Source organism: Enterobacter cloacae complex sp. 370H10 (assembly GCF_050031535.1).
Lineage (GTDB): Bacteria > Pseudomonadota > Gammaproteobacteria > Enterobacterales > Enterobacteriaceae > Enterobacter > Enterobacter intestinihominis.
Map to the genome: position 1 here is coordinate 1,710,891 of NZ_JBLGWG010000001.1, position 54,649 is coordinate 1,765,539.

Consider the following 54,649-nt stretch of genomic DNA (forward strand, 5'->3'; position numbering starts at 1 on the left):
TTCCCACTGTTCAAGCGTAGGATCGATACCAGTTGGGTTATGGCAGCAGCCATGGAACAGCACCACATCGCCCGCCTGGGCTTCGCTCAGGCTGGCCAGCAAACCATCGAAGTCCAGCGCATGGTTTGCCGCGTCATAGTAGGCGTATTCACGGACTTCCAGACCCGCAGAATTAAACACGCTCTTGTGGTTCGGCCAGCTTGGATTGCTTACCCAGACACGCTTCACAGAGGTGTTTTTCGCCAGGAAATCTGCCGCCACGCGCAGTGCGCCGGTACCGCCTGGGGTCTGCGCCGTGCGGGCGCGTTTTTCGCTCACAATGGTGCTGCCTTTGCCGAACAGCAGCTCCTGGGTGCAGCGACCAAATTCAGGGATACCATCAATACCGAGGTAGTTTTTGGTGGTTTCGTTTTCCAGCAGATACTGCTCAGCTTTTTTGACGCTGGTCAGTACCGGAGTTTTGCCGGTTTCATCTTTATATACACCAATACCCAGGTTGATTTTGCCAGGGCGGTCGTCGGCACGAAACAGATCGGCCAGGCCCAGAATTGGGTCGGCAGGAGCGGCAGTAATGTTCTCAAACATGACGAAGTTCCATTGTGATTACAGAAGTGAAATCCGCTATCAGGTTAACGGTAGATTTACAAAATGCCAACCGTTTGCGACGAAAAGCGTGCGGCTTTTCAAAAGTCGCTATTATTTTCTCTCGGGAATAAAAAAACAGGGCCGAAGCCCTGTTCATTAAGCATATAGCAACGAGGTGTGCTGATTAGAACTGGTAAACCAGACCCAGAGCCACGATGTCGTCGTTGTTGATGCCCAGCTTGTTGTCGTCTTTCAGCTGGTTGATCTGATAGTCAACATAGGTAGACATGTTTTTGTTGAAGTAGTAGGTCGCACCGATATCAACGTAGTTGATGTAGTCTTCGTCACCGATACCTTCTACGTCTTTCGCTTTAGATTTGTAGTAAGCGATGGATGGACGCAGGCCGAAATCGAACTGGTACTGAGCGACAACAGAGAAGTCCTGAGACTTGTTAGCGAAACCACGGCTGCCCAGGCGCGCTGCGTTACGCATTTCGCCATAAATGGCTGCCAGGTAGATGTTGTTCGCGTCGTATTTCAGGCCGGTTGCCCACTGTTCAGCTTTGTCGCCTTTACCCCATTCCAGCGTCTGCTGGTTGTTGGTACGGTCAGCGGCGCCATAAGCACCAACAATGCCGAAGCCTTCGTAGTCATAGCTCAGAGAGGTCGCCCAGCCGTCGCCGTTGGAACGTACTGCGTCATCACGTTCATTTTTGCCCAGGTACTGAACACCAAAGTTCAGACCGTCAACCAGGCCGAAGAAGTTGCTGTTACGGTAAGTCGCCAGACCACCCGTACGGCCTGCGAAGAAGTTATCGCTCGCGCCGGTGTCGCCGCCGAACTCAGGGAGCATATCGGTGATGCCGATTGCGTCATAGACCAGACCGTAGTTACGACCGTAGTCGAAGGAGCCTGCGTCACCAAATTTCAGACCTGCGAATGCCAGACGGGTTTTGTTGCCGTTCTGCGCATCGCCGCCTTCAGAGTTGTTACCCTGGAAATTGTATTCCCACTGACCGTAGCCAGTCAGCTGATCGTTGATCTGAGTTTCACCTTTGAAGCCCAGACGCGCGTAAGTGTTGTCGCCATCGTTGCCCGCGTAATCTGAGAAGTAATGCAGGCCAACTGCTTTCCCGTAAAGATCTAATTTGTTGCCGTCTTTGTTATAGATTTCAGCAGCGTTTGCTGCACCGGCTACCAGCAGGGCAGGGACTACCACTGCCAGGATATTGCGCTTCATCATTATTTATTACCCTCATTGGTTTTTTTATGACACTCGCCACTGCCGTCAATAAATTCTGTCAATAAATATTTCCGGAACTATTGATGAGAGTTAGGTGTCTTTATGTGTCTGACAGGCATCTTTCCATTCATAGAACCGTTTCGCTACACTGAAAGTGCTACAATCTTCAAGATTCAGTTACCAAAAGAAAATATGTGTAACTAAATATGTATTTTTGGGAACTTTGTGAAGCACCTCAAACTTCAGCGCGTTCTGGTGAATTAAACCTCCACTTTATTCTTATATATATGATTTCCTTATGTTTAATTTAGCTAAAGGCCTTTCGTATAAACAGAAGTTAAACGGCTCATTTTTTCTTATAATCGACAAAAGCCATCCAGATGGCTGTGAAAGTGGTTGTTTTTTGTGCTATTACGTAAGGATTGTATTAAGCACAATAAGAATAAGGTTATTTTTTTGTCTAAGGATATTTCGTGGAAACAAAACGTAACAGGTAGAGGGAATTGCGGGGTTGTGGTTTATAGACGCTTACTTTTGACTGACGAAAACTGACATTGCAGGATAAAATAATGGCCAGCATTTGCTGGCCATTAATGATTTGGTCGGTTAGAAACTTGCGTTACGCGGTGTACGTGGGAACGGAATCACATCACGTACGTTCTGAACACCTGTTACGTAAGCAATCAGACGTTCGAAGCCCAGGCCAAAGCCAGAGTGCGGAACGGTGCCGTAACGACGGAGATCGCGATACCAGCTGTAGTCCGCCGGGTTCAGGCCCATCTCCTGCATACGCGCGTCCAGCACATCCAGGCGCTCTTCACGCTGGGAGCCACCGATGATCTCACCGATGCCCGGCGCCAGAACATCCATCGCGGCAACGGTTTTACCATCTTCGTTAAGGCGCATATAGAACGCCTTAATGTCTTTCGGATAGTTTTTCACCACAACCGGTGCTTTGAAGTGCTTCTCTGCCAGATAACGTTCATGCTCGGAGGAGAGATCCACGCCCCAGTAAACCGGGTTTTCGAATTTCTCGCCGCATTTTTCCAGGATAGCGACCGCGTCGGTGTAATCCACCTGCGCGAAGTCTGCGGAGACGAAGCGCTCAAGACGGGCGATGGCGTCGTTATCGACACGCTCAGCGAAGAATTTCATGTCGTCTGCGCGCTCTTCGAGAACCGCTTTGAACACGTATTTCAGCATCGCTTCTGCCAGGCCTGCCACGTCATTCAGATCGGCAAAGGCGACTTCCGGCTCCAGCATCCAGAATTCCGCCAGGTGACGGCTGGTGTTAGAGTTTTCCGCACGGAAGGTTGGGCCGAAGGTGTAGATCTTAGACAGCGCACAGGCGTAGGTTTCGCCGTTGAGCTGGCCGGAAACCGTCAGGAAGGCTTCTTTACCAAAGAAGTCTTTGTCGTAATCGACTTTTCCTTCCGGCGTACGTGGCAGGTTTTCCATATCCAGCGTTGAAACGCGGAACATTTCACCTGCGCCTTCGGTATCGGATGCCGTGATCAGCGGAGTAGACACCCAGAAGTAACCCTGCTCGTCAAAGAATCGATGCAGCGCCTGCGCCAGCGTATGACGCACGCGCGCCACTGCACCAATCAGGTTGGTGCGCGGACGCAGGTGCGCAACTTCACGCAGATATTCGATGCTGTGACGCTTTGCAGCCATCGGATAGGTGTCCGGATCTTCAACCCAGCCGGTCACTTCCACCGATTTCGCCTGAATTTCGTAGCTCTGACCCTGGCCCGGAGAGGCCACCACAACACCGGTGACGATCACGGAACAGCCGGTTGTCAGGTGCAGAACGTCATCATTGTAATTGGGCAGAGAATTATTAATGACGGCCTGTACAGGATCAAAGCAGGAACCGTCATAGACGGCGAGGAAGGAGATGCCAGCTTTAGAATCTCGGCGAGTACGCACCCATCCGCGCACGGTGACCTCCTGGTCAACGGCGACACGGCCCTGGAGTACGTCGGCTACAGGCACAACGCTCATAATATTCTCTCTGTTAATAGTCGGAAAAAATAAACACTTGTCCGCCCTTATAGGGGGGATATCTATGTTACCTGCCATCCGCTATCAGACAAGTAAATTTCACCGTCTTAAGAGAAGAAATAAGAAATTAATAAGAGAAGGGGAGCCATAAAGGCTCCCCCGAAGCCGTTAACTGGCTTTTTTAACCTGAGGCAGATCGAAGGCTTTACGTAATGCGCGGACAAACGCTTTGTCATGGCAGATGGTTTTGCCCGGACTGTCGGAGAGCTTCGCGACCGGCTTACCGTTACATTCCACTAGCTTTATGACGATGTTCAGCGGTTTCACCTGGGGGATATCACAGGTTAAGCGCGTACCAATCCCGAAACTCAGGTTCACCCGCGATGAGAAGTGGCGATAAAGGTCGACGGCTTTCGCCAGATCAAGGTTATCGGAGAAGACCAGCACCTTACTCATGGGATCGATACCCAGTTTTTCGTAATGGGCGATGGCTTTCTCACCCCACTCAACCGGGTCCCCGGAATCATGGCGCAAGCCCTGGTAGCGTTCGGCAAACTCAGGGCCAAAGTCGCGCAGGAACGCGTCCATGGTAATGCAGTCGGTAAGGGCAATACCCAGCCGATCCGGGTACTCCTCAAGCCACGCGGCGAGGGCGGCGCGCTGGCTGTTGGCAAGGTCAGGGCTGATCTGCTGGTGCGCCTGGAACCATTCGTGCGCCTGGGTACCCATCGGCGTTAAATCAAGGCGACGCGCCAGATCGTAGTTACTGGTGCCAACGAACCACGGCTCCTGTTGCAGACGTCTGACAATGGCTTCCTGAACCTCGCGAGAGAAGCGGCGGCGCGTGCCAAAGTCCATCAGACGGAAGCGGGACATATCCAGCCCTTCTGTCAGTCTGGAAAACTCAACGAGTTTATTCTCCAGAGCAGCAACCGCCTGCGTTACACCGGTTTCAGGGGAGCGATAGCGGTGGGCCAGCTCGCTGATCACGGCCAGAAGCGGCACTTCCCACATGATCACTTCGCGCCACGGGCCGGTCAGACGAATGTCCAGCTTGCCGTTATCATTGGTGACGGTGACCTGTTCCGGCTTATAGCGGAACTCACGCAGCCAGTTCAGATAGTCCGCTTTAAAGAAAGGCAGGCCTGAAAGCCACTGATATTCGTCATCGGTGAGCGCCAGATGCTGCATGGCATCGACCTGTTCACGAATGGAATCTGCGTAGATACCCAGCAAGTCGTCACCCCGGCAGCGAAATTCCGCCGCAACATGAACATCATGATAGTGGTGAAACACGGCTTGCTGCATATGCAGCTTGTACGCGTCGGTATCCAGCAACGTATGCAGAACCGGAGAAGCGAATTGAGTCATAGGTGCGCTGTAGCATCCTCTCACGGGAGCGTTTAGTACAATAAACAACTCCGGAGTATACCCTGTTTAGTGATTTATTGAACCCCGATCACAACATAAGCACACTTTATGGTCGAGCGCATTTCGTGCCCCGTGTTATAAAAATGTAGCAATAGAGCTGCTAACCACTTGAATTTACAGATTACTACTGTGCTACAACCATGCTTTGGGGCAGTGATGGGGCAAAGCGTGAAAGCGCCTGGTTGAGCAGGGAAACCTGTTCGGCACTCTTCTCTGACATCCACTTTCCATACACCTTGTAAACCATCTGTGCATCGGTATGTCCCATTTGAGTTGCTATAAAGTTTGGGTTTGCCCCAGCTGATAATGACCAGCACGCATAAGTATGTCGCGACTGGTAGGCGTTGCGGTACCGTATTCCGGCGCGCTTGATTATCGGGGCCCAAATTTTATTAATCGAATTAACCGCGTAGTGATATCCTCTACGAGGCCCATGCTTGACGCATTGAGGACTGAAAACGAAAGTGCAAGGGTGTATGACTGACTGACCATATTCCCGCAATTTCACTTCAATCTCATACTGCCGGCCAAGGCGCGTCAGCTGGGCCTGATTCCTCAGGGCATCAATAGCTGGTTGAATGAGATAAATCACCCTGTCAGTGCCTGCGTCGGTTTTTGGCAGGGTGAACTCATTCGTCTGGGTAAGGTTGCGTTTCACTGTGATGGTTCCGGCATGCAGATCGATATCTTCCCACGCCAGACCGCACAACTCCCCATGCCTCATTCCAGTATAGACTGCCAGCGACCAGAGATTTCTCATCTGCTGGTGGCCGCAAGCCTGGATAAACCGGATAAACTCTTCTGTCGTGAGTGGATCTGGTTCACCTTTCGCTTTTTTGAGGCGGTTAATTCCGCTAAACGGGTTTTCCTTCGCATAACCGTTATCCGCTCCGAACTGGAAGATCTCGGCCATCAGCATCATGTAATTATTCACGGTCGAAGACTTCCTGCCTTTAACCTGTGTCCGGTGATCCTTCTTCATTACATGAAAACCCGTCAGCAACTCCTTTCTCACGTACAGCAAATCCTCAGTGGTCACCGCAGAAACCATTTTGTTTTCGCCGATGCGCGGAAGCATGTTTTTTATGATGGATTCGTACCGACTCATAGTGTTAGAGCTGATTTCCATCCTCTTCAGCTCAGACCACTTTTCGGTAAGCTCCAGCACAGTAATTTCCTTTCTATCCTGACCGAACCGGGCAAGGTTCGGTGAGTTTGGGAATTTTTCCGCATAGTCAAAATTTCCCATCCTTATCGCAAAACAAACTGAAGAACGAAGCTCGCCGGCTATCTTGCGATTTTTGGCAGTATCAGGGACACCGAGGTTTTCTCTGACACGCTTGCCTTTATATACAAACCAGATGCGGAGTGAACCGCCGTGGTTTTCGACGCCTGTCGGGTATGATGCATTAGCCATTAATCCCTCCTGACGTCCAGGAGCGTTGACGAGTGTACTGCTTTTCATGCTGTCTTCGCACCTGGTTGATTTTTTTTCTGAGCCTCGATCCACTGATCAACTGCTTTTCTGTTGTACATGCATTCGCTCGAAGGCTTTGGATTGCCATCTGGTGAAATGTGCAGGTACTCGCGACCAAGCATCCAGGATTCTTTTCTGGCTCGGGTGATGGTTCCGGGCTTAAGCCCGGTAACCGCAATCAGAACCTTTTCGCTAACCCAGTCATTCGGCACCAGAAGAATAATTTCAGCACTGGTTTGCATGGTTCTCCTCCACTTTTTCTTTAGCCAGGCGAACGCACCGCGCGAAAGAAGAGGGCGTTACAATTTCGCGAAGAGCCTGAACCAGAAAGTCATTGTGCTGCTGGTGCAGCTGCAGGTTGCGTTCCTTCTCCTCATGGCGCAGGACAGCCAGACGAGCTGTGATGATGCGGCGCTTACCTTTGATCACCCGTAGCGCGTTTTCTGCCTTTTTCCGCCATGCGCTCCAGTCACTGCAGCTGTTCGATCTCGCCAGTTGCTCTTCAATGCTGAGCTGCGCTTCTTCTGCATTAACGAGCTGTTGCAGGCATTCGCTGATTGTGTTCAGATTGTCTGTCTCGACGTAGAATTTGTGCATTATTAACCCTCCCACCCAATCGCCTGGAACAGACCCATTTTAGGGTGATACCAGCGGGTGCCGCGCGGTTCAGCCTCTGACATCATCTGGCGAAACGCGGCCATGAATGGCTCCAGTTCGACGATGGCTCTGCGTGACAACAGCCCGTCTGGTGTCATAAATTCGTGCGTGTCTGTCGGGATGCGGTAGGCATTGACCAGATTTCGGCACTTGGCGTCACTCATTCCGCTTTTGGCTACCACCTGGCGGTAACCGACATATCCGGCTCGCATGGTGCCGCGCTTGATGTTCTCCACCGCTTCGGTGACCGTTTCGATCTGCTCTTCAACATGATTCAGGCGTTTTTGCTGGCGAACGGCATCGGCGGCCATTGCGGCGATCATTTCGATTTCAGTCAATGGTTGCGGTTGCTGATGACGGAAATAACCACTTACCAACTCGCGTTGTACTTTCCAGGCCAGATCATCGTTAAATGGTTTCGTCAGCATCAGGTAGCCTGATTCGAAGAGGACAATTCCTGATGGCGCAAATTTCGAAAAAACGCCAACTGGAAGGTCCGTACGTATGGTGTCTGCACCTAATTCTTCATAATCCTCACCACGAACAAAGCGGTCTTTGTTGCGATTAAATGCTGCACGAGCGGTTCCTTCCGGTCGCTGGTGGACTTCATCAATCATCGCCAGCGTCACAACGCGCTGACCGCGATATTCGACTGCCGGCAGCTGTTTGTTATTGATCGTTACAGTGTTCATTTTCGTCTTCCTCAGTGCATAACCGGCATGTCAGGCATACCTTCTTTCTGAATCTGTTCAATGAAGCTGTCATGCAGGAGATTGAAACCCTCCCGGCCCATTTTTGAGAGTCGAAGCCCGTTCTCAGCGTCCGTATCTAACATGTCCCGGTACATGCGCAGCGCCATCTGCTGGCCGAGTTCCTGACCGTATTTCTCAATGGCTAACCCTTCCACATAGCTTGCGAGTGCGAACCGCTCTGGCGCGGGATAAACACTGATTGAACCGTTTTGGCCTGAGTAGATAACTGCGGTATCAAACCCTCCAGAATCGTTGGCAACCTCAACCGTGCCGTTCTTTGCCTGCTCCTCGGCAATGAAGACGGCAACCAGCATCCAGCGCCAAATGATGATTTCTTTCTCGATGCCCGGGGTAAACCAGCCGCTTTCAATCGCTTCCATGATGCAAGCCAGCAGATCTAATCCATCCGGAATTCGTTTGTCATAATTACCGTTGTCGAGCTGGCGAACCGCAACGGAATAGCCAATAACGCGGTTACCAAAACGGATGCCGGTTGATGTCGGCTCTGGGTTAAACGTTGAATCAACCATCAATACACTCCTGCTGGTTTGATGGCTTGCAATGCATCCACCTCTTTGACGTAGCGCTCGTGCATTGCGTCCCATTTTTCACACCATTTCTCCATTTCTCGCTTGCGCGCCAGGATACGACGCAGACGGCGAATACAACGCTGGTGGGCGGCCAGATACTCCGCCTTTGTTTCCCCGTCTCGCCATACCTCCATATCATCGCGATCAATACGCACCCGCGGGTGACGCTGCGGAAAACCTGAACGCTCAAAAGCCCCGGTGGTCATGAAGAAAGCCAGATAGCGGATCGCCGTATCTCGCGTGAAGCATTTTTTGATACGACCGTGGCGTACTGCCACGAACAGCGGGCCAACTGGCGTATCGTGCTTCTGTAATGCCAGATCAATTGTGCTTACGGTGCGTTTATCGTTCATTTCCGGTCTCTCCCGTGAATCGTGTTCTGTTTTTTCCGTGGTTATCATGAAATCCATATTTAATTTCTGCGTTTCGTCTTGCCTCGACTGCTTTATTGAAATCCGTGAAAGATCCCAGATATATTTGCTTCGCGTTTATAACAATATTTGCCCACCATTTTTTCTTGTGATGTGACCAGCTCACCCCTGTATGGCCGGATGTGTTGGTTTTAGATAAGCGCGCATTCTTACTATTGTCTTGGTTTGTACATGAACGCAGGTTTTCTATTCTGTTATTAGTGGTGTTCCCATCAATGTGATCGACTACTTCGGGCTCAACACCATTAACCATTTTAAATATCAGGCGATGGGCATAGTAAATGACACCATCTAACCGCACGATACGATATGCTCCTGTTTTTGTTTTAATAAACGCGCCAGCAGGTTTACCTGCAAATCTTGTATTTAATTGTTTTTGTATACTTGATGATGAAAAGTGTTTTAAGGGACGATGTTTCCAAAACAACTCTCCAGTTTTTTGTTCGTAATAAAAGCACTCGTTGAGATAATCTGATTCAGGAATTCGTATCGCTGTCAGTGCCACCAGTTCCCCCCATTTCATTACCCTCCGTTTTCGGAGCCTCCACTTTTTGTTTTTTGATGAACTCAACCAGCTCAGAAATGAGCTCGTCGATTAATTCCTTCCCGCAATCCGTAAGGAATTCACCGCTGCCATTAACATCAACAGCGCTGCTGTAAATTCCCTTGATAGCTTTTACGCCTTCGACATTCCCGTACTCACTGATCGCAAGCCTTTCGAATTTTCTCAATAATCCATCGAGAAGAATCTCTGTTAACTCGACCGTATTAATACCGCCTTTATTGAGCTTAATAACAAGGCAGTTACTGCCTGTTTTACGTTGGTGGCGTAATAACGCTGCCTTTAAAATTCGGCGTCGGTAGGTTTCAATTACGTTTTTTTTCACGACGTTCAAACTCCGAATCCATCCACATTGAAACCTGAGCCGACAAGTCAAGGCAGAGGCCAGACAGAGAAATTATTTGCTCGATATCCATATCAATAATATTGGAGTTAATTAATTCCATTAATTGATACAGGTTATCTGCTGTGTTTTTTGCGGTTTCTAGAGAGCTGTCTTTACTGAGCATATTCAGACCCCGTAAGCTTTGCGCATGAAAAGGTTAGAGATATGGCGGTATTCCTCACCATAGGTCGCGAAGAAAAGCCGTGCTGTTAAATACGCAGATTTATCTTTGATGAATGTCATTTTTAACCTAATCCTGTTTTCAGGTTGCAGGAAGCCACACCAGTGAAGGTGTTATTTGTTTTATTGTTTAGCGTTACTTATTGAATTCGATCTTGTCCGCTTTAGAACTAATAATGCTCTGCATTTCATCCAGTTTTTGGGAGACGAGACTTAAAACCCCAATTGAGTTTGATTCTGTTGGTATATCATCCATTGAATTATAAACGGCAAGCTTACAATCGCCGATATCACAAGCCCAAGAGTTAAGTTGATTAGCTATCGCTGTTAGCGACTCTAATTTTTGTCCCCGTTGACATTCAGCTCCAGCATGGATGCTAAGTTGCTCCACATACTCGTAAGCAGTTTGGCTGGTCTTTAGCATAGAACGAATCAGGCAGGCAATTGTGTTATCGGCTTCCGGTGAAAATTCATTTATGCGGTAAATAACCTCCAGTAACGAAGCATTCTCAGTGATTTCCGCAGCAATATCATTTAGCATTTCGATTGGATTTTTCATTATCGTTTATCCCATTCATTTTTATGGGCCTCGTTTGCATAGTTGCAGACAAACGCGAGAAGAATGTCGCTAATTTCTCTATACTCGTCATCATCAACCGCCGATAACAAACTAGCTGCTTCAACAATCAAGGACATATTCTTGAAGGCATCACAAGGATGGATGGACAACCCCTTAAATGTTTTTATCTTCTGAGACATTTTCTATCACCTCTGAGTTGATTTGATAGAATGATGATAGAGCCTGCTATTGGCCTTTGCAATAGGTATTGCTATTTAAATTGCTATTGATTTTTATGTCATTGATATCAAAAATAAAAAAAATATATTGCTGATGTGTTTGTAACAGCACGGTAGAAATAATTGTCCTTTAGACAGTGATCTACCAATACATGAGATATCGGGAGTTGGAGCATCGAAGCTTGAGAATAAAATGGACTGTGAAAGGGCGAGATACTCGCAGAGAGAAAGAGGGTAGGAGTTCCGATCAGGTAGTCGCCCGCCTGGTTGACTGGTGGTTACTATTGTGGGGGCACATAGAAAACCCGGCGCACTGGCCGGGTTAAGAATCTACTCAGCTTGTTATGCGTAAGTTTTTATTTTCATTTGCATTATTCACCCATGCTTCCTGTAGGTCTGCGGCATGCTGCCGATCACCTTTCCGAAGATGAAAATTTTGTTCATCTCTTCCTTCTCGATTGGGTCCCATGGTAGATAGGTATGGTTGTCAGAGATAACTAAGAGTTTGTCTTTCATCTTTTGTAAGCGCTTAACATGCGATGTGTCATCGTAGATGAACGCGTATATACCGTCGCCGTCGAAATGCTGAACGCTGATATCGACGAAGAGTAAGTCCCCTGGCTCTATGGTGCCAGACATGCTATCACCTCGAACGTTGATGATGCGTATCTGCTCCTGTTTCCGGCCATTAAACATTTGACGAGCATCTTCAACTGAGTATTCCACGGAGCGCAGCACCTCCACGAATTCGCTGTTAATTATGCCCGGGCCAGCACTTACGGTAAGGTCGAGTACGTCAACTCTGAAGATGGCTGGATCTTTTTTGTTATTCATCGGTGGGGGTGGTTGTTGGTCGTCACCCCTCATTGGTCCAGTACCGTTTGATAGCCACTCCGAACGAACACCCAGGGCATTAGCTATTTCAACGATTTTAGTTGTGCCTCTAGCATTTCCAGATGTTATTCGCCATATGGTTGGTTGTGCCATATTCGCCGCTTTGGCTAACTGACCCTGGCTCATGCCCATCTCATGCATTGCGTAGTTAAGTCTGTCAGCTAGCGTCTTAAGTGTTCTCTCTTGCATATTTATAGCCTCCGCTATCACATTCTAGTCAAGCATGATAAACAAGTCTATTGCTCATTCCAATAGCAATTGCTATCATAATTTCGATAGCAACTGAACGGGATTAGCAAAAAAATGAAATCAGCAATTGAAAGAGCTATTGATGCTGCTGGAGGAGTAAATGCTCTAGCTCGCGCTATAGGTGTAAAACAACCCTCTGTCTCTCGCTGGAGAAAGGTTGGTGTTGTTGGGGTGGAACATGTGCCTGATGTTGCGGCCTTTACTGGGATTCCCGCCCATGAACTGAGACCTGACAAACCAAAATTATTCCCTCACCCGGGCAATGAGGTGTGATATGTCGCACTCAATCACTACCGAAAACCAAATTAAGCCATTGGATATCGATTATCGCGATCCGCGCGGTGTGATTGTGCATGTCACCGGCTGGAATCGGGATAAGCAGCAGGTGTATTTCACCAGGCAGAATTATCCGCATGAATGCATGCAGCCTGTCTGGAAGTTCCAACAATATTTTACGAAGGTCTCGGAGGCGCAAAATGCGTGATTACGGAAAGGTGTCTCCTCACTTCTGGATTGGCAGAACAGGCAAAGAGCTGCGTCAGGCTGGGCCAGAGTCTCAGCTTGTGGCGTTGTACCTGCTTACCAGTCCGCACGCCAATATGATCGGTCTTTATTACATGCCCCTTGCGTTCCTGTCTCATGAGACTGGATTAACCTTGGAAGGGGCTAAGAAGGGGCTTAATAGCGCCATTAAAGCCGGGTTTTGTAAGTACGACGAGCATTCAGAGATGGTGTGGGTCATCGAAATGGCAACGCATCAAATCGGCGAGGCGCTGAAACCCGGAGACAAGCGCTGTACTGGAGTACAGAACGAATACAACAAAGTATCGGATAACCTATTTCTTTCAGAGTTTTACGAGAAATATTCCAAACAATTCAATATGACTTTTTCCCGTAGTAGTGAGGTTCAGATCCCGGAGGAAATTGAAGGGGCTTCGAAGGGGCATGCAAGCCAGAAGCAGGAACAGGAGCAGGAGAAAGAACAAGATCAAACTAATTTGTCCGATTCGAATCGGACTGATGGCGATAAACCTGACGAGTCGAAAGGTAAACCTGCACAGGGAAAGCCTGATTCAGAATCAGATGATGCTGAAGGCCCAGATCCAGTCGATGTCGCTTTCGAAAATATTTTTTGGGGGGCAGGTCTGAGGAAGGATGCCAAGGTCAAGGCTAAGTCAGCGTTCAGGACCAAATATCGCGACTGGAAAAAAGCGAACCGAGGTACGCCTGAGAACTTCGCCGTTATGCTGGCTGAAGATATCAGCCTCCGGGTGAAAACACAGCAAATGGGGTTCGACAAACTCCTGCCAGCGTCATACCTGAACGGAGAGCGCTGGAACGATGAAAAACCAAATGGAGCTCCTCAGATATCCGCAAGCGCAAACGCCATCGGTGGGACAGGTGCTTCCTGGTTCGCAAAACCAAGTGACGGTTCGGCTGAGGTATTTATCAGCCAGGCAGCCATTGACCGCATGAAGCGCGGAGCTAACCGCCCATGAAAAGAATCCTCAAACGTCTACTGGTTGCTGGCTATAACCGAGGCTTTTTGCGTGAGGAATTCGTGACTATGTGCTTTATAAAATTCGATTTACGGAGTGTGTGATGACCCCTGCTGAGTTATCTGAAAAATTGTGGGACAACGCCGAAAGAGTTGCGAAATACCTGCTTCCACGAGGACACCTCGAGGGCAAGGAGTGGTGCGCTGGTAATACCAATGGTGATGCCGGTAAGAGCCTGAAAATTAATCTCGGTGGTAAGAAGACTTGGGCAGATTTTGCAAGCGGCGACAGCGGAGACCTGCTTGATCTTTGGGTGCTGGTGCGTAACTGCCAGCTGCACGACGCTATGCGGGAAGCGAAAGAGTTCCTTGGGCTGAAGGACGACGATAACCACTTCGAGGCGAAGAAAAAAACCTTCTCACGGCCAACCAAAAAAGGCGTTAAAAAGGCGAGCCATTGCTACGACTACCTCTCTTCCCGTGGCATCACCCGAGAGACAGCTGATCAATTCCGTGTTTCGGACGCAGTCGTCTGGTACCACGATGAAAACCGCGAAATTCCGGCAGTGGCGTTTCCGTATCTTCGCAACGGTGAGCTTTTGCAGGTAAAGCGAATCGGCACTGAACGACCAAATGGCAAAAAGTTGATCATGGCTGAAGCTGATTGCGAGCCATGTCTGTTTGGCTGGCAGGCTATGGACGCGAAAGCTCGCGCTGTTGTGCTTTGCGAAGGAGAGATTGACTGTATGACCTACTCGCAATTCGGTATCAGTGCTCTATCGGTACCGTTCGGCGGTGGAAAAGGGGCCAAACAGCAATGGATCGAATACGAGTATCACAACCTCGACCGATTCGAAGAAATTTGGTTAAGCCTCGATAACGATGATGTAGGGCGCGAAGCCGCAAAAGAAATTGCTCGTCGTCTAGGGGAGCATCGTTGCCGCCTGGTAGAGCTGCCGCACAAAGATATCAATGAATGCCTGACCTCCGGGATGAGCGAGGATGAAATCTGGCACTACTTGGGGACCGCTAAATTCTTTGACCCTGATGAACTCTGCTCTGCGGGTGATCTCCTTCAGGAAACACTGGATGCGTTCGAGCATCGAGACGTTGGATTATTTTCCAGCCCGTGGGATTCGCTGAACAGTAATTTCAAATTCCGCGCCGGCGAGCTGACGCTGGTTAACGGAGTAAACGGCCACGGAAAAACCGAGCTGGTGGGACATATCGCCGTCAATGCCATGAGCCAGGGAGTCCGGGTATGCATTGCCTCGCTGGAGCTTAAGCCTGGGAAAATGTTGGCTCGTCTTACCCGGCAAACCATTTGTAGAAAAAACCCAGAACGTACTGAAATCATCATGACTAACGAGTGGTTTTCTGATCGTCTTTGGGTGTTCAAACTCACCGGAACAGCCAAGGCCGATCGCCTGCTGGAAATATTTGCCTATGCCAGACGCCGCTATGGAATCGATCTTTTCGTTATCGACAACTTGGCAAAATGTGGACTCGATGAGGAGGACTACGGTGGACAAAAAGAATTTATCGATACCCTCTGCGACTTTAAAAACGAGCACAACTGCCATGTTCTGCTGGTAACGCATGCCAGAAAAACAAACGAAGCTGCACCAACAGGGAAAATGGATGTTAAAGGCACTGGCGCTTTAACTGACATGCCCGACAACGTTATGGCCGTCTGGCGTAATATCCCGCGCGAACTGGCGCAGCGCAAAGCTGAAAGAATGGGGTATGAGAGCCTTGATAAGGACGAACAGACTGCTATCCAAATGCCCGCTTCGATGATCCGCCTGTTGAAACAACGTGAAGGGGAAGGCTGGATCGGAGACATAGGGGCTAACTTTGATTCCCGCTCACACCAGTTTATCGAGGGTGATAAAGGGCCCTTCAATTATTTGGCCGGCAAACAGCAAAGTGAAATTGATATTGAGTGGGAAGCCACCAACGCAACGAGGTATTAAAATGGATCGTCTAATTAGAGAAATGTCGTATCTCTTTACCAAGCAGCGTTTTTTGGAGCTTCAGGAAACGGCAAAAGACATCGCAATCGGTCATAGTGATTTCCCTGAGTGTTTCGGTCTTATTGCTGACGCCATCGCTGAATTTGTTGAAGACACTCCTGATGATGAGTGGCGAGAGCATGAAAAAATCCTTATGCACTACGTTGCTATGCGTGTTCTGACGCTGTGGGGTAACGGCGATAAAATGACTGATGTCCAGTGGGCGCACCCTGGCTGGTTTGGCACTGCTGAAAAGGGGGAAACCATTCAATGAAGTTGGAAACATCACTCAAACATTTCAGCCCTCAGGGTATGCATATTAGTGACAAAGAACAGGAAAGAGAAACCGCAATGCGTGATATGTACGAGGTTATGGATCGTTGGGGGGCCTGGGCTGCCTCAGATCACAACGGAGTGGACTGGCAGCCAATTGCCGCTGGATTCAAAGGGCTCCTGCCGCACGGTAAGAAATCACGGCCTCAGTGTAACGATGATGAGGGGATCATGATTGATGGATGCGTTGCGAGGTTGAAAAAATTCAAACCTAATGAATGTGAACTTCTGATTGCTCATTTCGTTATCGGAATCTCATTGAGAGCAATTGCGAAAAAAAGAAAAGTCTCCGATGGTACTATTAGGAAAGAACTACAAACTGCAATGGGGTTTATTGATGGCTGCATTTGTATGTTAAGCTGAGTATCAGGCAGCACTAGCTGCCTGATTTATCATTAAGTTCTTTCTTCTCTGTGTAAAGCTTTTTCAATTTCAAAGGTATGAACGTAGACTGAATAAATGAGAAGCAAGTTAAGAATGATATTGCATGGGTTATCACGCTTATTGATAATGATAACGCCAAACCTGTGTGGCTTTTATCTTTTGAGAGTAAGTAATATATGAAAATTAGTGCTAATGTTAAAAGATACAACAAAAACAAACTGTAATATCTATTGAATCTAATTAAGAATCTATTTGTTTGATATGTGCGCTCAACTTCAGTTAGTCCAAGTGAAACGGAAGAATTATCGCCTGACAGTGTGATGACTAACAATAAAAAGCCAGTCAATATTGAGAATATATTGGCAACCAAGTTGAGTGCGTCAGTGTTATTAGTAAGAGTTTCAGTAAAGAAATAAGAAAAAAATAAAGAGGCGAGCATGTTTAACGCTGTGATAGCAATTGCATTTATATCAAGGTTTCTCATTATCTCAAGCCTCTTAAAAATCTCATTAAAACTCGTTTTTTACAAAATCGCTTAAAATTTCTTCCGCATATTTTGACAGGATCGACTTTGCCCCATAGGGAATAGTGTAGTATACCTGTGTAAGCCTTAAGCTGTCACTGGTTATTTTTTCGCTTTTTTTTGTTTCAAAGTAAAAGTCACTATCTAAATCACTTATCCAAGGGGTTGGATTATTTTCAATAGATTTAGCGAGTTGTGGATTTCCTTTATGATCAATAGTTAGATGACCTGAAATTCCTGTCTGTTTTACAGCTGGTTCATTTTGGATTAATGATTTTAAAAAGCCAGGTTGTTTATTAAAATCAGAGCTCATTACTTCCAGATTTACATGGACCGCTTTTAATCCGTCTGATTGCAATTTCGCAACTGTATCCTGGCGGAGGATGCATGTTGGAATAATGTCTATCTTAAAATGACCAAATAATTTACTGGTCTTAACCTCTGGCCAATTAGTCGATATTAACATTAGTGATGCTATTTTGTTCCCTTTAATCATGTAGAAAGCATGCAGGTTGTCATGGTTTTTGACTGGAAAAAGATCTTTATCTTTAGGATTGATAGGTGAGACTGAGACCTGCTCATTAGGGTTGTATGAAGTAAAGTGAATAAAATGTGTATTATTTATAGTTTTGAGTTCTTTGCATTTGATGTGCTTGGTAGCTGAATATTGAATGATGGTGCCCGCAGCTAAACTTTTACTAGCTGCGATCTGCTTATATAAGTTGTTGTTATTATTTGAGTTTACTTTAAATGCCCTAACCGTAACCTTGCGGGTTAGGTTGGCTTGCTTTTGTTTTGAGAAGTTCATCGCTTTTCCTTAAGGTTAGAGTTTAGGCGAGCATACTTTAAAAAACTAACGCGTACGCAAAATGTATAGTATTCTGCTATGAGTTGTCACTACGCACTGACACATAACATTCGAAACCTCGCCAGCCGGCGGGGTTTTTTTATGGTCGCAATTCCTGCTTTATCCTCGCGCCATTGGTCTCGTCGCTAATGGATGGCGGTAAGTTGGAATTATCCGCGAGGTCAGGCCAACAATCATAAGCCTCGGCATCCTGCCGGGGCTTTTCTTTTTCAGGCTCCCGGAACCCCATCACTCGTTTTGTTGTTAATTCATCCGGAGGGCCTGTTCCCTTACCAAATAGCACCCGCATCGCAGCGAGGTGAGAGAAATGTCCCGTATGAGCAAACTTGTCACCGGAGTCGCCCTCGGCACCTCAGGAGGGACCATCCTGAACGGCGTCCTCACAAAACTGAGCCCTGACGAATGGAGCGCCATCGGCGTACTGGCTGGCATTGCCGGGATAATCGTTACTGGGCTCATTAACTGGTATTTCAAACGTAAAGTCGCCAATGCGCAGGTTAAGGCGCTGGAGAAATACGGCCCGGCGGTGAAAGTTGGAGATGAATGATATGCCAATGACCAGTAGCCTGCGTAACAAACTCATCGCCGCTGCTGGTGGTGGTGCAATGCTGATTGCCTCGCTGTTTCTCGGTGGGAAGGATGGCGTAGAAGGGCGTAAATATGAAGCCTATAAAGACGTCGCCGGGGTGTGGACTGTCTGCGACGGCCATACAGGCCGGGATGTTGTCCTAGGGAAAAAGTATACCGATCGTGAGTGTGATCAGCTGTTATGGAAAGACCTACAGCCAGCCAAGCGTACGGTAGATAATCTGGTCAAGGTACAGCTGGGCGAATATCAGCGCGCTGCACTTTACAGCTTTGTCTTTAACGTTGGTTCTGATGCGTTCTCGAAGTCCACGCTGCTGCGCAAGCTGAACAAAGGTGATCACGACGGAGCGTGTGAAGAGATGCGGCGCTGGGTTTACGCTGGTGGCATGAAATGGAAAGGTCTCCAGAACCGGCGCGAGATGGAGCGCAGCATGTGCCTGGCGGAGAGCAAACATGACCTCTAAAGCCTGGCTGATAATCGGCATCGAGCTGATTTTATCCCTGCTCGTTATTCACGTTCTACTCGGTCAGGTAATTGAAGAGACGAAGCGAGCCGACACCGCCGAGCAAAACCTGAAACTGGCAACTGCCACCATCACCGACATGCAAACCCGTCAGCGTGATGTCGCTGCACTGGATGCCAAATACACAAAGGAGTTAGCTGATGCGCAAGCTGAGAATGCTGCTCTGCAGCGCAAGCTTGATAATGGTGGCCGGGTGCTCGTCAAAGGCAAGTGTCCAGTGCCAGCCACAACCGAGACCAGCACCACCGGCATGGGCCATGATGCCGCCGTCGAACTCTCTGACGTTGCTGGACGAAACGTTCTCGGTATCCGATCCGGAATCAAGCAAGACCAGTCAGCCCTGAAGGTGCTGCAGGAGTACATCACCACTCAGTGCCTGAAATAGAACCTCATCCCTGAGGCTCTGACACAGTCTCTCCTCTGGACTTTAAACGTAGCAAACTCGTTTAGTCTCGCAACGACAGGTGTTTACTGAGCGTCTGTGGTATAAAATATCCTCCTAATTTAAAGGGGGTTTTCATGTTTCAAGTAATTTGCTCTTGGCCTTGGTCAACTATATGGGGGGCGGTATCTGCAATATTTACAGCTGCAACTGCGGGCGTAGCATGGTGGGTAATGCGTGTTTGGCGCCAACAGGAGGCTTTAAAAGCTAAAATGGCTCTTAAAATGGCAGTGGCTGAATATTCAAATGCATTATCACAGCTACCTGTAAACCTTGCCTCTCCGCAAATCCGTATCGAAAAAAGGCCTGAAGTAAGAGATCTAAGAATTAAATTAAATGCCGTTATGAATTCATTTCTTGTATGTGAACACATGCTGGATAGATATCCACGTGTAGTCAGTTGCTGCCGTTCTTTGCCTGAGACCCACAAAGAATATGTTATGGGAAGGGATAACAATATCCAGGCGAAATACATTTGCCACCTTCTTCTTTCGCAACCATTTGTTTTTAAATAAAACGTGATTATCAGGCACTACAAGATAAATAGATTGGCTTATCAATAGCTAAAACCACCTTAAACGTTAATTTTCCATTACGCTGACAGCCCCAATATATCCTCTTATCCTTACGGGTGATAAATATTAACTATCCTCTATAGGGGATAAAATGATCTTTGCAGTAGCGTAACTCCTCTTTGCGCATCGCACGCGCACATCAAAGAAAGTCTTTCAGCTGTGAGCCTGGGCAAACCGTTAACTTTCGGCGGCTTTGCCGTGCGACAGGCTCACGTCTAAAAGGAAATAAATCATGGGTCAGAAAATTATTACGTTGTCCGGCGCGGCGACGGATGTTCTGTATGCGCTGTTTTTCCGTGGCGCGCTTCAGTCTGGTGACCTGCCAGCTAAATCTGGTGCTGCTGAGCTTCGGGAGCTGGGATTCGCTGAGACACGCCATACCGCGACGGAGTATCAAAAGGAAAATTATTTCACCTTCCTGACCGCTGAAGGGCAGGAGTTTGCCATTAAGCACCTGGCAGATACGCGTTTTGGTGTTCCTGCTGGTGGTTACATTGGTGGCTCTGTAAATATTCAGTCTGGCCGTATTGAGACTGACCCTCGAAAAGGCTATGCCATCAATGTTGGCATCGGCCCAGAAATTAAGACCAGCGTGAAGCTATCTCCAGAGATGGAAAAAGCGATTTCTGATGCGGTGTCAGCGGAACTGAAAAAGAATCTTCAGCCCGGTGGCACCATCTGGGATTGCTTACGACGTGGATTCTGACGGGAGGTTTTATGCAGGTCACTATTGATGGTGTCCCATACGCTCCCGCCAGCGTCGTTTCATCACGGATCGGCATTGCCATTTCGACGCATCAGCGCGCAGACGTTTTAAAGCTAGCACTCGAACAGCACATGAAGCATCTTCCCGCCGGTGCGCTGGTGGTGGTAGTCGATGATGGTTCAAAACCTGCAGCGGTAGTTCCCCACGGCGTGCAGCTGCTTCGCCATGAAACATCACTCGGCATTGTTGCTTCGAAGAACGCCAGCCTGTCAGCGCTGATGGATGCCGGGTGCGAGCATCTTTTTTTATGGGATGATGACGCCTGGCCTATTGCTGGTAACTGGCACATCCCTTACATCGAATCACCTGAGCCGCACCTGGCTTACCAGTTTCTGGATCTGGCCGGGCGCAATAAGCTGCACGACATGGCGGAGCTGTACCGTGATGATAAGCATATGGCTTACACCGGGCAGCGCGGCGTGATGCTTTATTACCATCGCAGCGCCATTGAGAAGGTGGGAGGATTCGATCCGGTTTATGGTCGCGGCATGTACGAGCACAGCGACCTCGCCTTGCGCATCCATAACGCAGGACTGACTACGTGGGCTTACGCTGATGTCGTCGGCTCAGAAAAGCTGATTCATTCTCTTGATGAGCATGAGGCCGTAGAGCGTTCGGTACCGAAACCAGACCGGCAGGCGCTGGTGGAACGTAACGTTAAAATCCACAACGAACGGCGTGATGCCGGGTTTACCGGTTACGCGGAGTACCGGCGGCAGCGCGACGTGGTTATCACAACGCTGCTCACCAGTCAGCCTGACCCGCAGCGCGGCACCAGACTGAAGCCAGAGCAGGCGCTTATTGCGAAATGGGCCGCATCTGTCAAAGGCGGCGAAGCGGTCATTCTCGCTGACGAATTTGAATATTCTCCACCGGGCCAGCTTACGGTGCGTGTGCCTGCGGTCGATATGAACGTGTATTTCCGACGCTGGCTGCATATCTGGCAATACCTGCGTGATAACCCCCAGTACCGCTTTGTCTGGTGCACGGATGGTACTGATGTCGAAATGCTCCGCGAACCATGGTCAGAAATGGAGCCAGGCAAAATTTACGTTGGCTCTGAGCCAAAGACATATGCAGACACCTGGGCAAAACAGAATCATCCGGAGCGTATCTATCAGGAGTTCATCGAAGCGCACCGCAACGATGTGATGCTTAATGCTGGTTTGCTGGGTGGTACCCGCGCTGATGTTATGGCGTTCGCTCACGGCATCATCCGTCTTTACTACCGGATTGAGAGTTATCGTTTCTGGAAGAAAGAACAGGCTGGCGCCGCGGTGGGGGATATGATCGCTTTCGGCATTGTCGCGCAGTCATTTGGCGATCGAGTTGTCACCGGCCCGCGCATCCACACAGTGTTTAAGTCTGATGGTATCGGTAAGGAGTTTGCTTGGTGGAAGCACAAATAAGTGACCAGAAATTAATGAACGATATAAGTCAGCAACAAGGTTTTGATCTGGCAAAACTGAAAAAGATAAATTGTTTTAGTTTTAGCCAGCCAAAACCCAAGCTGATTATCCATCCTAATCATGTTCAGGAAGAGTCTGAGAGTGACGTGAGTGAAAAATAACGTTTCTCATGACTTGTCTGGCGGCCTGTAGATCTAAGTTGTCAACTGCAACCTTAATATGTTCATTGATGTTCATCATTGCGTTGCAATAGCCAGGGCGGGTTGGTATTGAAGTTTTAACTTCGATACCATTTGAAACCAGTGAACCTATAGCTTCTAGCACATTCTCATGAGTGAGGTTATTCATGTTTTCAGAACGCAATGGCTGAAATACAAAACCTGTTTCGTCTTGTTTGATTAGTATTTTTGAACGGTCTGGGCGCATGTCATCACGAAGGAAAGGCATCACCCGCCAGCCGCAATACCATGTCCGACAAACATCAGGCCTTTGATCATAGATACTGCAGCCTGTTTGGTTAGATAGGTAAGGGCAGCGTACATCTGCTTTCTTTGTTAACGCTGGGTTTTCAATCCGCAAGTTTATGCAGCAAACATTGCACTCATTGCACTGCCGATCTGCAACTAAGTAATCACTTAACGACATCTTGGCCTCATTAGTGTGATAGGAAAGTCTCAAGCTTTGTTTGCCCATACTTTATAGATGGGTAATGTTCATTCATATCCTGACAAATGATCAGTAGCCGCCATCGTGCGGCTTTTTTATTGGAGATTTGCTGGTGGCTGAAGACATAAAGTTTGTGGTGGTCGGCCATCACACCCGCTTAAGTAATGCACAACGTCTTGCTGCGCTGCTGGATGCCCATCTGCTTATTGATGACGGTAACCAAGGTGCGAACTGGAATCATCGCCGCGCGCTTGAGTGGGCAGCAGAACAAACCTGCCGGGTAGTGGTGTTGGAAGACGACGCGCTGCTGGTTGAGGGATTCACCGAGAAGGTAATGGACTGGCTAGCGCGCTTTCCTGACGACATGCTGAGCTTTTATCTCGGTACCGGCCGACCGCCGCAGTATCAAAAAGAGATTGCCGGAATGCTGGTGGATGCGGATCGCGTCTGTGGTGACCACATCGTATTAAGCAAACTGATTCACGGCGTATGTTACAGCCCTCCTCAGGGCAGGCTGGCGCGCATGCTCAGCACATGGAACAAAACGCTGGCAGCTGATTACGCCGTCGGTGAGGCATTCGGTGGCCGGGTGATTTATCCGTGTTACTCGCTGGTGGATCACGCTGACCTCCCGACGGTTGAGCGTCACCCTGACAACGAGCCGAGGACGGAACGGCGGCGCGCATGGAGACTGGCATGAACAAAGAGCCCCGCGTATATGGCAGCCGATGGGATAAGGCCCGTCTGCGTTTCCTGCAGCAGCACCCACTATGTGTGATGTGCGAGCAGCAGGGGCGAATAACCCCAGCAACGGTGGTTGACCATATCGAACCCCACAAACTCAAAGATGCTCTTAAGTCAGGTAACCCGCTGGCCATATCGAAAGCACAGCACCTGTTCTGGAGTAAAGAGAACTGGCAGCCACTGTGCAAAGCGCATCATGACTCAACGAAACAGAGAATGGAGAAGAGCGGCGCGGTAATAGGCTGTGATGCCAACGGCTACCCGCTCGATCCTGCGTCTCACTGGAGCACGTAATGAAAGACCTCAGCATTGAATACCGCAATGGAAAATTCGTTCGCCTGGTGATTGATGGCGTGGAGATGAAGGACGTGACATCCATTCAGTTCTCGCACGCTGTAGGGCAGGAGGTGCCGACAGTGACCGTCTCAGGGCATGTTGTCTCCGGGCACGGGAAAGGCGATCAGAAACTCGAACAGGTAGACAAACATTCGGCATAGCGCGGCGTCGGCAAGTCGATTACATGTCATGTGAAATCATTTCAAATGCAACGATATCAAATGAGAATGAATCGCATCAGTGCAGGGGGGGGATCAAATCTTCAAAACCTTTGCTCCAAATGACCGCCGCCAAAGTTTGATTTTAACGCTAACCCGATTTTTTTAGTTTTAAGGTGTTGACATATGGCAGATAAACGAACCCGTTCCGACAGTTCGGCGGCAGCGGTTCAGGCCATGAAAAATGCAGCAGTGGACACCATCGATCCTCCGTCCCATGCAGGTTTGGAAAAAAAAGCCGAACCATTCTGGCATGACAATATCAGATCGAAAGCTCTGGACAGCTGGACGCCAGCCGACCTTCTGGCCGCTGCAGCACTGGCAAATAACCAGCTCTATCTCACCGTTTTACGCAGAGATTTGCGAAAAGAAGAACGCGCGCGCGGTGAAGCGAGAAATGAGGCGCTGATTAAAAACCTCCGCAAACAAATTCCTGATTTGCAGCGAACTATCCTGGCTCAGCGCCGTGACCTGCAGATCCATTCCCACGCAACCAACGGTGAAAGCCGCGACCAGAAGAAACGCAATCAGAATGATCGTGATGCACGAAACACCAAAACCGAGCATCAGGACCAGGACGACAACCTGATCGCCTTTCCCAAGCACGGATAAAAGACTATGACGCGAGGTGAGCGTGTAATAGCGTTCATTGAGCGCTTTTGCATCGTGCCGGAAGGCAAGCTTATCGGCCAGCCTATGCGGTTGGACCCCTTTCAGAAAGATTTCATCCTGGCGGTTTACGACAATCCAGCCGGAACGGATATGGCGATCCTCAGCATCGCCCGAAAAAACGGTAAAACAGGCTTAATCGCTGGAATCCTGCTGGCTCACCTGGTGGGGCCTGAAGCGGTCCAGAACACGCAGATTGTCAGCGGTGCACTTAGCCGGGAACAGGCTGCCATCGTTTTTAACCTCGCGGTGAAGATGGTCAACCTGAACCCTAAGTTGCAGGAGATTGTGCACATTACGCCGAGCGGTAAAAAGCTGATCGGCCTGCCGTGTAACGTCGAATACAAGGCTTTATCCGCAGAAGGCAAGACGACGCACGGCCTTTCCCCCATTCTGGCCATTCTCGATGAAACCGGGCAGGTCAGGGGGCCGCAGGATGATTTTATCGATGCAATAACTACCGCGCAGGGGGCGCATGAGAACCCGCTGCTGGTTGTTATCAGTACGCAGGCAGCAAATGACGCCGACCTGCTGAGCATCTGGATTGATGATGCAGTCAAATCGAAAGACCCGCACATCGTGTGCCACGTTTATGAAGCGCCAAAAGACGCTGATATCAGTAAACGCGAGTCCTGGCTGGCCGCGAACCCGGCGCTGGGCACATTCAGGTCAGAAAAAGACATGGCGCGCCAGGCTGAGAAAGCTGGCCGAATGCCAAGCTTCGAAAATACCTTCCGAAACCTCAACCTCAATCAGCGAGTGTCTACCGTATCGCCGTTTATCTCCCGCAGCGTGTGGGAGCTTTGCGGAGAGATGCCGATTAACACCCCGAGGAAGTGGTACGCGGGGCTAGATCTGTCAGCCAGGAACGACTTAACGGCGCTGGTTATAGCTGGTGAAGCAGATGATGGTGTCTGGGATGTTTTCCCCTTCTTCTGGACACCGCAAAAGACTCTTGAAGAGCGAACCAAAACGGACCGCGCACCCTATGACGTTTGGGTTAGAGAGGGGCTGCTGCGCACCACGCCAGGCGCTTCAGTGGATTACTCATTCGTCGTTGCGGATATCGCTGAAATTATCGGTGATTTCGACCTTACCTCGATGGCTTTTGACCGCTGGCGCATTGACCAGTTCAGGAAGGATGCCGATGCCATTGGGCTGAGCCTCCCGCTGGTCGAGTTCGGACAGGGTTTTAAGGATATGGGGCCAGCTGTAGACACGCTGGAGTCTCTGATGCTTAACGGGCGGGTGAGGCATGGCATGCACCCCGTATTAACGATGTGTGCTGTGAATGCGGTGGTGGTGAAAGATGCTGCTGGCAACCGCAAGCTCGATAAGTCCAAAGCAACAGGCCGTATTGATGGCATGGTCGCAATGACAATGTCCGTTGGTGCTGCTAATGGGGAAGTTACCGAACAGGGTGGTGACTTCGATGACTTCATTTTCCGACCGCTGAGCATGTGATGGAAGAACCTAAATACACGATTGACCTGCGCACCAATAACGGCTGGTGGGCAAGGCTGCAGTCCTGGTTTGTCGGCGGGCGTTTAGTCACCCCAAATCAGGGCTCACAGACGGGGCCTGTTTCGGCCCACGGACACCTGGGCGATTCATCCATTAACGATGAACGGATACTGCAAATTTCGACGGTTTGGCGCTGCGTGAGCCTGATTTCAACGCTCACGGCATGCTTACCGCTTGATGTCTTCGAAACAGACCAGAATGACAACCGCAAAAAAGTGGGTTTGAGCAATCCGCTGGCGCGACTGCTGCGCTACTCCCCTAATCAGTACATGACCGCCCAGGAATTCAGGGAGGCCATGACGATGCAGCTCTGTTTCTATGGTAACGCGTATGCACTGGTGGACCGCAACAGCGCGGGTGACGTGATCAGCCTTCTTCCGCTTCAGTCTGCCAATATGGATGTGAAACTCGTCGGAAAAAAAGTGGTTTATCGCTATCAACGCGACAGCGAATACGCCGACTTTTCGCAGAGAGAGATTTTTCACCTTAAAGGCTTCGGATTCACCGGGCTGGTCGGCCTGTCACCCATTGCTTTTGCCTGTAAATCGGCAGGTGTGGCAGTTGCGATGGAGGACCAGCAGCGAGATTTCTTTGCCAATGGCGCCAAGTCTCCGCAAATCCTCTCAACCGGCGAAAAAGTGCTAACTGAACAGCAGCGCTCGCAGGTCGAAGAGAACTTCAAAGAGATCGCCGGCGGTCCGGTTAAAAAACGCCTCTGGATTCTGGAAGCGGGCTTTTCCACATCGGCAATTGGCGTAACGCCGCAGGATGCCGAAATGATGGCGTCCCGAAAATTTCAGGTAAGTGAACTGGCGCGATTCTTTGGCGTACCGCCTCACCTTGTCGGCGACGTCGAGAAATCAACGAGCTGGGGATCGGGCATCGAGCAGCAGAATCTCGGCTTCCTGCAGTACACCCTGCAGCCCTATATCTCCCGGTGGGAAAACAGCATTCAGCGGTGGCTTATTCCTGCTAAGGATGTTGGCCGCATTCATGCTGAGCACAACCTCGACGGCCTGCTGAGGGGCGATTCGGCATCCCGCGCTGCCTTTATGAAGGCAATGGGAGAGGCAGGGCTACGCACCATCAACGAGATGCGACGAACGGACAACCTCCCGCCATTGCCGGGTGGCGATGTGGCAATGCGCCAGTCGCAATACGTGCCGATCACCGATTTAGGAACCAACAAAGAGCCCCGTAATCACGGGGCTTAATTTTTATGGGGGCCGTAATGCCTGAGATCGTAAAAACGCTGTCCTTCGACGAGACAGAAATCAAATTCACCGGTGACGGTAAACAGGGGATTTTTGAAGGCTACGCCTCTGTTTTTAATAACACCGATTCCGATGGCGACATCATTCTGCCCGGGGCGTTTAAAAACGCACTGGCGAACCAGACCCGCAAAGTGGCGATGTTTTTCAACCACAAGACGTGGGAGCTGCCGGTTGGTAAATGGGACAACCTGGCAGAAGACCAAAAAGGACTGTATGTGCGCGGTCAACTTACCCCAGGGCACAGCGGCGCCGCCGACCTGAAAGCGGCAATGCAGCACGGTACGGTTGAAGGTATGTCGGTTGGCTTTTCCGTTGCGAAAGATGACTACACCATCATTCCAACAGGCCGCATTTTTAAGAATATCCAGGCTCTGCGCGAAATCAGCGTCTGCACTTTCCCCGCCAACGAACAGGCTGGCATCGCAGCCATGAAAAGTGTCGACGGCATTGAAACAATTCGTGATGTGGAGAACTGGCTGAGGGATTCAGTCGGGCTCACCAAATCACAGGCAGTTGGGCTAATAGCCCGGTTTAAGTCAGCGATTCGGAGCGAGTCCGAGGGCGACGGAAACGAAGTACAAATCAACGCTCTGCTTCAGAGCATTAAATCTTTCCCTTCTAATTTAGGTAATTAATTATGTCTGAACTCGCTCTCATTCAAAAAGCTATTGAAGAATCCCAGCAGAAAATGTCCCAGCTTTTCGATGCACAGAAAGCAGAAATCGAAAGCACGGGTAAGGTATCCAAACAGTTGCAGGCCGACCTGGTGAAGGTACAGGAAGAACTGACCAAATCCGGTACCCGCCTCTTCGATCTTGAACAGAAACTGGCATCCGGCGCTGAGAATCCGGGTGAGAAGAAATCCTTCTCTGAACGAGCTGCTGAAGAGCTCATTAAGTCATGGGACGGTAAACAGGGCACCTTCGATGCGAAGACGTTCAATAAGTCGCTCGGCAGTGACGCTGATTCTGCTGGCGCACTGATCCAGCCTATGCAGATCCCGGGAATTATCATGCCGGGCCTGCGCCGTCTGACCATCCGTGACCTGCTGGCTCAGGGCCGCATTTCCAGTAACGCTCTGGAATATGTGCGTGAAGAGGTGTTTACCAATAACGCCGATGTGGTGGCTGAGAAAGCGCTTAAGCCAGAATCGGATATCACATTCAGCAAGCAGACCGCGAACGTGAAGACTATCGCGCACTGGGTGCAGGCATCACGTCAGGTGATGGACGATGCGCCAATGCTGCAGTCATACGTCAACGGCCGTCTGATGTATGGCCTGGCGCTGAAGGAAGAAGGCCAACTGCTGAACGGCGACGGTACAGGGGATAACCTGGAAGGTCTGAACAAAGTGGCAACCGCCTACGACACCTCGCTGAATGCCACTGGTGACACCCGCGCTGACATTATCGCTCACGCTATTTACCAGGTGACCGAGTCTGAGTTTAGCGCTTCCGGTATCGTCCTGAACCCGCGCGACTGGCACAACATTGCGCTGCTGAAAGACAACGAAGGCCGCTATATCTTCGGTGGTCCTCAGGCGTTTACCAGCAACATCATGTGGGGCCTGCCAGTGGTTCCGACTAAGGCGCAGGCCGCCGGCACCTTTACGGTGGGCGGTTTTGATATGGCCTCACAGGTGTGGGATCGCATGGATGCCACCGTGGAAGTCAGCCGTGAAGACCGCGATAACTTCGTGAAAAACATGCTGACCATCCTGTGCGAAGAGCGCCTGGCGCTGGCGCACTATCGCCCGACGGCAATCATCAAGGGCAGTTTCTCTTCTGGCTCATGATGGAGGGGGCGGGGTGACCCGCCCTTTTAATGTATGGCGATAGATGTTCTGGATGTAATTGGCCTCCGCCTGTTTAAGCAGCAGATCGAATTTGAGGAAGACGACAGGGACGAGCTGATCACCCTGTACGCTCAGGCCGCTTTTGACTACTGCATACGCTGGTGCGATGAACCAGCATGGAAAGTTGCAGCTGATATTCCTGCAGCCGTTAAGGGCGCCGTTCTCCTTGTCTTTGCTGACATGTTTGAACACCGCACCGCGCAAAGCGAAGTACAGCTTTATGAGAACGCTGCAGCCGAACGCATGATGTTCATCCATCGCAACTGGCGCGGTAAATCTGAACCTGAGGAGGGCTCCTGATGGAACCTGGACGATTCAGGCACAGGGTAAAAATTCTCACCTTCACGACTTCGCGCGATCCATCTGGTCAGCCGGTTGAATCGTGGAGTGGTGGCAACCCGGTCCCGGCTGAGGTAAAGGGGATCAGCGGCAGAGAGCAGATGTCTGGCGGTGCGGAAACGGCGCAGGCAACCGTTCGCGTCTGGATGCGCTTCAGGGCTGAGCTGAATGCCTCTTCTCGTCTGGAAGTGCTCAGCGGCCCGTATAAAGGGCAGGTGCTAAATATCATCGGTCCTCCTGTAGCAAATGCGACCGGCACTCGCCTGGAAATTCTTTGCAAAACGGGAGCCGAAAAATGATTGGGACGAGCCTCGATTTTTCCGGGTTGAATGACATCGCAAAGGATCTGGAGGCGCTTAGCCGTGCCGAAAACAACAAGGTTCTGCGTGATGCTACGCGCGCCGGTGCCGAAGTACTTAAGGAAGAGGTGATCGCACGCGCACCAGTGCGCACCGGGAAACTGAAAAAAAACGTGGTGGTGGTGACCCAAAAAAGCCGCCGCCGCGGGGAAATTTCTTCCGGCGTCCATATTCGTGGCGTTAACCCGCGCACCGGCAACAGCGATAACACGATGAAGGCGAATAACCCGAGAAACGCCTTTTACTGGCGATTCGTTGAAATGGGAACCGTTAACATGCCACCGCACCCTTTCATTCGTCCCGCGTTCGATGTTCGCCAGGAGCAGGCGACGGAGGTTGCGATCAGGCGCATGAACCAGGCCATTGACGAGGCATTAAGCAAATGACGGAAGACGATCTCTATCCTCTGCTGGAACCGCTGGCCGGAGGGCAGGTTTATCCCTACGTTGCGCCGCTCGGCAGTGACGGGAAGCCTTCAGTATCTCCGCCCTGGGTAATTTTCTCGATTATTACCGACGTGGCCGCAGACGTTCTCTGCGGTCAGGCTGAATCTGCCGTTTCTGTGCAGGTTGATGTCTATTCCAGCACAATCACTGAAGCGCGCACAATCAGGAATATGGCGCTTGATGCCCTGCAGGTGCTGAAGCCGGAAAGCATTGTTAAAACGCCGGGCTATGAGCCTGATCTGCGCTATCACCGGGCAACGCTCGAATTTCAGGTAACCGTTTAACTTTTCCCACCATAACAGACCGCTCTGGCGGTCTTTTTTTTAACTGGAGAAACCATGACCAGTAAGTATGAAGTCACAAAGGGGATGACCTTTGCCGTCTCCGACGCACCCGTAACCGCCGAGGATTTTAACGCCTCAGGTTTCCCGGGCGCTGGTGTTACCTGGCTGGAAGCAGCCTGTGCAACAAAGGAGATCACCTTCACCGGCGGGCAGAAAGGGGATATCGACGTAACCACGCTGTGCTCAACTGAACAGGAGCAAACCAACGGCCTCGCCGCGCCTGCTGAAATGAGCATTACCCGTAACTGGGTTGGCGATGAAGCAGCACAGGAGGCACTGCAGACCGCTTACGAAAATGACGAACTGCGCGCGCTGCGCGTGGTATTCCCGTCTGGCAACGGTTTCTACGTGCTGGTGGAGGTACGCCAGAGCTCATGGTCTGCTGCAACCTCTTCCGTTGTTGGCGCCACCTATTCTCTGCGTGTACGCGGCAAACCTAAACGCATCTACGCGTCTGGTTCCTGAGCGGCTTCGGCCGCTTTTTTTATCCCTCCGATCATGTAACAAGAGAAAAATGAAATGGCGCAAAAAACATCACAGAATTCATTACGCAACGTGGCGCTTACAGCATCGAAAGCCTATCGCACCAAAGAAGGTATCACGGTCCCTGAATGGGATGGCGCAAAGGTAACGCTGCGTGAACCCTCTGGCGATGCCTGGGTGAAATTCCGGGAGATCGTTAATCCCCAGCTCGCCGAGGGCGAAGAGGCACCGACGCTGACGGAGGCGGAAAAGTTTCTGCGTAACAAAGAGGCTGATGTGGTTCTGTTTATTGACGTTCTGCTGGATGAAAACGGCGAGCGAGTATTCAGCGATGAGGATCAGGAGCAGGTATCTAAAATTTATGGTCCTGTGCACTCCCGCCTGCTGGCTCAGGCCCTCAACCTCGGCATGAGCCAGGAAGAAGCGGGAAAGCAGTAAAGCAGCCGCTGACCTTCTTCCTGATGTCGCTGGCGCTCCGGTTGGGGCGCACTCTCCACGAACTGCGGCAGACCATGACCGCCAGCGAGCTCAAAATGTGGATCGAGTTCGACCGCATCAGTCCGATTGGTGACTGGCGCGCCGATGCTCAGGCGGCGCAGATCTCCGTTGCAATGCTGAACTCTCAGGGCGGGAAATTCACCATTCCTGACGTGATGCTGAAATGGGGTGAGCAGGAAGAAGGCGCTGAAGCCTCTGAACTTGAAGAATGGATGTCCAGTCTTTGATGCCCGCGGCTGCGGGCTTTTTTATGGGTGAAATATGGCAACGCTGCGCGAGCTAATCATCAAAATTTCGGCGAACTCTTCTTCTTTCCAGTCTGAGATCGCCAGAGCGTCCCGCATGGGAACCGATTACTACCGCACTATGGAACAGGGCGGGAAAAAAGCTGCAGCGGCCACGCGTGAAACTCAGCGGTCTTTGGCTGATCTGAATTCTCAGCTTGCGACCGTGCGATCTTCTGCTGCCGGGCTTGCCGGTGCGTGGGCTGGTGCATTTGCCACGCATCAGCTGATTCAGTTTGCCGACACGTGGAACCAGTTGAATGGGCGTCTTCGCCTTGCGTCCTCTTCCAGTGAGGATTATGTGCAATCCCAGCGCGTGCTGATGGAGATTAGCCAGCGCACCGGAACATCCCTCGAGGCAAACAGCAACCTGTACAGCAGAATTGCGCAGTCCCTGCGTGATGCCGGTTACGCTTCTGCTGACGTCGCAAGAGTTACGGAAACCGTAGCAACCTCACTGAAGCTGTCTGGCGCCAGTACCGAAGAGGCGAGCTCTGTTATCACCCAGCTTAGCCAGGCGCTTGGCTCAGGCGTTTTGCGAGGCGAAGAATTTAACTCCATCATGGAGAACGGCGGACGCCTGGCGAAACTGCTGGCTGATGGGCTGGGTACCACTGTTGGTGGTCTGCGAAATATGGCCAACAACGGCGAGCTGACGACCAACAAGATCGTCCCGCTGCTGACCAACGTCGAGATCCTCCGTAAAGAATTCGACACCCTTCCAGCATCCATCAGCGGTTCTGCACAGAAAGTGCAAAACGCCTTCCTTGCATGGGTTGGCGGGGCGAACGATGCCGTCGGCGCATCATCCACTCTTTCTGGCGTGCTGGATGGTCTGGCGAATAACATTGATGATGTGGCAAATACAGCCGGTATTCTGGTTGGTGTTGGCCTCGCTCGTTATTTTGGCAACATGGTCGGCAGCGTTGCTCAGTCAACCCGGGCAGTGCTCGCTAATACGGCCGCCGAGGTCGCGCTGGCGCAGGCTCAGGTTCGTGGAGCTCAGGTTAGCGTTGCTGCTGGTCGCCAGGCTGTTTACCGCGCTCAACAGGCGCGTGCAGCGGCGACGAGTATTGAGGCTCAGATTGTCGCTGAGCGTAATCTTGCTGCTGCTCAGGCATCATTGAATGCGGCGCTGGCTGGCAGGACCTCTGCAGCTAACAATCTCACCAACACAGCCTCGGTGATGTCCCGCCTGGGTAGTGGCGTTCTGGGTATTCTCGGTGGCTGGCCTGGAGTGATCATCGGTGCCGGCGCTGCGATGTATGGCCTTTATCAGCATACCCAGCAGGTGCATCGTGAGGCAGTCGGCTTTGCCAACAATCTTGACGAGATCAACACCAAGCTCCAGCAGATGTCGGTGCTTGGCCTGCGTTCGACCGCGGCTGATGCCCGTACATCTTTACAGGCGCAAAAACAGGACCTGGCCGACCTCGACTCTCAGATCGCGAAGGTGAAAGACAGCCTTAAGGCGGTTGACCAAATCCAGCAGGACTACAACCGCCATCCGACGCTGACCCTGATCAACACCTTCATGGACCAGGCCGACATCACGGCCAAAAACATCGAGCTGACCGATAAGCTGAACCAGCTGGAGTACCAGCGCGAACAGGCAGCTTCAAAAGTCGAGCAAACTCAGAAGCTGGTTAACCAGGCCAGTGATCTGGCCACGCAAAAGGCTATCGAACAGGCTGGCGCTGTCTCAATCCTGAAAGGTGCGTATGACCTGCTTAACCGCTCAATGTCAGCGACCGCTGGCGCCAAGCCGCCGCAATATGCTGGGCCCGTCGTATCACTGGCGAATGCAACGCCTCAACAGCAAACTGCACTGGAGCGCTCGCGCCGCGATAACGAGCTGGCCAGCCTCAGCGGATTAGAAAAACTCCATCAGCAGCACATCTATGAAGCAGAAGACCTGCAGCTGACGGGGGCGCTTTACACCCAGTACATCTACAACAAGGATCAGGCAGCCAAAAAGGATGCAGCGGCTGCGGAGGCAAAGAAAACCTCTACCGCCGCCTCGAATGCGCAAAGTAAAGCCGAGCGCGAAGCGGCCAGCACCGCCGAACAGTATTCCCGGAAAATGGCCGATCTGAGCGTGGCTATCGACGTGCAACGCGTCAGGGCGACGGAAGGCGAAAAAGCATCCGAGCTTTACGCGGCATCGCATCAGGCAGGCACTAAATGGACCGATGAGCAGCGCAGGGCAATCCAGGCATCATCAGCAGAGCTGGCAAAATGGACGCAAAAAGCCGACGAGAACGTGCGCAAGCAGCGCGAACAAGCCGATGCTCTGAAGGATTTAACTGAAGCGGCCCGAAAGTTCAGGGATGAGGCGACGCTGACAACAGAAACCGCAGGCATGAGCGATCGCCAGCGCAGCCGGTTCGATGAGACGCAACAGATCGACCGTGTTTTTGCTAAAGCAGGTGGCGACAAAAGCACCCAGGCTGTGATAGCTCGAAGCGAAGCCCTCGATGCTCTGGATAAGAAATACAAGGCTATTGCAGCAGCTGAAGCGGATTGGATGTCCGGTGTATCACGCGGCTATGCCAACTGGTTTGATGAAATCAGTGATGTATCCGGAACGGTTTCTGACGGGGTGAAAACCACACTCGACAGCGCGTTTGGTAACGTCACCTCAATGCTCGAAGGCAATAAGGTTAGCTGGAAATCGTGGGGTATTTCTGTCCTGCAGATCATTGAAAAAGTGGCGCTGCAGATGGCGGTGGTCAGCGCGATGGGTGGTGCCTCTTCCGGTTCTGGCATTTTTGGCTCACTCATCGGCAGTGTGGGCAGTTTCTTCGGGGGCGGGGCGGGAGCATCAGCCAGCACCGGTACAGCGGTTTCCAGTTACGGCTCGAGCTTCCAGTTTAATGCCAAAGGCGGCGTTTATGACTCTCCATCCCTGAGCGCTTTCAGTAATGGGATCGTCAGAAACCCAACCATGTTCGCTTTCGCAAAAGGCGGGGCCGGAATCATGGGCGAGGCTGGCCCGGAGGCAATCATGCCACTGACCCGCGCGCCGGATGGTTCTCTCGGTGTTCGTGCGGTCGGAGGTGGCGGCGGTCAGTCCGTATCGTCGGCGCCACAGGTTTATATCACTATCGATGGCAACGGCAACACCTCAACGCAAACCTCACCAGGCCTTGAGCAATTTGGTGCCGAAGTCGGGAAATTTGTCGATCAGCGATATAAGCAGAATGTAATGCGTGATATCCGCCCCGGCGGTGACATCTGGAACGCAATGAAAGGAACCCGATAACTATGGCCATTGAAACTTTCACCTGGTGCCCACGAATTAACGCGGAGGCTGATACAAATTTCCGCGTCAGGAAAGCACAGTTTGGCGATGGATATGAGCAGGTTTCAGGGGATGGATTGAACACCAGAACTCAGCAGTGGACGCTTAACTTCACTGGCAACGAAACCTACATTTCTGCCATTAAGTCTTTCCTCGACAGGCATGAAGGAACGAAAGCCTTCCAGTGGAAGCCGCCGCTCGAACCTTTGGGTTTGTATCGTTGCGAAACGTTTAAACCCACAGGGCTGGGCGCGGGGAAATTCAACCTTGAAGCAACATTCATCCAGGCATTTAAACCATGAGCTTAAACGCAGACTATCAGAAGCTGGAATCCGGAAACGATGTTCGTCTGATTGAGGTGGACGGTTCTTCCTTTGGGCTAACGGACGTTCTCCGCTTTCACAATTACAGCATTCCCCACACAGAAGAGGAAATCATCGTCGCTGGTGGGGATGAGTCCAAGCTTCCGGCGAAACCAATCTGGTGGCAGGGAAATGAATATGCCGCCTGGCCATATCAACTGGAAGGTCTGGAGAAATCAACCAGTGGGAGCAATGCAACGCCATCCCTGACGGTTGCGAACATCGAAAGCTCCATTTCAGCCCTGTGTCTTGCGTATGACGATCTACTGCAGGCGAAAGTCACTATTCACGACACAAAAGAGAAATATCTCGATGCCAGAAATTTCGCAGACGGCAACCCCACAGCAGACCCGACTCAGGAAAAGCTGCAGGTCTGGTATATCGACGGGAAAACGGGCGAGCTTGCCGGTGAAACCGTTGAATTTGTTCTGTCCAGCCCGATGGACCTGCAGGGGCAAATGATCCCGACGCGACAGCTTCATTCCCTGTGTACCTGGTGCATCCGGAATAAATATCGTACCGGCGACGGCTGCGATTATGCGGGAACCAACTATTTCGACAAAAACAACAACCCGGTCAGCGATCCGTCGCTTGATGAATGCAACGGCACGCTGACGGCCTGCAAACTTCGGTTCGGTGAAAATAACGAGCTCTCGTTTGGTGGGTTCCCTGGCACGTCTTTGATCAGGAGCTGATATGCGGCAGAAAACCATTGATGCCATTATGGCGCATGCTGCAGTTGAATATCCTCGCGAGTGCTGCGGCGTGGTGGCGCAGAAAAGCCGTGTTGAACGTTATTTCCCGTGCCGCAACCTTGCCACGGAGCCGGAGGACAATTTTGTCCTCTGCCCGGAAGATTACGCAGCTGCTGAGGACTGGGGCACGGTGATCGCCATCGCTCACAGTCACCCTGATGCCACGACACAGCCGAGCGAACTGGATAAGGCGCAATGCGACGCAACGCTTTTACCCTGGCACATCGTGAGCTGGCCTGAGGAGGATTTACGCACCATCCAGCCGCGTGGGGAACTGCCGCTGCTGGAGCGTCCGTTTGTGCTTGGACACTTCGACTGCTGGGGGCTGGTAATGAGCTATTTCCGGCAAACGCATGGTATCGAGCTCCACGATTACCGTGTGGATTATCCCTGGTGGGAAAACGACTATCCGGACAACTTCTATCAGGATTGCTGGTATGACTGCGGATTCCGTGAATTCGACGGGCCACCGAAACCCGGCGATATGGTGATCATGCAGGTCCAGGCCGATAAGTGGAATCACGCGGGAATTCTGCTGGAGGGAAATATGCTGCTGCACCACCTGTACGGACACCTAAGCCAGCGCGTGCCGTATGGTGGCTACTGGCAGGAAAGGACGATGAAGGTTCTACGATATAAGGACCTGTGCTAACCTTTTGCAAAACGAAAAAAGGGGTTAGGGATATGAGGAAATTTCTTTCGATATTGGCGTGTAGCCTGATTGTGGTTAGTTGCACACCTTCTGAAAAGGATTTCATTGGCATGGGGGAGTCCTTAGTCAAGGATACCCTCAAAGATCCGGACAGCGCTAAGTTTGAATCATTTTTCCGTGATTTTGGTGAAAATACTGGATATGTTTGCGGTTATGTGAATGCTAAAAATTCATATGGCGCATACACGGGTAAAAAACCATATTATGTGCGGATTGAGATCAAAGATGGAAAGGTCAATAATCATGGACCAATCATCATTATTAATGACCAAGACCAAAAGAAAATTGATTCCTATGAGTCAATCTGTCAAAAGGACTGATGTGCGATGAAAAAGATTATCTTCCCAATTTTTTTCTTCCTGCTGATGGGGTGTTCTGTTTCCTCCTTGGAAGAACAAAAACCTATTCTAACAGAGCATTCAACAAAAACTGTTGATGAAGTTAACCGTTGCCTTGCTCCTAAATGGGTGGAGCTACGTTCTTCAAGCTCCAGCATACCCACTGAGTCAGGTTACAAAATCACAGCATCGGACGATATATTCGGTGCTCTTTCAGTAGTGAATATCGATATATCAGCGACAGGTGGAAGCGATATAAAGGTTTATGCCGTCGCGAAAGGATGGAATGACCACTGGGCTACGGCCGCCAGATCATGCCTTTGAAAAGTTAAAAATAAGCTAAGCCACCTTCGGGTGGCTTTTTTTATGGAGAAAGAAAATGTCAGAGGTAATGACCCGAATTGAACTTGGCGGTGTTTTGGGTAAAACCTACGGAAAGGTTCACCATCGATTAATACGCACAACCGCTGAGGCGATCAATTCTCTTACAAAAACTATAAACGGGCTGGAGAAATTCCTAATCACCAGCAAAGCAAGGGGCCTGACTTACGCCGTCTTTAAAGATAAAAAAAATATCGAAAAGGATGATTTTGGTTTTCCGGTAACCGGTGAAGTTATTCGAATTGTCCCGGTTGTAATCGGAAGTAAAAAAGCCGGGGTATTACAGACAATTCTTGGCGCCGTGCTCGTCGTTGTTGGGGTAGCCATTGGCTATTTCTCAGGTGGCACTCTATCAGCGGTGGGGTACGGGGCTGCGAAATTCGGTGCAGCCATGATGCTGGGAGGTGTTGTCCAAATGCTATCTCCTCAACCTGCAGGTCTGGCCAGCAAACAAAGCGCAGATAACCGCGCATCCTACGCATTCGGCGGTGTAACAAACACCGCGGCACAGGGGTACCCGGTGCCTCTGCTTTATGGCCGCCGGCGGATAGGCGGAGCGATTATTTCTGCCGGAATTTATGTCGAAGATCAGCAGTAGATAACTAACCTTTTTTCTGGCCACCTTCGGGTGGCTTTTTTTATGGGCGCAATATGGCTACAGATAAAGTGTTAAAGGGCCGCAAGGGCGGCAGCTCCAGTTCACGAACCCCAACCGAACAGCCTGATGATCTGCAATCTGTAGCGAAGGCAAAAATCCTCATTGCGCTTGGCGAAGGGGAGTTTGCAGGGCAGCTCACCGGCAAAGATATCTACCTGGACGGAACAGCCCTGGAGAATGCTGACGGCTCCCAAAACTTCAGCGGCGTAACGTGGGAGTTTCGCGCGGGAACGCAGGCGCAAAAATATATTCAGGGTATTCCCGGTACCGAAAACGAAATCAGCGTAGGAACTGAGGTATCAAGCGCTACAGCATGGACGCGCACCTTTACCAATACGCAGCTTTCAGCAGTTCGCCTGCGTCTGAAATGGCCCTCGCTTTTCAAACAGGAGGACGATGGCGATCTGGTTGGTTACTCGGTTAATTATGCGATTGACTTGCAGACGGACGGCGGGACATGGCAGACAGTCCTCAATACCAGTGTGACCGGGAAAACGACCTCAGGTTATGAGCGTAGCCATCGTATTGATTTACCTCAGGCGGGCAGCACCTGGACAATCAGACTACGCAAAATTACCGCTGACGCCAACAGCGCGAAAATCGGCGACACGATGACGCTACAGAGCTTCACTGAGGTGATTGATGCGAAATTGCGATATCCGAACACCGCGCTGCTGTACATCGAATTCGACTCCAGCCAGTTTAATGGCTCTATACCTCAGATCTCCTGTGAGCCTCGTGGCCGCGTTATTCGGGTTCCTGATACTTACGACCCAGAAACCCGCTCTTACAGCGGGACATGGACCGGGGCGTTTAAGTGGGCATGGACGGATAACCCTGCGTGGATATTTTACGATCTGGTTGTTTCTGACCGGTTCGGACTCGGTCACCGTTTGACTGCTGCTAACATCGATAAATGGACGCTTTATCAGGTCGCCCAGTATTGCGATCAGATGGTTCCGGACGGTAAGGGTGGCGATGGAACAGAACCACGCTATACCTGCAACGTGTACATCCAGGACCGAAACGACGCTTACACAGTCCTGCGTGATTTTGCGGCCATATTCCGTGGCATGACGTACTGGGGTGGCGATCAGATCGTTGCTCTGGCCGATATGCCCCGTGATGTGGATTACAGCTACACGCGCGCTAATGTTGTTGGCGGTCGCTTCACCTATTCAAGCAGCACCACGAAAACCCGCTACACTACAGCGCTGGTTTCATGGTCCGATCCCGGTAACGCCTATGCTGACGCGATGGAACCCGTATTCGAGCAGGCGCTGGTGGCGCGGTACGGCTTCAATCAGCTGGAAATGACAGCCATCGGCTGTACCAGGCAGTCAGAAGCGAACCGAAAGGGGCGCTGGGGTATTCTCACCAACAACAAGGATCGCGTTGTATCGTTTGATGTCGGGCTGGACGGAAACATACCCCAGCCTGGCTATATCATCGCTGTGGCAGACGAGCTGCTTTCCGGAAAGGTTATGGGCGGCCGCATCAGCGCCGTTAACGGTCGCATTATCAAACTTGACCGTGTAGCTGATGCAGCAGCAGGTGATCGCCTTATCCTCAACCTTCCCTCCGGAGCGTCACAGAGCAGGACCATTCAGGCGGTTAACGGGGAATCGGTCACAGTCACCACCGCGTACAGTGAGACACCTCAGGCCGAAGCTGTCTGGGTGGTTGAGTCAAACGAACTCTACGCGCAGCAGTATCGTGTTGTGAGCGTCGCTGATAACGATGATGGCACTTTCACCATTACCGGTGCATGGCACGATCCGGATAAATATGCCCGAATCGATACCGGAGCCATCATTGACCAGCGGCCGGTGAGCGTGATCCCGCCGGGCAACCAGTCGCCGCCTGCGAACATCGTGATCAGCTCGTTTTCTGTGGTGCAGCAAAATATCAGCGTCGAAACGATGCGCGTGAGCTGGGACCAGGCGCAGAACGCTATCGCCTATGAAGCGCAATGGCGCCGCAACGACGGGAACTGGGTTAACGTGCCGCGCAGCTCCACAACGTCATTCGACGTACCGGGAATATATGCCGGGCGCTACCTGGTGCGCGTGCGCGCAATCAATGCCGCAGAAATCTCGTCCGGATGGGGCTATTCAGAAGAGAAAACGCTGACGGGGAAAGTGGGCAATCCGCCGAAACCGGTCGGCTTCATCGCTTCTGATAATGTGGTTTTCGGTATCGAGCTGAGCTGGGGATTCCCGGCGAACACCGACGACACGCTGAAGACGGAAATTCAGTACAGCCTGACCGGTACCGAGGACGATGCGATGCTGCTGGCTGATGTGCCTTACCCGCAGCGCAAATATCAGCAGATGGGCCTTAAGGCTGGGCAGATTTTCTGGTACCGCGCGCAGCTGGTGGACCGCAGCGGCAACGAATCAGGTTACACAGAATGGGTGCGAGGACAGGCCAGCATCGATGTATCCGATATCACCGATGCCATTCTTGAGGACATGAAAGGTTCCGATACGTTCAAAGACCTGATCGAGAACGCGGTGGACAGCAGCGGAAAACTGGCAGAACTGGCTGATGCAATCAAAGAGAACGCAGACGGTCTTGCTGCTGCGGTTGGCTCGAACAAGCAGACCGCTGAAGCAATCATCGGGAACGCGCTGGCTATTGCCGATGTTGTCGTGCGCCAGACAGCCCAACAGGGCGCTAACTCTGCGACATTCGAACAGCTCCGGGAGGTGATCGCTACTGAAACGGAGGCGCGCGTAACGGATGTTACCCGTCTTGAGGCAAAAACTGCGCAGAACGAGGCGGGAGTTACCGAGGTAAGGCAGGCTCTGTCAGATGAAGCTCAGGCAAGGGCTACTGCTGTTGACCAGCTCACTGCGAGTACTCAGGTCATTTCTGATAAAACTGATTCGGCTTCGAGTAAAGCTGACGCTGCATCAGGTAAGGCAGATGCGGCAGAACAAGCCAGCTCACAAAACACTGCTGATATCACCACGTTGCGACAGGTTGTCACAGACACGACTTCATCAATGGCATCCCGCCTGGAGGAGCTGGGAGCAAGAACCGATACTGCCAGCGGCGGCATCCAGAATAACGCTATCGCGCTAATAACGAGTACGCTGGCGCAGGTTGATCAGCGGGTGAGACTCAGTGCGCAGTACGGTGACAGCAAGGCCGGCATCGATCGTATTGATAACGTCATGGCAAGCGACAGGGAGGCAACAGCACGTTCGCTGCTAAGTTTGCAGACTGACGTGAACGGCAACAAGGCATCCATCAACAGCCTGAATCAGACGTTCTCCGATTACCAGCAGGCCACCGCCACGCAGATAAACGGCATCACGGCGACCATCAACGGGCACACTTCAGCGATCACCACCAACGCGCAGGCCATTGCGAACGTCAACGGCGACCTGAAGGCGATGTACAGCATCAAGGTCGGGTTATCCAGCAATGGTCAGCTTTACGCGGCAGGGATGGGGATCGGCGTGGAGAATACGCCGTCCGGCATGCAGTCGCAGGTTATCTTCCTGGCTGACCGCTTCGCCGTTACTCACCAGGCCGGAGCGACCGTTACGCTTCCGTTCGTTATTCAGAACGGGCAGGTGTTCATCAGAGACGCGCTGATAGGTGATGGCACCATCAGCAACGCCAAGATCGGCAACTACATCCAGTCCAATAACTATGTTGCTGGCTCAGTCGGGTGGAGGCTGGATAAGGGCGGTACGTTTGAGAACTACGGTTCGACAGCTGGTGAGGGGGCGATGAAGCAGACTAATCAGACGATCAGTGTCAAGGATGCCAACAATGTGTTGAGGGTGCAGATCGGGAGAATTACGGGAACATGGTAACGGGAGGCCTCTTACGGGGCCTCTTTTTTTTCAGGAGAACTGGATGGCGGAATATGGTGTTCAGACATGGGACGCATCAGGCAAGGTAAACAACTATGGCGTTAAGCCTGTCAGCGTTTGTGGCTATCTCCAGCTGGCCCAGAACCAGAAAACAGGCTCTTACACCGTAGCGCTTCCACCGGGTTGCAGGCTGACCTATTTTCAGAGCATGAACGGCGATCAGTTTGGAACGAGTCGGAGGAAGATCACCATTTCGGGGGGAACCGCAACAGTGTCAGCTGTAGGCGATACCGACTACTCAGCAGGGACTGAGCCTGCGGCAGCGGCTTATCTCATTTTCCAGATCGAGAGGGCATAAATGGCGGAGTATGGCGTTTTACTGACGACGACCAGCGGGGAAGTATGGGTGACCGCGAACAGCTCGCCAATCGCTCTACAGGAACGAAAGACAGCGGCACTTCAGGGAACATCGGGGTTTAATACCAAAGTGACGCACACATTCCCCGCAGGTCAGCCTGTTGTCGCCTTCGTTCATTGCACGGTAGAGGTCGAAATCACTCAGACGATAAGCGGGAACACCATCACGATTGATTTTCTCAGACCGAATGCAACCGGCACAGCGTACGTTTATTTTTTCTCTATTTTCCCGCAGACAAAGCCAGACTACGGGCTGGCTGTGTGGGATGCATCAGGGACGCTGATTTTAACAAACGAAACGCGCACGCTGAGCGATGTTGTCACCCTCGGTACCGCCGGGGTGGATGCCAGCTCAGGATACAACATCAATACAACTCTGGCGGGGAAGTGGGCCTGCATGCCTGCCATGCTGGGACTAATTACCGGGGTTGTATCGGCTGGAGGTCAACCGCAGCCCTACTCGGCCATATACAAGAGCATGGCAAAACTTGAGGGAAGCAATACGCGGATATTCGCCAGGCCGCAGACAACCCCCGGCGGCAACCTTCAGAACGTCGCGTATTCGAATCTGAGGAACGTGATTATGGCCATTAACTGCGCCAATTATGATTGATCGTTTTTAGCGATCAATTTTGAATAATTGATCTATCAAATCAATTATATCCCATTGATTCATATTGTTATTGTGTAGTTTCATGAATGCCCTGGGATATAACCACTATGAAAAATATGATTCTTTGCCTGGCGGTAGCGGTATTGCTCTCCGGTTGCGCTGGCGTTATTGAGAAGCAGCAACCCGTATGCACCGGAACAGCCCTGGTCGGCGGACAGGAAAGCAGCGTCCAGATCTACGGAGTCCGTAAACAAAACAATCAGACGCAGTACCGCGCCGGTTATCCCTTTAACTGGTCATGGGTGAGCGCCAACACGTTCACCAGCACCACCTGCCACTAACCCATTCAGTTTTGAACAAACCCCGCTCCGGCGGGGTTTTTTATTGCCTGGAGAAAACATGATTTATACTACTGGCACTATCGCCATCAGCGGAAACACCCTTACAGGTACCGGCACAAACTTCACTGCTGCTGGATCTCTTATTCGTAACGGCTGTACCGTTATTGCAATGACCAGCCCTGTGCAGGTATTTCAGATTACCACCATTGGCAGCGCAACAAGTCTCACCGTAACGCCAGCGGCTAACCCAGCAGTTCCCACCGGAACCCGGTTTGCGATTCTTCTGAGTGACAGTCTGAGCGTGGATGGTCTGGCGCAGGATATCGCTGAAACCTTCACGATGTACCAGCGCTACATGAGCGGGTTCGCTGATGTAATGAACGGGACATCTGATGTCACCATTACTATCAACGGCACTGCCGTTACCGTGCCGGGTCAAAAATCTCTGGCGAAGAAAGGGGCTAACAGCGACATTACCAGCCTTTCTGGGCTGAAAACAGCTCTCAGCATTGAGCAGGGAGGGACCGGCGCAACGAATGCCGCAGACGCTCGCACAAACCTCGGTTTGGGAAATAGTGCCACGAGGAACGTCGGAACGGCAGCCGGAACCGTGGCAGCTGGCGATGATGCTCGCCTCGGTACGGTGAACGGGAAGACCGGGGGTACGCTGACATCATCATCACTTTTTACATCGGCATTTAATTCTGGAGCAGGTAACAAAGTTGGAATCCAGTCATTTGATACTGGCTCTGTAGGTGGTGTTATTGGCCGGTCGTCATTTCAATATTTTAACGATACTGGTTACATAGGTGCGCGCCGGGGTGGTGGATATGATATTCAGGATATTGCAATTGGCATCGACAGGGCTAATGGCACATACACCAACTGGGTTTTTTCCGCCGGGGGGAACGCCACAGCGAATAACGGTTCATGGGTCAATAATTCCGACCATCGCATTAAAACAAATACCAGGCCGATTGAGTCTCCGCTTGAAAAAATGAAGTTGCTACATGGATATACGTGGGAACGACTTGATAACGCACCTCCGGGACAGGGGTTTATCGCGCAGGAACTGATGGAAGTGATGCCGACGGCTGTTTTCATCGGCGGCACAACCATCCTTGATGACGGCACAGAGATTGAAAATACATTATCGGTGGATGTGGCAGGTGCGGCCGCAGCTCTTCACCATGAAGCTATTCTGGCGTTAATGGTTCAAATAGAAGATTTAAAGAAACAGGTCGAAGCGTTGCGGTCTGGAAGCTGAGGAAACCGCCGCCCATTCTTGCATACTATGGGCGACGGCTGGCTGCTCAGTGTTCATGCCCGAGCAAACGTCGGGAATATTACCCGAACAATATCTACAGGCCAACCTGGCGAACGGTCGGGAACTCAGAAACCAGCCACATATCGGACTCTTCAAACATTTCCTCCAGCATGCGGTTAAGTTTTTCCCGATCGCTTTTGCTAGCATCGCTATTCAGTCCGTTTGCCTGCATCGGCTTCACCTTCACTTCGGCATCAGGGAAAATCTGGTGCACCCGCTTCGTCAGCTCGGCCAGAATGATCTCTCTGGCCCCTTCGAGCCCCTCAACATTACGCTTGTCATAAACCAGTTCTACAAACATACGCGCTCCGCTATTACTGTGTGAATATACAGTATTTTTGCTTTGGCGGTTTTGTCTGTCAAGGCATGAGCCACTTGTTTTTAAATTTTGGGGAAAATACTGCGGGCGTGTTTGTTATCGATTTGTCCTGCAGGGCTGATGTGGTCTGGCGTTGACATAAAATTATGTGTGGGGCATGGATGGGGCAAAAGTGGTATGTGAAGTTCGTTAAAGTTCGTTAATCAAGCTTTATATCGATCTCGCTCATCCCTTGTTTAAAGCGCTCCTGGACGATCTTTATCGATTTTAAAAACTATGAGTTCATATTATAAAAATGTAGCAAAAACGGCGTTGTGCCTGAAAAGATGAACATTCTGCATAGCGCGTTTTACACAACCGGAATATATTGAATCGTTACTCGACAAACGATGCATAAGGTTTTCTATGACACAACAGCCACAAGCTAAATACCGCCACGACTACCGTGCGCCGGATTACCTGATAAGCGATATCGATCTGACCTTCGACCTGGATGCCACAAAAACCGTCGTGACGGCGGTAAGCCAGGTGACGCGCCAGAGCGCGACAGCCGTGCCGCTGCGTCTGGATGGTGAAGACCTGACGCTGGTATCCCTGCATATTAATGATGAAGCCTGGTCAGACTATAAAGAAGAAGGCAACCAACTGGTCATCGACAACCTGCCGGAACGCTTTACCCTGCGCATCGTGAATGAAATCAGCCCTGCCGCCAATACCGCGCTGGAAGGGCTTTACCAGTCAGGCGTAGCCCTGTGCACCCAATGTGAAGCCGAAGGGTTCCGCCACATTACCTGGTATCTGGATCGCCCGGACGTCCTGGCGCGCTTTACCACCAAAATTATTGCCGACAAAACGCTGTACCCGTACCTGCTTTCCAACGGCAACCGGATTGGTGAAGGGGAACTGGAGAATGGCCGTCACTGGGTACAGTGGCAGGATCCGTTCCCTAAACCATGCTATCTGTTTGCGCTGGTGGCGGGCGATTTCGATGTTCTGCGCGACACCTTTAAAACGCGCTCTGGCCGTGAAGTCGCGCTGGAGCTGTTCGTGGACCGTGGCAACCTTGACCGCGCCCCGTGGGCCATGACTTCCCTCATCAACTCCATGAAGTGGGATGAAACGCGCTTTGGCCTCGAATATGACCTCGACATCTATATGATCGTTGCTGTCGATTTCTTCAATATGGGCGCGATGGAGAATAAAGGTCTTAACATCTTTAACTCTAAATACGTGCTGGCGCGTACCGATACCGCAACGGATAAAGATTACCTCGATATCGAACGCGTTATCGGCCACGAATATTTCCATAACTGGACCGGGAACCGCGTCACCTGCCGCGACTGGTTCCAGCTGAGCCTGAAAGAGGGCTTAACCGTCTTCCGCGATCAGGAGTTCAGCTCCGATCTGGGATCGCGGGCGGTAAACCGCATCAACAACGTGCGCACTATGCGTGGTCTGCAATTTGCAGAAGATGCCAGCCCAATGGCCCATCCGATCCGCCCGGATAAAGTCATTGAGATGAATAACTTCTACACCCTGACGGTGTACGAAAAAGGCGCTGAAATTATCCGCATGATCCACACCCTGCTGGGCGAAGCGAATTTCCAGAAAGGGATGCAGCTTTACTTCGAGCGTCATGACGGCAGTGCGGCCACCTGCGACGATTTCGTCCAGGCGATGGAAGACGCCTCTAACGTGGATCTGTCTCATTTCCGCCGCTGGTACAGCCAGGCCGGTACGCCGATTGTGACGGTCAAAGACGACTACAACCCGGAAACTGAGCAGTACACGCTGACCATCAGCCAGCGCACACCGCCAACGGCGGAGCAGGAAGAGAAACATCCGCTGCACATTCCGTTCAGCGTTGAGCTGTACGACAACGAAGGCAACGTGATCCCGCTACAGAAGGGCGGTCACCCGGTACATAACGTGCTGAATGTGACCCAGGCAGAGCAGACCTTTATCTTCGATAACGTCTATTTCCAGCCTGTTCCTGCCCTGCTGTGCGAGTTCTCCGCGCCGGTGAAACTCGAATACAAGTGGAGCGATCAGCAGCTGACGTTCCTGATGCGTCACGCGCGCAACGATTTCTCGCGCTGGGATGCGGCACAAAGCCTGCTGGCGACCTACATCAAGCTGAACGTGAACCGTTACCAGCAGGGCCAGCCGCTGACGCTGCCGGTTCATGTGGCAGACGCCTTCCGTGCCATCCTGCTGGATGAGAATATTGACCCGGCGCTGGCGGCTGAAATTTTAACGCTGCCGTCTGCGACTGAAATCGCCGAGCTGTTTGACATCATCGACCCCATTGCGATCGTCGCCGTGCGTGAAGCGCTGACCCGCACGCTGGCGACCGAACTGGCAGATGAGTTCCTCGCAATTTACAACGCCAACAAGCTGGACGCATATCGGGTGGAACATGCGGATATCGGTAAACGTTCCCTGCGCAATACCTGCCTGCGCTATCTGGCATTTGGTGAGGCAGAGCTGGCGAACACGCTGGTCAGCAAGCAGTACCACGAAGCCGATAACATGACGGATGCGCTGGCCGCGCTGGCCGCAAGCGTTGCCGCCGAGCTGCCGTGCCGCGATGCGCTGATGCAGGAGTACGACGACAGGTGGCATCAGGATGGTCTGGTGATGGACAAGTGGTTCATTCTTCAGGCCACCAGTCCGGCAGTCGATGTACTCAGCAAGGTCCGCAGCCTGCTGAAGCACCGTTCGTTCACCATGAGCAACCCGAACCGCGTCCGCTCCCTGATTGGCGCGTTTGCCAGCAGCAACCCGGCCGCGTTCCATGCTGAAGACGGCAGCGGTTATCAGTTCATGGTTGAAATGCTAACCGAGCTGAACAGCCGTAACCCGCAGGTGGCGTCTCGTCTGATTGAGCCGCTGATCCGCCTGAAACGCTACGATGCGCAGCGTCAGGCGAAAATGCGCGCCGCGCTTGAGCAGCTGAAAGGGCTGGAAAATCTGTCTGGCGATCTGTACGAGAAGATTACAAAGGCGCTGGCCTGATGTAAAAAAGCCCGGTGGCGCTACGCTTACCGGGCCTACGATTTGCCCTTGCGCCGTGCTCCCTGTTGAAGAGGGCCGGGGTGAGGGCATCAGGCATTAGCCTTTATCCGCTGAATCTCCGCTTCTCCACGTTTCATCACTCTATCCAGCACTTCCGCCTCCAGCTCCGCCAGTCTGGCCGATCCCACCCGGCGAGGACGTGGAATATCCACCGTCAGATCCAGACCAATTTTACCCTCTTCTATTAACAGCACCCTGTCTGCCATTGCCACAGCTTCGCTTACGTCATGCGTCACCAGCAGCACCGTAAAGCCGTGCGTCTGCCAGAGGGTTTCAATCAGATCCTGCATCTCGATCCGCGTCAGGGCATCAAGCGCGCCGAGCGGTTCATCAAGCAGCAGCAGGCCGGGACGATGAATCAGCGCGCGTGCCAGGGCCACGCGCTGCTTTTGTCCACCCGACAGGGCCGCAGGCCACTCTCCCGCGCGATTCTCCAGCCCTACCGCGGCGAGTGCCTGCCGGGCGTCCTCCCGCCAGCCGCCCTTCAGGCCCAGCCCGACGTTATCCATCACCGTTTTCCACGGCAGCAGACGCGCGTCCTGAAACATCATGCGCGTATCATCCTGAATCGTGGACAGCGGCGTAGTGCCTGCCAGAATGTCACCACTGTTTGGCGCCTCCAGCCCGGCTAAAAGACGCAGCAGGGTACTCTTGCCGCCACCGCTGCGGCCAACAACGGCTACAAACTGTCCGGCAGGAATATGCAGATCCAGTGCATTCAGAATGGTGTTGTCGCCGTAGCGTTTGGTCACGCCGTTCAGCAGTAACGGTGTTCCCTGGTTCAGTCGTGCAGTATTCATGCTTTCGCCTCCTGAGCGGTGTAGGCCGGGTTCCAGCGCAGCCAGCTACGTTCCAGCCACTGGGCGCTGACGTCCGCAAGTTTGCCAAGCAGGGCATAAAGGATAATGGCAACCACCACCACGTCCGTTTGCAGGAACTCGCGGGCGTTCATCGCCAGATAACCAATGCCGGAGTTGGCCGAAATGGTTTCCGCCACGATCAGGGTTAGCCACATCAGGCCGAGCGCAAAACGCACCCCAACCATAATGGAGGGCAGGGCGCCCGGCAGGATCACATGGGTAAACAGGGCAAAACCTGACAGGCCATAGCTGCGGGCCATCTCAACCAGACCGCGATCGATATTGCGGATCCCATGCCAGGTATTGATATAAATCGGGAATAATGTTCCCAGCGCCACGAGGAAAATTTTGGCGCTCTCATCAATGCCGAACCACAGGATAACCAGCGGAATAAGCGCCAGATGCGGCACGTTACGCAGCATTTGAACGGAGGTATCCAGCAGCCGCTCACCCCAGCGGGACAGGCCGCTGATCAGCCCCAGCGTCAGGCCGATGCTCCCGCCAATCGAAAAGCCGATTACCGCGCGCCAGGAGCTGATGGCAAGATGTTGCCACAGCTCACCGCTGGCGCTTAGCGACCAGAACGCTTCCACAACGCCCTCCGGAGAGGGCAAAATACGGCTCGACAGCCAGCCAGTTGAAGACGCCAGTTGCCAGACGAGGACAATGCCGACGGGCAGAAACCACGGCGCGGCGCGCAGCAGCCATTTTTGTGCGGTTGAAGACATGGTGGCTCCTTAACTTTGCGCGACTTTTCTCGGGATAAACGCATTCGCCACGGCTTCGCCCTGCAACTGAAGCTGACGTGGCTGCGGAATCTCCGGGATAGCGACATCCAGGTGCGGGAAGAGCAGTTCACCCACCTTGTAGGCCTCCTCCAGATGCGGGTAGCCAGACAGGATAAAGCTGTCGATCCCCAGCGCCGCGTATTCATTAATGCGTGCCGCTACGGTTGGACCGTCGCCGACCAGCGCCGTACCGGCGCCGCCGCGCACCAGACCCACCCCGGCCCACAGGTTCGGGCTGATCTCAAGATTTTCACGCTTGCCGTTGTGCAGGGAGGCCATTCGGTGTTGGCCCACGGAGTCGGTTTTGGCAAACGCCGCCTGTGCTTTGGCGATAGTGTCGTCGTCCAGATGAGCGATCAGACGGTCGGCGGCTTGCCAGGCCTCGTCGTTGGTTTCGCGTACGATCACGTGCAGGCGAATGCCGAAGCGCACCGTACGGCCATGTTCTGCGGCTTTGGCGCGTACCTGAGCAACTTTCTCTTTAACCAGCTCCGGTGGCTCGCCCCAGGTCAGATAGAGATCGACCTGCTCAGCCGCCAGCTCCTGCGCCACGTCCGACGATCCGCCGAAATAAAGGGGAGGGCGCGGCTGCTGTACCGGCGGGAAGTAGAGTTGCGCATCGCGAACGTGGATATGTTTTCCTTCGAAGGTGACGGTTTCCCCTTCCAGCAGACGTCGCCAGACGCGGGTGAACTCTGCGGAGGCTTCATAGCGCTCGGTATGATCGAGAAAAACGCCATCGCCCGCCAGCTCCTGCGGATCGCTGCCCGTCACCAGATTGAACAGCGCGCGGCCGTTGGAGAGCCTGTCCAGCGTTGCCGCCTGGCGTGCCGCGACGGTGGGCGACACCACGCTTGGGCGCAAGGCTACCAGGAATTTCAGGCGCTGGGTGACGGGGATCATTGACGCGGCAACCAGCCACGCATCCTCACACGAGCGGCCCGTCGGGATCAGTACCCCGGTAAAACCGATGCGGTCTGCCGCCTGGGCGATCTGCTGTAGATAGCCGTGATCGACCGGGCGGGCGCCTTCTTCTGTGCCAAGATAGTGTCCATCACCGTGGGTGGGTAAAAACCAGAAAAGATTCAGACTCATGATTTTTTTCCTTCAATGCCAGCGGGTTGCCAGATGCGTTCGCGAATATTCACCTGCTTTGGAACCAGGCGGTTTTGATAAAAGAGGTCTGCCGTTTGCTGCTGGAGGGCGGCAACGTGGGCGTCAACCGGCGCTATGGTGGTGGGAGGACGGTGGTCAAGATAGGTGGCGATCACCGGTTCAGGCAGGCCCATGGTTTTTGCCAGTAGCGTGATGCTCTGCTGACGCTGGCTTTGGGTCAGCGCATCGGCCTGAGAGAAGGTATCCAGCACCTGCTGAATAAATGCGCCATTTTTTTCAGCGTAAGGACGTGCCGCCAGGTAGAACGAACCGGTTTGTTTCAGGGTGGTGCCGTCTTTCAGCACCCGCACACCGCCTTGCAACAGTGCGGCGGAGTAGTACGGATCCCAGATAGCCCAGGCATCAACATTTTTTTGCTGAAACGCCGCGCGCGCATCGGCAGGCGTCAGGTAAACGGGCTGGATATCGGTGAATTTAAGGCCGGCCTCCTGCAACGCGCGCAGCAGCAGGTTGTGCGAGCTGGAACCTTTCTGGAAAGCAACCTTATGGCCTTTGAGATCGGCGACGCTTTTGATCTCGCTGTTTTCCGGCACCAAAATAACCTCTGCCTTCGGCTTGGCGGGTTCAACGCCAACGTAAACCAGATCCGCCCCGGCCGCCTGGGCAAAGATCGGCGGGATATCGCCGGTGCTGCCTAAATCAATACTCCCGACGTTCAGCGCCTCCAGCATCTGCGGTCCGGCAGGGAACTCGACCCATGAGAATTTGGTCTGCGGGAAACGTTTCTCCAGCAACGCATGGCTTTTCGCCAGCACCATGCTGACGCTGCCTTTCTGATAACCGATGCGCAGGCTCTCCGGCGTTTTCTCCGCCGCCTGAGCCAGCGATGCCACTGCCAGCAGACCTGCCAGCCCGATACGGGTAACTGTTTTAAACATGCGCCACTCCTTGTGATTGATGAAATGCCGCCGCGTGGCGATCCCGACGATTAAGGGCGTGCCAGAATGTTTCAAGCGCGCTGTCGAGGCGGGTTTGCAGATTCGGCGTGAAATGCGGTTTATGCTGGTAGTCGATTACCTGTGAGTCGTCAGCGAAGACGCCATGCAGGATCTCCTGCGCTTTCAGCGCGTTCAGAACCGGCTTGAGGGCATAATCCACCGCCAGTAAATGGGCTACCGTACCGCCTGTGGCCAGCGGCAGGACGACCTTACCGTCCAGCGCGCGCTCGGGCAGCAGATCGAGCAGCGTTTTCAGTGCACCGGAAAAAGAGGCTTTATAAATTGGTGTCGCGACGACCAACCCGTCAGCACGCTTAAGTTGTTCGATCAGGGTTTTCAGCGCCGGGCTGTCGAAACGGGCGTAGAGCAGATCTTCAGGCGCGAAATTGTGCAAATTCCAGTGACACACTTCGACATCCAGAGCATTAAGCTTTTCGCGAGCGTATTCCAGCAGTGCGCTGGATCGAGAGGGGAAGCGGGGGCTTCCGGCCAGGGTAATGACGCGCATGGTTGCTCCTTATAACTAATTGTTTGCTTTTATCTAACATTCATAACAATTTTCAGGAGTGTGACATTGCGTGTTTATTCCACTAAATGATTTATCCTCAGGATGAATGCAGAAAAAAGCATAAGAAGCGAACCGATAAGTAAACGATTGCGTTTTACATGGCTTTTTTTGCCACAGGTCAATTCCCTTTCCGGGCGGGATCGCACATAATCCCCTCCCGGTTTGCACACCGGGAATCCAGGAGAGTTCATGTACTACCCCTTCGTTCGTAAAGCCCTTTTCCAGCTCGATCCTGAGCGCGCTCATGAATTTACATTTCAGCAGTTACGTCGTATTACAGGAACGCCTCTGGCCGCGCTGGTGCGTCAAAACGTGCCGGAAAAACCTGTCCAATGCATGGGCCTGACGTTCAAAAATCCACTGGGCCTTGCGGCCGGACTGGACAAAAATGGCGAATGCATTGATGCACTCGGCGCGATGGGCTTTGGCTCGATCGAAATCGGGACAGTGACGCCGCGTCCGCAGCCGGGAAATGACAAGCCACGTCTGTTCCGCCTGGTTGAAGCCGAGGGGCTGATCAACCGCATGGGCTTTAATAACCTTGGCGTCGATCATCTGGTTGAGAACGTTAAGAAAGCCCATTTTGATGGTGTGCTGGGTATTAATATTGGCAAAAATAAAGACACGCCAGTCGAGCAGGGTAAAGATGACTATCTGATTTGTATGGAAAAAGTCTATGCCTATGCCGGTTATATCGCGGTGAATATATCCTCGCCTAACACCCCAGGGCTGCGTTCATTACAATATGGCGAAGCGCTCGACGATCTTCTTGGCGCCATTAAAAATAAACAAACGGCACTACAGGCGATCCACCATAAATATGTTCCGGTCGCGGTTAAGATCGCCCCGGATCTTTCGGCAGAAGAATTGATCCAGGTTGCCGACAGTTTAGTTCGCCATAATATTGATGGTGTGATTGCGACCAATACAACGCTCGATCGCTCCCTCGTCCAGGGAATGAAAAACTGTGACGAAGCGGGTGGATTAAGTGGCCGTCCGGTACAATTAAAAAGCACCGAAATTATTCGCGCACTCTCCGCGGAATTAAAAGGCCAGCTGCCGATTATTGGCGTGGGTGGCATTGACTCCGTCATCGCTGCACGTGAGAAGATGGCGGCAGGGGCTTCACTGGTGCAAATTTATTCCGGCTTTATTTTTAAAGGGCCGCCATTGATTAAAGAAATTGTCACGCATATCTAATCTTTTCTCTTAATCAGACAACCAGGGCTTTATTTCCAGCCCTGGTTGTTTTATATTCCGTCATTGTTGCTTATTTAGACATTATAGTCTTTTATTACTAGTGTTATAAGCGAAGCGGCAAACAGGACATTTTTAGTACAGGACGTTTTGGGGACGGGAGAGAAACATGCGAATTAAACCTGACGATAACTGGCGCTGGTATTTTTGTGACGAGCATGACCGTATGATGCTCGACTTAGCCAATGGCATGTTGTTTCGCTCTCGTTTTGCGCGCCGAATGTTAACGCCAGACGCGTTTGCTCCCTCAGGCTTTTGCGTTGACGACGCTGCACTCTATTTCTCTTTTGAAGAAAAATGCCGCGACTTCAATCTCTCCAAAGAACAGCGCGCTGAACTGGTACTAAATGCGCTGGTGGCGATCCGTTTCCTGAAACCACAAATGCCGAAAAGCTGGCATTTCCTCGCGCACGGTATGA

At 51.8% G+C, this 54,649-nt stretch carries 66 protein-coding genes (2 of these 66 only partly in view); 42 read left to right on the forward strand and 24 right to left on the reverse strand.

The window, feature by feature from the left end:
- The 16 genes from ACQG2Q_RS08270 to ACQG2Q_RS08345 all read right to left on the reverse strand — a co-directional run.
- Positions 1–585 carry the 5' portion of an amino acid aminotransferase gene (locus ACQG2Q_RS08270; protein ID WP_023299734.1) on the reverse strand. It extends 606 nt beyond the left edge of the window, so the window shows 585 of its 1,191 coding nt (coding positions 1–585); the start codon lies at positions 583–585; the stop codon falls past the left edge of the window.
- Between the two features lie 184 nt (positions 586–769).
- Positions 770–1,828, reverse strand: a complete 1,059-nt coding sequence (gene ompF / locus ACQG2Q_RS08275; RefSeq protein ID WP_023299735.1) for a porin OmpF — start codon at positions 1,826–1,828, stop codon at positions 770–772.
- 606 nt (positions 1,829–2,434) lie between these two features.
- Positions 2,435–3,835 carry an asparagine--tRNA ligase gene (gene asnS / locus ACQG2Q_RS08280; protein ID WP_063163386.1) on the reverse strand — a complete coding sequence of 467 codons (1,401 nt, stop codon included), beginning with the start codon at positions 3,833–3,835 and terminating at the stop codon, positions 2,435–2,437.
- Positions 3,836–4,003: 168 nt separating this feature from the next.
- Positions 4,004–5,206: a nicotinate phosphoribosyltransferase gene (pncB, locus tag ACQG2Q_RS08285; RefSeq protein ID WP_023299736.1), complete on the reverse strand. Its 1,203-nt coding sequence runs from the start codon at positions 5,204–5,206 to the stop codon at positions 4,004–4,006.
- Between the two features lie 184 nt (positions 5,207–5,390).
- Positions 5,391–6,683, reverse strand: a complete 1,293-nt coding sequence (locus tag ACQG2Q_RS08290; protein ID WP_045404144.1) for a tyrosine-type recombinase/integrase — start codon at positions 6,681–6,683, stop codon at positions 5,391–5,393.
- Positions 6,684–6,727: 44 nt separating this feature from the next.
- Positions 6,728–6,985, reverse strand: a complete 258-nt coding sequence (locus tag ACQG2Q_RS08295; protein WP_058657756.1) for an excisionase family protein — start codon at positions 6,983–6,985, stop codon at positions 6,728–6,730.
- Positions 6,969–7,340 carry a hypothetical protein gene (locus ACQG2Q_RS08300; protein ID WP_063926589.1) on the reverse strand — a complete coding sequence of 124 codons (372 nt, stop codon included), beginning with the start codon at positions 7,338–7,340 and terminating at the stop codon, positions 6,969–6,971. Before ACQG2Q_RS08300 ends, ACQG2Q_RS08295 begins: the two co-directional genes overlap by 17 nt.
- A 2-nt stretch (positions 7,341–7,342) precedes the next feature.
- Entirely contained in the window at positions 7,343–8,092 is a 750-nt protein-coding gene (locus tag ACQG2Q_RS08305; RefSeq protein ID WP_045898569.1) for an ORF6N domain-containing protein, read from the reverse strand.
- Positions 8,093–8,103: 11 nt separating this feature from the next.
- Entirely contained in the window at positions 8,104–8,682 is a 579-nt protein-coding gene (locus ACQG2Q_RS08310) for a hypothetical protein (protein ID WP_045898571.1), read from the reverse strand.
- Positions 8,682–9,095 (reverse strand): hypothetical protein, encoded by a 414-nt coding sequence (locus ACQG2Q_RS08315; RefSeq protein ID WP_121528183.1) that lies wholly within the window; start codon positions 9,093–9,095, stop codon positions 8,682–8,684. The genes ACQG2Q_RS08310 and ACQG2Q_RS08315 overlap by 1 nt, the downstream gene beginning before the upstream one ends.
- On the reverse strand, positions 9,085–9,678 hold the full coding sequence (locus ACQG2Q_RS08320) for an HNH endonuclease (RefSeq protein ID WP_071886803.1): 594 nt from the start codon (positions 9,676–9,678) through the stop codon (positions 9,085–9,087). Before ACQG2Q_RS08320 ends, ACQG2Q_RS08315 begins: the two co-directional genes overlap by 11 nt.
- Positions 9,650–10,060 (reverse strand): hypothetical protein, encoded by a 411-nt coding sequence (locus ACQG2Q_RS08325; protein WP_426759101.1) that lies wholly within the window; start codon positions 10,058–10,060, stop codon positions 9,650–9,652. Before ACQG2Q_RS08325 ends, ACQG2Q_RS08320 begins: the two co-directional genes overlap by 29 nt.
- A complete protein-coding gene (locus ACQG2Q_RS08330) occupies positions 10,041–10,244 on the reverse strand; it encodes a hypothetical protein (RefSeq protein WP_426759102.1) in 204 nt (67 codons plus the stop codon). Before ACQG2Q_RS08330 ends, ACQG2Q_RS08325 begins: the two co-directional genes overlap by 20 nt.
- A 192-nt stretch (positions 10,245–10,436) precedes the next feature.
- A complete protein-coding gene (locus tag ACQG2Q_RS08335) occupies positions 10,437–10,859 on the reverse strand; it encodes a hypothetical protein (RefSeq protein ID WP_426759103.1) in 423 nt (140 codons plus the stop codon).
- Positions 10,859–11,059 carry a hypothetical protein gene (locus ACQG2Q_RS08340; protein WP_017384395.1) on the reverse strand — a complete coding sequence of 67 codons (201 nt, stop codon included), beginning with the start codon at positions 11,057–11,059 and terminating at the stop codon, positions 10,859–10,861. The genes ACQG2Q_RS08335 and ACQG2Q_RS08340 overlap by 1 nt, the downstream gene beginning before the upstream one ends.
- 414 nt (positions 11,060–11,473) lie before the next feature.
- Positions 11,474–12,181, reverse strand: coding sequence for an XRE family transcriptional regulator (locus tag ACQG2Q_RS08345; RefSeq protein WP_017384394.1), 708 nt, complete (start codon positions 12,179–12,181; stop codon positions 11,474–11,476).
- Positions 12,182–12,295: 114 nt separating this feature from the next.
- Here ACQG2Q_RS08345 and ACQG2Q_RS08350 point away from each other — a divergent pair, with 114 nt between their 5' ends.
- The 6 genes from ACQG2Q_RS08350 to ACQG2Q_RS08375 all read left to right on the forward strand — a co-directional run bounded on the left by ACQG2Q_RS08350 (position 12,296) and on the right by ACQG2Q_RS08375 (position 16,450).
- Positions 12,296–12,514, forward strand: coding sequence for a transcriptional regulator (locus ACQG2Q_RS08350; protein WP_032645228.1), 219 nt, complete (start codon positions 12,296–12,298; stop codon positions 12,512–12,514).
- A 1-nt stretch (position 12,515) separates the two neighbouring features.
- Positions 12,516–12,725, forward strand: a complete 210-nt coding sequence (locus ACQG2Q_RS08355; protein ID WP_023306765.1) for a DUF4222 domain-containing protein — start codon at positions 12,516–12,518, stop codon at positions 12,723–12,725.
- Positions 12,718–13,740 (forward strand): hypothetical protein, encoded by a 1,023-nt coding sequence (locus ACQG2Q_RS08360; RefSeq protein ID WP_426759104.1) that lies wholly within the window; start codon positions 12,718–12,720, stop codon positions 13,738–13,740. The genes ACQG2Q_RS08355 and ACQG2Q_RS08360 overlap by 8 nt, the downstream gene beginning before the upstream one ends.
- A 103-nt stretch (positions 13,741–13,843) precedes the next feature.
- Positions 13,844–15,715, forward strand: coding sequence for an AAA family ATPase (locus ACQG2Q_RS08365; protein ID WP_086581426.1), 1,872 nt, complete (start codon positions 13,844–13,846; stop codon positions 15,713–15,715).
- Between the two features lies 1 nt (position 15,716).
- The gene (locus ACQG2Q_RS08370; RefSeq protein ID WP_045619504.1) at positions 15,717–16,028 is read left to right on the forward strand and encodes a hypothetical protein; all 312 of its coding nucleotides are present in this window, start codon (positions 15,717–15,719) and stop codon (positions 16,026–16,028) included.
- Positions 16,029–16,105: 77 nt separating this feature from the next.
- Complete coding sequence (locus ACQG2Q_RS08375; RefSeq protein ID WP_048209709.1) at positions 16,106–16,450, forward strand: antiterminator Q family protein; 345 nt, start codon at positions 16,106–16,108, stop codon at positions 16,448–16,450.
- 530 nt (positions 16,451–16,980) lie between these two features.
- On the opposite strand, the gene ACQG2Q_RS08380 is transcribed toward ACQG2Q_RS08375, so the two are convergent.
- Positions 16,981–17,802 carry a hypothetical protein gene (locus ACQG2Q_RS08380; RefSeq protein ID WP_048209458.1) on the reverse strand — a complete coding sequence of 274 codons (822 nt, stop codon included), beginning with the start codon at positions 17,800–17,802 and terminating at the stop codon, positions 16,981–16,983.
- Positions 17,803–18,178: 376 nt separating this feature from the next.
- Between ACQG2Q_RS08380 and ACQG2Q_RS08385 the strand changes: the two genes are divergently transcribed.
- The 6 genes from ACQG2Q_RS08385 to ACQG2Q_RS08410 all read left to right on the forward strand — a co-directional run bounded on the left by ACQG2Q_RS08385 (position 18,179) and on the right by ACQG2Q_RS08410 (position 22,166).
- Positions 18,179–18,409, forward strand: coding sequence for a class II holin family protein (locus ACQG2Q_RS08385; protein ID WP_164540866.1), 231 nt, complete (start codon positions 18,179–18,181; stop codon positions 18,407–18,409).
- Between the two features lies 1 nt (position 18,410).
- Positions 18,411–18,914: a lysozyme gene (locus tag ACQG2Q_RS08390; RefSeq protein ID WP_150325236.1), complete on the forward strand. Its 504-nt coding sequence runs from the start codon at positions 18,411–18,413 to the stop codon at positions 18,912–18,914.
- Positions 18,904–19,359 carry a lysis protein gene (locus ACQG2Q_RS08395; RefSeq protein ID WP_150325235.1) on the forward strand — a complete coding sequence of 152 codons (456 nt, stop codon included), beginning with the start codon at positions 18,904–18,906 and terminating at the stop codon, positions 19,357–19,359. Before ACQG2Q_RS08390 ends, ACQG2Q_RS08395 begins: the two co-directional genes overlap by 11 nt.
- Positions 19,360–19,493: 134 nt before the next feature.
- The gene (locus tag ACQG2Q_RS08400) at positions 19,494–19,931 is read left to right on the forward strand and encodes a hypothetical protein (protein WP_223866346.1); all 438 of its coding nucleotides are present in this window, start codon (positions 19,494–19,496) and stop codon (positions 19,929–19,931) included.
- A gap of 292 nt (positions 19,932–20,223) precedes the next feature.
- The gene (locus ACQG2Q_RS08405; protein ID WP_426759105.1) at positions 20,224–20,697 is read left to right on the forward strand and encodes a hypothetical protein; all 474 of its coding nucleotides are present in this window, start codon (positions 20,224–20,226) and stop codon (positions 20,695–20,697) included.
- A gap of 11 nt (positions 20,698–20,708) precedes the next feature.
- Entirely contained in the window at positions 20,709–22,166 is a 1,458-nt protein-coding gene (locus tag ACQG2Q_RS08410) for a glycosyltransferase family 2 protein (RefSeq protein ID WP_426759106.1), read from the forward strand.
- A 114-nt stretch (positions 22,167–22,280) separates the two neighbouring features.
- On the opposite strand, the gene ACQG2Q_RS08415 is transcribed toward ACQG2Q_RS08410, so the two are convergent.
- The gene (locus tag ACQG2Q_RS08415) at positions 22,281–22,811 is read right to left on the reverse strand and encodes a YkgJ family cysteine cluster protein (protein WP_126525340.1); all 531 of its coding nucleotides are present in this window, start codon (positions 22,809–22,811) and stop codon (positions 22,281–22,283) included.
- A gap of 133 nt (positions 22,812–22,944) precedes the next feature.
- Here ACQG2Q_RS08415 and ACQG2Q_RS08420 point away from each other — a divergent pair, with 133 nt between their 5' ends.
- From ACQG2Q_RS08420 to ACQG2Q_RS08550, 27 genes are all read left to right on the forward strand, one after another.
- The gene (locus ACQG2Q_RS08420; RefSeq protein ID WP_424677784.1) at positions 22,945–23,532 is read left to right on the forward strand and encodes a hypothetical protein; all 588 of its coding nucleotides are present in this window, start codon (positions 22,945–22,947) and stop codon (positions 23,530–23,532) included.
- Positions 23,529–23,870: an HNH endonuclease signature motif containing protein gene (locus ACQG2Q_RS08425; protein WP_042863315.1), complete on the forward strand. Its 342-nt coding sequence runs from the start codon at positions 23,529–23,531 to the stop codon at positions 23,868–23,870. Before ACQG2Q_RS08420 ends, ACQG2Q_RS08425 begins: the two co-directional genes overlap by 4 nt.
- The gene (locus ACQG2Q_RS08430) at positions 23,870–24,073 is read left to right on the forward strand and encodes a hypothetical protein (RefSeq protein ID WP_103786971.1); all 204 of its coding nucleotides are present in this window, start codon (positions 23,870–23,872) and stop codon (positions 24,071–24,073) included. The genes ACQG2Q_RS08425 and ACQG2Q_RS08430 overlap by 1 nt, the downstream gene beginning before the upstream one ends.
- A gap of 183 nt (positions 24,074–24,256) precedes the next feature.
- The gene (locus tag ACQG2Q_RS08435) at positions 24,257–24,742 is read left to right on the forward strand and encodes a terminase (RefSeq protein WP_426759107.1); all 486 of its coding nucleotides are present in this window, start codon (positions 24,257–24,259) and stop codon (positions 24,740–24,742) included.
- 6 nt (positions 24,743–24,748) lie between these two features.
- A complete protein-coding gene (locus ACQG2Q_RS08440) occupies positions 24,749–26,263 on the forward strand; it encodes a terminase large subunit (RefSeq protein ID WP_060578665.1) in 1,515 nt (504 codons plus the stop codon).
- Positions 26,263–27,537 (forward strand): phage portal protein, encoded by a 1,275-nt coding sequence (locus tag ACQG2Q_RS08445; RefSeq protein WP_045626366.1) that lies wholly within the window; start codon positions 26,263–26,265, stop codon positions 27,535–27,537. The genes ACQG2Q_RS08440 and ACQG2Q_RS08445 overlap by 1 nt, the downstream gene beginning before the upstream one ends.
- Positions 27,538–27,554: 17 nt before the next feature.
- On the forward strand, positions 27,555–28,232 hold the full coding sequence (locus ACQG2Q_RS08450) for an HK97 family phage prohead protease (protein WP_426759108.1): 678 nt from the start codon (positions 27,555–27,557) through the stop codon (positions 28,230–28,232).
- A 2-nt stretch (positions 28,233–28,234) separates the two neighbouring features.
- Positions 28,235–29,392, forward strand: coding sequence for a phage major capsid protein (locus ACQG2Q_RS08455; protein WP_045626368.1), 1,158 nt, complete (start codon positions 28,235–28,237; stop codon positions 29,390–29,392).
- Between the two features lie 33 nt (positions 29,393–29,425).
- Positions 29,426–29,752, forward strand: a complete 327-nt coding sequence (locus ACQG2Q_RS08460) for a head-tail connector protein (RefSeq protein ID WP_016063563.1) — start codon at positions 29,426–29,428, stop codon at positions 29,750–29,752.
- Positions 29,752–30,090, forward strand: coding sequence for a phage head closure protein (locus tag ACQG2Q_RS08465; RefSeq protein WP_045626370.1), 339 nt, complete (start codon positions 29,752–29,754; stop codon positions 30,088–30,090). Before ACQG2Q_RS08460 ends, ACQG2Q_RS08465 begins: the two co-directional genes overlap by 1 nt.
- Complete coding sequence (locus ACQG2Q_RS08470; RefSeq protein ID WP_000580500.1) at positions 30,087–30,536, forward strand: HK97-gp10 family putative phage morphogenesis protein; 450 nt, start codon at positions 30,087–30,089, stop codon at positions 30,534–30,536. The genes ACQG2Q_RS08465 and ACQG2Q_RS08470 overlap by 4 nt, the downstream gene beginning before the upstream one ends.
- Positions 30,533–30,880, forward strand: a complete 348-nt coding sequence (gp17, locus tag ACQG2Q_RS08475; RefSeq protein ID WP_064503116.1) for a tail completion protein gp17 — start codon at positions 30,533–30,535, stop codon at positions 30,878–30,880. The genes ACQG2Q_RS08470 and gp17 overlap by 4 nt, the downstream gene beginning before the upstream one ends.
- Positions 30,881–30,934: 54 nt before the next feature.
- Positions 30,935–31,405, forward strand: coding sequence for a phage tail tube protein (locus ACQG2Q_RS08480; RefSeq protein WP_000202242.1), 471 nt, complete (start codon positions 30,935–30,937; stop codon positions 31,403–31,405).
- A 54-nt stretch (positions 31,406–31,459) separates the two neighbouring features.
- Positions 31,460–31,861 carry a phage tail assembly chaperone gene (locus ACQG2Q_RS08485; protein WP_063849185.1) on the forward strand — a complete coding sequence of 134 codons (402 nt, stop codon included), beginning with the start codon at positions 31,460–31,462 and terminating at the stop codon, positions 31,859–31,861.
- 23 nt (positions 31,862–31,884) lie between these two features.
- Positions 31,885–32,148: a phage tail assembly protein T gene (locus tag ACQG2Q_RS08490; protein WP_426759110.1), complete on the forward strand. Its 264-nt coding sequence runs from the start codon at positions 31,885–31,887 to the stop codon at positions 32,146–32,148.
- A gap of 34 nt (positions 32,149–32,182) precedes the next feature.
- Positions 32,183–35,470: a phage tail tape measure protein gene (locus ACQG2Q_RS08495; protein ID WP_426759111.1), complete on the forward strand. Its 3,288-nt coding sequence runs from the start codon at positions 32,183–32,185 to the stop codon at positions 35,468–35,470.
- A gap of 2 nt (positions 35,471–35,472) precedes the next feature.
- On the forward strand, positions 35,473–35,811 hold the full coding sequence (locus ACQG2Q_RS08500; RefSeq protein ID WP_047389179.1) for a phage tail protein: 339 nt from the start codon (positions 35,473–35,475) through the stop codon (positions 35,809–35,811).
- Positions 35,808–36,566 (forward strand): phage minor tail protein L, encoded by a 759-nt coding sequence (locus tag ACQG2Q_RS08505; RefSeq protein ID WP_426759112.1) that lies wholly within the window; start codon positions 35,808–35,810, stop codon positions 36,564–36,566. The genes ACQG2Q_RS08500 and ACQG2Q_RS08505 overlap by 4 nt, the downstream gene beginning before the upstream one ends.
- Position 36,567: 1 nt before the next feature.
- Complete coding sequence (locus ACQG2Q_RS08510; protein WP_426759113.1) at positions 36,568–37,278, forward strand: C40 family peptidase; 711 nt, start codon at positions 36,568–36,570, stop codon at positions 37,276–37,278.
- A gap of 32 nt (positions 37,279–37,310) precedes the next feature.
- Positions 37,311–37,658 carry a hypothetical protein gene (locus ACQG2Q_RS08515; protein WP_426759114.1) on the forward strand — a complete coding sequence of 116 codons (348 nt, stop codon included), beginning with the start codon at positions 37,311–37,313 and terminating at the stop codon, positions 37,656–37,658.
- A 6-nt stretch (positions 37,659–37,664) separates the two neighbouring features.
- Positions 37,665–38,000: a hypothetical protein gene (locus tag ACQG2Q_RS08520; RefSeq protein ID WP_426759115.1), complete on the forward strand. Its 336-nt coding sequence runs from the start codon at positions 37,665–37,667 to the stop codon at positions 37,998–38,000.
- 55 nt (positions 38,001–38,055) lie between these two features.
- A complete protein-coding gene (locus ACQG2Q_RS08525; protein ID WP_426759116.1) occupies positions 38,056–38,655 on the forward strand; it encodes a tail assembly protein in 600 nt (199 codons plus the stop codon).
- Between the two features lie 53 nt (positions 38,656–38,708).
- Positions 38,709–42,548, forward strand: a complete 3,840-nt coding sequence (locus ACQG2Q_RS08530; RefSeq protein WP_426759117.1) for a phage tail protein — start codon at positions 38,709–38,711, stop codon at positions 42,546–42,548.
- A 43-nt stretch (positions 42,549–42,591) separates the two neighbouring features.
- Positions 42,592–42,906, forward strand: a complete 315-nt coding sequence (locus ACQG2Q_RS08535) for a hypothetical protein (protein WP_017694302.1) — start codon at positions 42,592–42,594, stop codon at positions 42,904–42,906.
- A complete protein-coding gene (locus tag ACQG2Q_RS08540) occupies positions 42,907–43,578 on the forward strand; it encodes a hypothetical protein (protein ID WP_063841189.1) in 672 nt (223 codons plus the stop codon). It begins immediately after the preceding gene.
- A 107-nt stretch (positions 43,579–43,685) separates the two neighbouring features.
- Entirely contained in the window at positions 43,686–43,919 is a 234-nt protein-coding gene (gene cor / locus ACQG2Q_RS08545) for a phage exclusion lipoprotein Cor (RefSeq protein WP_017382566.1), read from the forward strand.
- A gap of 58 nt (positions 43,920–43,977) precedes the next feature.
- The gene (locus ACQG2Q_RS08550) at positions 43,978–45,186 is read left to right on the forward strand and encodes a tail fiber domain-containing protein (RefSeq protein ID WP_426759118.1); all 1,209 of its coding nucleotides are present in this window, start codon (positions 43,978–43,980) and stop codon (positions 45,184–45,186) included.
- Between the two features lie 94 nt (positions 45,187–45,280).
- Here the strand turns inward: ACQG2Q_RS08550 and ACQG2Q_RS08555 are convergent, their stop codons facing one another.
- Positions 45,281–45,547 (reverse strand): DinI family protein, encoded by a 267-nt coding sequence (locus tag ACQG2Q_RS08555; protein WP_023292714.1) that lies wholly within the window; start codon positions 45,545–45,547, stop codon positions 45,281–45,283.
- 423 nt (positions 45,548–45,970) lie between these two features.
- Between ACQG2Q_RS08555 and pepN the strand changes: the two genes are divergently transcribed.
- Positions 45,971–48,583: an aminopeptidase N gene (gene pepN, locus ACQG2Q_RS08560; protein ID WP_023305813.1), complete on the forward strand. Its 2,613-nt coding sequence runs from the start codon at positions 45,971–45,973 to the stop codon at positions 48,581–48,583.
- An 89-nt stretch (positions 48,584–48,672) separates the two neighbouring features.
- On the opposite strand, the gene ssuB is transcribed toward pepN, so the two are convergent.
- The 5 genes from ssuB to ssuE are packed head-to-tail and all read right to left on the reverse strand — an operon-like array spanning position 48,673 to position 52,913.
- Positions 48,673–49,443, reverse strand: a complete 771-nt coding sequence (gene ssuB / locus ACQG2Q_RS08565; RefSeq protein WP_271079834.1) for an aliphatic sulfonates ABC transporter ATP-binding protein — start codon at positions 49,441–49,443, stop codon at positions 48,673–48,675.
- A complete protein-coding gene (gene ssuC, locus ACQG2Q_RS08570) occupies positions 49,440–50,231 on the reverse strand; it encodes an aliphatic sulfonate ABC transporter permease SsuC (RefSeq protein ID WP_023299738.1) in 792 nt (263 codons plus the stop codon). Before ssuC ends, ssuB begins: the two co-directional genes overlap by 4 nt.
- A gap of 9 nt (positions 50,232–50,240) precedes the next feature.
- Positions 50,241–51,386 (reverse strand): FMNH2-dependent alkanesulfonate monooxygenase, encoded by a 1,146-nt coding sequence (ssuD, locus tag ACQG2Q_RS08575; RefSeq protein ID WP_038415787.1) that lies wholly within the window; start codon positions 51,384–51,386, stop codon positions 50,241–50,243.
- Positions 51,383–52,345 (reverse strand): sulfonate ABC transporter substrate-binding protein, encoded by a 963-nt coding sequence (locus ACQG2Q_RS08580; protein WP_022647646.1) that lies wholly within the window; start codon positions 52,343–52,345, stop codon positions 51,383–51,385. The genes ssuD and ACQG2Q_RS08580 overlap by 4 nt, the downstream gene beginning before the upstream one ends.
- Positions 52,338–52,913, reverse strand: coding sequence for an NADPH-dependent FMN reductase (ssuE, locus tag ACQG2Q_RS08585; RefSeq protein ID WP_022647647.1), 576 nt, complete (start codon positions 52,911–52,913; stop codon positions 52,338–52,340). Before ssuE ends, ACQG2Q_RS08580 begins: the two co-directional genes overlap by 8 nt.
- 249 nt (positions 52,914–53,162) lie before the next feature.
- On the opposite strand from ssuE, the gene pyrD reads away from it, so the two are divergent.
- Positions 53,163–54,173 carry a quinone-dependent dihydroorotate dehydrogenase gene (gene pyrD, locus ACQG2Q_RS08590; RefSeq protein WP_023299739.1) on the forward strand — a complete coding sequence of 337 codons (1,011 nt, stop codon included), beginning with the start codon at positions 53,163–53,165 and terminating at the stop codon, positions 54,171–54,173.
- 166 nt (positions 54,174–54,339) lie between these two features.
- A protein-coding gene (gene zapC, locus ACQG2Q_RS08595) for a cell division protein ZapC (RefSeq protein WP_023299740.1) crosses the window boundary here: on the forward strand, positions 54,340–54,649 show its 5' portion. It continues 233 nt past the right edge of the window; the window shows 310 of its 543 coding nt (coding positions 1–310); the start codon lies at positions 54,340–54,342; its stop codon lies off the right edge, out of view.

Excerpts from the sequence above, each read along its gene's own strand:
- ompF (WP_023299735.1), bottom strand. The coding sequence starts at position 1,828 with ATGATGAAGCGCAATATCCTGGCAGTGGTAGTCCCTGCCCTGCTGGTA.
- asnS (WP_063163386.1), bottom strand. The coding sequence starts at position 3,835 with ATGAGCGTTGTGCCTGTAGCCGACGTACTCCAGGGCCGTGTCGCCGTT.
- pncB (WP_023299736.1), bottom strand. The coding sequence starts at position 5,206 with ATGACTCAATTCGCTTCTCCGGTTCTGCATACGTTGCTGGATACCGAC.
- ACQG2Q_RS08290 (WP_045404144.1), bottom strand. The coding sequence starts at position 6,683 with ATGGCTAATGCATCATACCCGACAGGCGTCGAAAACCACGGCGGTTCA.
- ACQG2Q_RS08295 (WP_058657756.1), bottom strand. The coding sequence starts at position 6,985 with ATGCAAACCAGTGCTGAAATTATTCTTCTGGTGCCGAATGACTGGGTT.
- ACQG2Q_RS08300 (WP_063926589.1), bottom strand. The coding sequence starts at position 7,340 with ATGCACAAATTCTACGTCGAGACAGACAATCTGAACACAATCAGCGAA.
- ACQG2Q_RS08305 (WP_045898569.1), bottom strand. The coding sequence starts at position 8,092 with ATGAACACTGTAACGATCAATAACAAACAGCTGCCGGCAGTCGAATAT.
- ACQG2Q_RS08310 (WP_045898571.1), bottom strand. The coding sequence starts at position 8,682 with ATGGTTGATTCAACGTTTAACCCAGAGCCGACATCAACCGGCATCCGT.
- ACQG2Q_RS08315 (WP_121528183.1), bottom strand. The coding sequence starts at position 9,095 with ATGAACGATAAACGCACCGTAAGCACAATTGATCTGGCATTACAGAAG.
- ACQG2Q_RS08330 (WP_426759102.1), bottom strand. The coding sequence starts at position 10,244 with ATGCTCAGTAAAGACAGCTCTCTAGAAACCGCAAAAAACACAGCAGAT.
- ACQG2Q_RS08335 (WP_426759103.1), bottom strand. The coding sequence starts at position 10,859 with ATGAAAAATCCAATCGAAATGCTAAATGATATTGCTGCGGAAATCACT.
- ACQG2Q_RS08340 (WP_017384395.1), bottom strand. The coding sequence starts at position 11,059 with ATGTCTCAGAAGATAAAAACATTTAAGGGGTTGTCCATCCATCCTTGT.
- ACQG2Q_RS08345 (WP_017384394.1), bottom strand. The coding sequence starts at position 12,181 with ATGCAAGAGAGAACACTTAAGACGCTAGCTGACAGACTTAACTACGCA.
- ACQG2Q_RS08350 (WP_032645228.1), top strand. The coding sequence starts at position 12,296 with ATGAAATCAGCAATTGAAAGAGCTATTGATGCTGCTGGAGGAGTAAAT.
- ACQG2Q_RS08355 (WP_023306765.1), top strand. The coding sequence starts at position 12,516 with ATGTCGCACTCAATCACTACCGAAAACCAAATTAAGCCATTGGATATC.
- ACQG2Q_RS08360 (WP_426759104.1), top strand. The coding sequence starts at position 12,718 with ATGCGTGATTACGGAAAGGTGTCTCCTCACTTCTGGATTGGCAGAACA.
- ACQG2Q_RS08365 (WP_086581426.1), top strand. The coding sequence starts at position 13,844 with ATGACCCCTGCTGAGTTATCTGAAAAATTGTGGGACAACGCCGAAAGA.
- ACQG2Q_RS08370 (WP_045619504.1), top strand. The coding sequence starts at position 15,717 with ATGGATCGTCTAATTAGAGAAATGTCGTATCTCTTTACCAAGCAGCGT.
- ACQG2Q_RS08375 (WP_048209709.1), top strand. The coding sequence starts at position 16,106 with ATGCGTGATATGTACGAGGTTATGGATCGTTGGGGGGCCTGGGCTGCC.
- ACQG2Q_RS08380 (WP_048209458.1), bottom strand. The coding sequence starts at position 17,802 with ATGAACTTCTCAAAACAAAAGCAAGCCAACCTAACCCGCAAGGTTACG.
- ACQG2Q_RS08385 (WP_164540866.1), top strand. The coding sequence starts at position 18,179 with ATGAGCAAACTTGTCACCGGAGTCGCCCTCGGCACCTCAGGAGGGACC.
- ACQG2Q_RS08390 (WP_150325236.1), top strand. The coding sequence starts at position 18,411 with ATGCCAATGACCAGTAGCCTGCGTAACAAACTCATCGCCGCTGCTGGT.
- ACQG2Q_RS08395 (WP_150325235.1), top strand. The coding sequence starts at position 18,904 with ATGACCTCTAAAGCCTGGCTGATAATCGGCATCGAGCTGATTTTATCC.
- ACQG2Q_RS08400 (WP_223866346.1), top strand. The coding sequence starts at position 19,494 with ATGTTTCAAGTAATTTGCTCTTGGCCTTGGTCAACTATATGGGGGGCG.
- ACQG2Q_RS08405 (WP_426759105.1), top strand. The coding sequence starts at position 20,224 with ATGGGTCAGAAAATTATTACGTTGTCCGGCGCGGCGACGGATGTTCTG.
- ACQG2Q_RS08410 (WP_426759106.1), top strand. The coding sequence starts at position 20,709 with ATGCAGGTCACTATTGATGGTGTCCCATACGCTCCCGCCAGCGTCGTT.
- ACQG2Q_RS08415 (WP_126525340.1), bottom strand. The coding sequence starts at position 22,811 with ATGTCGTTAAGTGATTACTTAGTTGCAGATCGGCAGTGCAATGAGTGC.
- ACQG2Q_RS08425 (WP_042863315.1), top strand. The coding sequence starts at position 23,529 with ATGAACAAAGAGCCCCGCGTATATGGCAGCCGATGGGATAAGGCCCGT.
- ACQG2Q_RS08430 (WP_103786971.1), top strand. The coding sequence starts at position 23,870 with ATGAAAGACCTCAGCATTGAATACCGCAATGGAAAATTCGTTCGCCTG.
- ACQG2Q_RS08435 (WP_426759107.1), top strand. The coding sequence starts at position 24,257 with ATGGCAGATAAACGAACCCGTTCCGACAGTTCGGCGGCAGCGGTTCAG.
- ACQG2Q_RS08440 (WP_060578665.1), top strand. The coding sequence starts at position 24,749 with ATGACGCGAGGTGAGCGTGTAATAGCGTTCATTGAGCGCTTTTGCATC.
- ACQG2Q_RS08445 (WP_045626366.1), top strand. The coding sequence starts at position 26,263 with ATGGAAGAACCTAAATACACGATTGACCTGCGCACCAATAACGGCTGG.
- ACQG2Q_RS08450 (WP_426759108.1), top strand. The coding sequence starts at position 27,555 with ATGCCTGAGATCGTAAAAACGCTGTCCTTCGACGAGACAGAAATCAAA.
- ACQG2Q_RS08455 (WP_045626368.1), top strand. The coding sequence starts at position 28,235 with ATGTCTGAACTCGCTCTCATTCAAAAAGCTATTGAAGAATCCCAGCAG.
- ACQG2Q_RS08460 (WP_016063563.1), top strand. The coding sequence starts at position 29,426 with ATGGCGATAGATGTTCTGGATGTAATTGGCCTCCGCCTGTTTAAGCAG.
- ACQG2Q_RS08465 (WP_045626370.1), top strand. The coding sequence starts at position 29,752 with ATGGAACCTGGACGATTCAGGCACAGGGTAAAAATTCTCACCTTCACG.
- ACQG2Q_RS08470 (WP_000580500.1), top strand. The coding sequence starts at position 30,087 with ATGATTGGGACGAGCCTCGATTTTTCCGGGTTGAATGACATCGCAAAG.
- gp17 (WP_064503116.1), top strand. The coding sequence starts at position 30,533 with ATGACGGAAGACGATCTCTATCCTCTGCTGGAACCGCTGGCCGGAGGG.
- ACQG2Q_RS08480 (WP_000202242.1), top strand. The coding sequence starts at position 30,935 with ATGACCAGTAAGTATGAAGTCACAAAGGGGATGACCTTTGCCGTCTCC.
- ACQG2Q_RS08485 (WP_063849185.1), top strand. The coding sequence starts at position 31,460 with ATGGCGCAAAAAACATCACAGAATTCATTACGCAACGTGGCGCTTACA.
- ACQG2Q_RS08490 (WP_426759110.1), top strand. The coding sequence starts at position 31,885 with ATGTCGCTGGCGCTCCGGTTGGGGCGCACTCTCCACGAACTGCGGCAG.
- ACQG2Q_RS08495 (WP_426759111.1), top strand. The coding sequence starts at position 32,183 with ATGGCAACGCTGCGCGAGCTAATCATCAAAATTTCGGCGAACTCTTCT.
- ACQG2Q_RS08500 (WP_047389179.1), top strand. The coding sequence starts at position 35,473 with ATGGCCATTGAAACTTTCACCTGGTGCCCACGAATTAACGCGGAGGCT.
- ACQG2Q_RS08505 (WP_426759112.1), top strand. The coding sequence starts at position 35,808 with ATGAGCTTAAACGCAGACTATCAGAAGCTGGAATCCGGAAACGATGTT.
- ACQG2Q_RS08510 (WP_426759113.1), top strand. The coding sequence starts at position 36,568 with ATGCGGCAGAAAACCATTGATGCCATTATGGCGCATGCTGCAGTTGAA.
- ACQG2Q_RS08515 (WP_426759114.1), top strand. The coding sequence starts at position 37,311 with ATGAGGAAATTTCTTTCGATATTGGCGTGTAGCCTGATTGTGGTTAGT.
- ACQG2Q_RS08520 (WP_426759115.1), top strand. The coding sequence starts at position 37,665 with ATGAAAAAGATTATCTTCCCAATTTTTTTCTTCCTGCTGATGGGGTGT.
- ACQG2Q_RS08525 (WP_426759116.1), top strand. The coding sequence starts at position 38,056 with ATGTCAGAGGTAATGACCCGAATTGAACTTGGCGGTGTTTTGGGTAAA.
- ACQG2Q_RS08530 (WP_426759117.1), top strand. The coding sequence starts at position 38,709 with ATGGCTACAGATAAAGTGTTAAAGGGCCGCAAGGGCGGCAGCTCCAGT.
- ACQG2Q_RS08535 (WP_017694302.1), top strand. The coding sequence starts at position 42,592 with ATGGCGGAATATGGTGTTCAGACATGGGACGCATCAGGCAAGGTAAAC.
- ACQG2Q_RS08540 (WP_063841189.1), top strand. The coding sequence starts at position 42,907 with ATGGCGGAGTATGGCGTTTTACTGACGACGACCAGCGGGGAAGTATGG.
- cor (WP_017382566.1), top strand. The coding sequence starts at position 43,686 with ATGAAAAATATGATTCTTTGCCTGGCGGTAGCGGTATTGCTCTCCGGT.
- ACQG2Q_RS08550 (WP_426759118.1), top strand. The coding sequence starts at position 43,978 with ATGATTTATACTACTGGCACTATCGCCATCAGCGGAAACACCCTTACA.
- ACQG2Q_RS08555 (WP_023292714.1), bottom strand. The coding sequence starts at position 45,547 with ATGTTTGTAGAACTGGTTTATGACAAGCGTAATGTTGAGGGGCTCGAA.
- pepN (WP_023305813.1), top strand. The coding sequence starts at position 45,971 with ATGACACAACAGCCACAAGCTAAATACCGCCACGACTACCGTGCGCCG.
- ssuB (WP_271079834.1), bottom strand. The coding sequence starts at position 49,443 with ATGAATACTGCACGACTGAACCAGGGAACACCGTTACTGCTGAACGGC.
- ssuC (WP_023299738.1), bottom strand. The coding sequence starts at position 50,231 with ATGTCTTCAACCGCACAAAAATGGCTGCTGCGCGCCGCGCCGTGGTTT.
- ssuD (WP_038415787.1), bottom strand. The coding sequence starts at position 51,386 with ATGAGTCTGAATCTTTTCTGGTTTTTACCCACCCACGGTGATGGACAC.
- ACQG2Q_RS08580 (WP_022647646.1), bottom strand. The coding sequence starts at position 52,345 with ATGTTTAAAACAGTTACCCGTATCGGGCTGGCAGGTCTGCTGGCAGTG.
- ssuE (WP_022647647.1), bottom strand. The coding sequence starts at position 52,913 with ATGCGCGTCATTACCCTGGCCGGAAGCCCCCGCTTCCCCTCTCGATCC.
- pyrD (WP_023299739.1), top strand. The coding sequence starts at position 53,163 with ATGTACTACCCCTTCGTTCGTAAAGCCCTTTTCCAGCTCGATCCTGAG.